This is a genomic window from Aeromonas sp. S8(2024) (genome assembly GCF_041403085.1).
GTDB lineage: Bacteria > Pseudomonadota > Gammaproteobacteria > Enterobacterales > Aeromonadaceae > Aeromonas > Aeromonas dhakensis.
Genome location: NZ_JBGLRF010000001.1, coordinates 631,196 through 687,475 on the forward strand (window position 1 = coordinate 631,196; position 56,280 = coordinate 687,475).

49 protein-coding genes and 1 other RNA gene (2 of these 50 only partly in view) are annotated in these 56,280 nt (G+C 64.6%); 21 read left to right on the plus strand and 29 right to left on the minus strand.

Annotated elements, in window-relative coordinates:
* The 4 genes in view from ACB031_RS02735 to ACB031_RS02750 are tightly spaced (each overlapping or abutting the next) and all read right to left on the minus strand, a layout consistent with a single transcriptional unit that may run on beyond the window.
* On the minus strand, positions 1-577 hold the 5' end (the start) of the coding sequence (locus tag ACB031_RS02735) for a glycosyltransferase family 4 protein (protein WP_371138942.1). 593 nt of this gene lie to the left of the window's left edge; the window shows 577 of its 1,170 coding nt (coding positions 1-577); the start codon lies at positions 575-577; the stop codon falls past the left edge of the window.
* The gene (locus ACB031_RS02740; protein ID WP_371138943.1) at positions 574-1,839 is read right to left on the minus strand and encodes a glycosyltransferase family 4 protein; all 1,266 of its coding nucleotides are present in this window, start codon (positions 1,837-1,839) and stop codon (positions 574-576) included. The genes ACB031_RS02735 and ACB031_RS02740 overlap by 4 nt, the downstream gene beginning before the upstream one ends.
* Complete coding sequence (locus ACB031_RS02745) at positions 1,836-3,221, minus strand: O-antigen ligase family protein (protein WP_010633849.1); 1,386 nt, start codon at positions 3,219-3,221, stop codon at positions 1,836-1,838. The genes ACB031_RS02740 and ACB031_RS02745 overlap by 4 nt, the downstream gene beginning before the upstream one ends.
* On the minus strand, positions 3,209-4,528 hold the full coding sequence (locus tag ACB031_RS02750; protein ID WP_042889002.1) for a lipopolysaccharide biosynthesis protein: 1,320 nt from the start codon (positions 4,526-4,528) through the stop codon (positions 3,209-3,211). The genes ACB031_RS02745 and ACB031_RS02750 overlap by 13 nt, the downstream gene beginning before the upstream one ends.
* 336 nt (positions 4,529-4,864) lie before the next feature.
* Between ACB031_RS02750 and ACB031_RS02755 the strand changes: the two genes are divergently transcribed.
* Genes ACB031_RS02755 through ACB031_RS02770 form a run of 4 tightly spaced genes read left to right on the plus strand, consistent with a single transcriptional unit; the run spans position 4,865 to position 9,967 of the window.
* A complete protein-coding gene (locus ACB031_RS02755; protein ID WP_258119423.1) occupies positions 4,865-5,641 on the plus strand; it encodes a DapH/DapD/GlmU-related protein in 777 nt (258 codons plus the stop codon).
* A complete protein-coding gene (locus ACB031_RS02760) occupies positions 5,638-6,837 on the plus strand; it encodes a glycosyltransferase (RefSeq protein ID WP_371138944.1) in 1,200 nt (399 codons plus the stop codon). Before ACB031_RS02755 ends, ACB031_RS02760 begins: the two co-directional genes overlap by 4 nt.
* Positions 6,837-9,416 carry a hypothetical protein gene (locus ACB031_RS02765; RefSeq protein WP_371138945.1) on the plus strand — a complete coding sequence of 860 codons (2,580 nt, stop codon included), beginning with the start codon at positions 6,837-6,839 and terminating at the stop codon, positions 9,414-9,416. Before ACB031_RS02760 ends, ACB031_RS02765 begins: the two co-directional genes overlap by 1 nt.
* An 11-nt stretch (positions 9,417-9,427) precedes the next feature.
* Positions 9,428-9,967, plus strand: a complete 540-nt coding sequence (locus ACB031_RS02770) for a hypothetical protein (protein ID WP_371138946.1) — start codon at positions 9,428-9,430, stop codon at positions 9,965-9,967.
* Here ACB031_RS02770 and ACB031_RS02775 read toward each other — a convergent pair.
* Complete coding sequence (locus tag ACB031_RS02775) at positions 9,942-10,394, minus strand: hypothetical protein (protein ID WP_371138947.1); 453 nt, start codon at positions 10,392-10,394, stop codon at positions 9,942-9,944. The genes ACB031_RS02770 and ACB031_RS02775 overlap by 26 nt on opposite strands.
* Positions 10,378-11,199 carry a hypothetical protein gene (locus tag ACB031_RS02780; protein WP_371138948.1) on the minus strand — a complete coding sequence of 274 codons (822 nt, stop codon included), beginning with the start codon at positions 11,197-11,199 and terminating at the stop codon, positions 10,378-10,380. Before ACB031_RS02780 ends, ACB031_RS02775 begins: the two co-directional genes overlap by 17 nt.
* Positions 11,200-11,293: 94 nt before the next feature.
* On the opposite strand from ACB031_RS02780, the gene ACB031_RS02785 reads away from it, so the two are divergent.
* Together ACB031_RS02785 and ACB031_RS02790 are read left to right on the plus strand one after the other, a co-directional pair.
* Positions 11,294-12,142 (plus strand): DUF1194 domain-containing protein, encoded by an 849-nt coding sequence (locus ACB031_RS02785; RefSeq protein WP_371138949.1) that lies wholly within the window; start codon positions 11,294-11,296, stop codon positions 12,140-12,142.
* A 122-nt stretch (positions 12,143-12,264) separates the two neighbouring features.
* Entirely contained in the window at positions 12,265-13,305 is a 1,041-nt protein-coding gene (locus tag ACB031_RS02790; protein ID WP_371138950.1) for an IS481-like element ISAs19 family transposase, read from the plus strand.
* A gap of 195 nt (positions 13,306-13,500) precedes the next feature.
* Here the strand turns inward: ACB031_RS02790 and ACB031_RS02795 are convergent, their stop codons facing one another.
* From ACB031_RS02795 to ACB031_RS02805, 3 genes are all read right to left on the minus strand, one after another.
* Entirely contained in the window at positions 13,501-13,905 is a 405-nt protein-coding gene (locus ACB031_RS02795) for a hypothetical protein (RefSeq protein WP_371138951.1), read from the minus strand.
* A gap of 105 nt (positions 13,906-14,010) precedes the next feature.
* Positions 14,011-14,922 (minus strand): hypothetical protein, encoded by a 912-nt coding sequence (locus ACB031_RS02800; RefSeq protein WP_371138952.1) that lies wholly within the window; start codon positions 14,920-14,922, stop codon positions 14,011-14,013.
* A 371-nt stretch (positions 14,923-15,293) separates the two neighbouring features.
* On the minus strand, positions 15,294-16,697 hold the full coding sequence (locus ACB031_RS02805; RefSeq protein ID WP_371138953.1) for a GumC family protein: 1,404 nt from the start codon (positions 16,695-16,697) through the stop codon (positions 15,294-15,296).
* Between the two features lie 160 nt (positions 16,698-16,857).
* Between ACB031_RS02805 and ACB031_RS02810 the strand changes: the two genes are divergently transcribed.
* Genes ACB031_RS02810 through ACB031_RS02820 form a run of 3 tightly spaced genes read left to right on the plus strand, consistent with a single transcriptional unit; the run spans position 16,858 to position 19,828 of the window.
* On the plus strand, positions 16,858-17,958 hold the full coding sequence (locus ACB031_RS02810) for a glycosyltransferase (protein ID WP_371138954.1): 1,101 nt from the start codon (positions 16,858-16,860) through the stop codon (positions 17,956-17,958).
* Between the two features lie 44 nt (positions 17,959-18,002).
* Complete coding sequence (locus ACB031_RS02815) at positions 18,003-19,196, plus strand: glycosyltransferase family 2 protein (RefSeq protein WP_371138955.1); 1,194 nt, start codon at positions 18,003-18,005, stop codon at positions 19,194-19,196.
* Positions 19,193-19,828: a sugar transferase gene (locus ACB031_RS02820; protein ID WP_010633836.1), complete on the plus strand. Its 636-nt coding sequence runs from the start codon at positions 19,193-19,195 to the stop codon at positions 19,826-19,828. The genes ACB031_RS02815 and ACB031_RS02820 overlap by 4 nt, the downstream gene beginning before the upstream one ends.
* Before the next feature lie 490 nt (positions 19,829-20,318).
* On the opposite strand, the gene ACB031_RS02825 is transcribed toward ACB031_RS02820, so the two are convergent.
* The 6 genes from ACB031_RS02825 to ACB031_RS02850 all read right to left on the minus strand — a co-directional run bounded on the left by ACB031_RS02825 (position 20,319) and on the right by ACB031_RS02850 (position 26,447).
* Positions 20,319-21,320 carry a glycosyltransferase family 4 protein gene (locus tag ACB031_RS02825; protein WP_208199476.1) on the minus strand — a complete coding sequence of 334 codons (1,002 nt, stop codon included), beginning with the start codon at positions 21,318-21,320 and terminating at the stop codon, positions 20,319-20,321.
* 75 nt (positions 21,321-21,395) lie between these two features.
* Complete coding sequence (locus tag ACB031_RS02830) at positions 21,396-22,883, minus strand: SpoIIE family protein phosphatase (RefSeq protein WP_371138956.1); 1,488 nt, start codon at positions 22,881-22,883, stop codon at positions 21,396-21,398.
* Between the two features lie 10 nt (positions 22,884-22,893).
* Entirely contained in the window at positions 22,894-23,562 is a 669-nt protein-coding gene (locus ACB031_RS02835; protein WP_005301417.1) for a CpsD/CapB family tyrosine-protein kinase, read from the minus strand.
* Between the two features lies 1 nt (position 23,563).
* Positions 23,564-25,669, minus strand: a complete 2,106-nt coding sequence (locus ACB031_RS02840) for an SLBB domain-containing protein (RefSeq protein WP_126881744.1) — start codon at positions 25,667-25,669, stop codon at positions 23,564-23,566.
* Between the two features lie 17 nt (positions 25,670-25,686).
* On the minus strand, positions 25,687-26,103 hold the full coding sequence (locus ACB031_RS02845; protein WP_010633832.1) for a hypothetical protein: 417 nt from the start codon (positions 26,101-26,103) through the stop codon (positions 25,687-25,689).
* Positions 26,100-26,447: an STAS domain-containing protein gene (locus ACB031_RS02850; RefSeq protein WP_005301420.1), complete on the minus strand. Its 348-nt coding sequence runs from the start codon at positions 26,445-26,447 to the stop codon at positions 26,100-26,102. The genes ACB031_RS02845 and ACB031_RS02850 overlap by 4 nt, the downstream gene beginning before the upstream one ends.
* Positions 26,448-26,788: 341 nt before the next feature.
* Here ACB031_RS02850 and ACB031_RS02855 point away from each other — a divergent pair, with 341 nt between their 5' ends.
* On the plus strand, positions 26,789-27,280 hold the full coding sequence (locus ACB031_RS02855; RefSeq protein ID WP_010633831.1) for a molybdopterin-dependent oxidoreductase: 492 nt from the start codon (positions 26,789-26,791) through the stop codon (positions 27,278-27,280).
* Positions 27,281-27,288: 8 nt separating this feature from the next.
* Complete coding sequence (locus ACB031_RS02860; RefSeq protein WP_371138957.1) at positions 27,289-29,112, plus strand: ATP-binding protein; 1,824 nt, start codon at positions 27,289-27,291, stop codon at positions 29,110-29,112.
* A gap of 109 nt (positions 29,113-29,221) precedes the next feature.
* Here ACB031_RS02860 and ACB031_RS02865 read toward each other — a convergent pair whose 3' ends face one another.
* Both ACB031_RS02865 and ACB031_RS02870 read right to left on the minus strand, forming a co-directional pair.
* Positions 29,222-30,250 carry an MBL fold metallo-hydrolase gene (locus ACB031_RS02865; RefSeq protein WP_371138958.1) on the minus strand — a complete coding sequence of 343 codons (1,029 nt, stop codon included), beginning with the start codon at positions 30,248-30,250 and terminating at the stop codon, positions 29,222-29,224.
* Between the two features lie 119 nt (positions 30,251-30,369).
* Entirely contained in the window at positions 30,370-31,353 is a 984-nt protein-coding gene (locus tag ACB031_RS02870) for an aldo/keto reductase (RefSeq protein WP_371138959.1), read from the minus strand.
* A 193-nt stretch (positions 31,354-31,546) separates the two neighbouring features.
* Between ACB031_RS02870 and ACB031_RS02875 the strand changes: the two genes are divergently transcribed.
* Positions 31,547-32,527 carry a LysR family transcriptional regulator gene (locus ACB031_RS02875; protein WP_010633827.1) on the plus strand — a complete coding sequence of 327 codons (981 nt, stop codon included), beginning with the start codon at positions 31,547-31,549 and terminating at the stop codon, positions 32,525-32,527.
* 48 nt (positions 32,528-32,575) lie between these two features.
* Here the strand turns inward: ACB031_RS02875 and ACB031_RS02880 are convergent, their stop codons facing one another.
* From ACB031_RS02880 to ACB031_RS02890, 3 genes are read right to left on the minus strand one after another with little or no spacing between them, the layout of a single operon-like run.
* On the minus strand, positions 32,576-33,214 hold the full coding sequence (locus tag ACB031_RS02880; RefSeq protein WP_213343298.1) for an SDR family oxidoreductase: 639 nt from the start codon (positions 33,212-33,214) through the stop codon (positions 32,576-32,578).
* 48 nt (positions 33,215-33,262) lie between these two features.
* A complete protein-coding gene (locus ACB031_RS02885) occupies positions 33,263-34,192 on the minus strand; it encodes an alpha/beta hydrolase (protein WP_123246237.1) in 930 nt (309 codons plus the stop codon).
* Positions 34,193-34,241: 49 nt separating this feature from the next.
* Positions 34,242-35,159, minus strand: coding sequence for an alpha/beta hydrolase (locus tag ACB031_RS02890; protein ID WP_371138960.1), 918 nt, complete (start codon positions 35,157-35,159; stop codon positions 34,242-34,244).
* 123 nt (positions 35,160-35,282) lie between these two features.
* On the opposite strand from ACB031_RS02890, the gene ACB031_RS02895 reads away from it, so the two are divergent.
* Positions 35,283-36,203 (plus strand): LysR family transcriptional regulator, encoded by a 921-nt coding sequence (locus ACB031_RS02895; protein ID WP_371138961.1) that lies wholly within the window; start codon positions 35,283-35,285, stop codon positions 36,201-36,203.
* A gap of 412 nt (positions 36,204-36,615) precedes the next feature.
* Here the strand turns inward: ACB031_RS02895 and ffs are convergent.
* The 9 genes from ffs to ACB031_RS02940 form a co-directional block, all read right to left on the minus strand.
* Positions 36,616-36,712: signal recognition particle sRNA small type (ffs, locus tag ACB031_RS02900), an RNA gene on the minus strand.
* 102 nt (positions 36,713-36,814) lie between these two features.
* Positions 36,815-37,603, minus strand: a complete 789-nt coding sequence (locus ACB031_RS02905) for a sulfite exporter TauE/SafE family protein (protein ID WP_017779682.1) — start codon at positions 37,601-37,603, stop codon at positions 36,815-36,817.
* Between the two features lie 91 nt (positions 37,604-37,694).
* A complete protein-coding gene (gene arcD / locus ACB031_RS02910; RefSeq protein WP_010633821.1) occupies positions 37,695-39,131 on the minus strand; it encodes an arginine-ornithine antiporter in 1,437 nt (478 codons plus the stop codon).
* A gap of 389 nt (positions 39,132-39,520) precedes the next feature.
* Positions 39,521-40,282 (minus strand): SDR family oxidoreductase, encoded by a 762-nt coding sequence (locus ACB031_RS02915; protein WP_010633820.1) that lies wholly within the window; start codon positions 40,280-40,282, stop codon positions 39,521-39,523.
* Positions 40,283-40,353: 71 nt separating this feature from the next.
* Positions 40,354-41,274 (minus strand): 3-hydroxyisobutyrate dehydrogenase, encoded by a 921-nt coding sequence (gene mmsB, locus ACB031_RS02920; protein WP_371138962.1) that lies wholly within the window; start codon positions 41,272-41,274, stop codon positions 40,354-40,356.
* 27 nt (positions 41,275-41,301) lie between these two features.
* Entirely contained in the window at positions 41,302-42,405 is a 1,104-nt protein-coding gene (locus ACB031_RS02925) for an enoyl-CoA hydratase/isomerase family protein (RefSeq protein ID WP_371138963.1), read from the minus strand.
* A 70-nt stretch (positions 42,406-42,475) separates the two neighbouring features.
* Positions 42,476-43,273: an enoyl-CoA hydratase gene (locus ACB031_RS02930; protein WP_329275213.1), complete on the minus strand. Its 798-nt coding sequence runs from the start codon at positions 43,271-43,273 to the stop codon at positions 42,476-42,478.
* A gap of 123 nt (positions 43,274-43,396) precedes the next feature.
* The gene (locus ACB031_RS02935; protein WP_371138964.1) at positions 43,397-44,554 is read right to left on the minus strand and encodes an acyl-CoA dehydrogenase family protein; all 1,158 of its coding nucleotides are present in this window, start codon (positions 44,552-44,554) and stop codon (positions 43,397-43,399) included.
* An 81-nt stretch (positions 44,555-44,635) separates the two neighbouring features.
* Positions 44,636-46,147, minus strand: a complete 1,512-nt coding sequence (locus ACB031_RS02940) for a CoA-acylating methylmalonate-semialdehyde dehydrogenase (RefSeq protein WP_123246277.1) — start codon at positions 46,145-46,147, stop codon at positions 44,636-44,638.
* 245 nt (positions 46,148-46,392) lie between these two features.
* On the opposite strand from ACB031_RS02940, the gene ACB031_RS02945 reads away from it, so the two are divergent.
* The 8 genes from ACB031_RS02945 to ACB031_RS02980 form a co-directional block, all read left to right on the plus strand.
* Complete coding sequence (locus ACB031_RS02945) at positions 46,393-47,541, plus strand: isovaleryl-CoA dehydrogenase (RefSeq protein ID WP_201989172.1); 1,149 nt, start codon at positions 46,393-46,395, stop codon at positions 47,539-47,541.
* On the plus strand, positions 47,538-49,139 hold the full coding sequence (locus tag ACB031_RS02950; protein ID WP_201989173.1) for a carboxyl transferase domain-containing protein: 1,602 nt from the start codon (positions 47,538-47,540) through the stop codon (positions 49,137-49,139). The genes ACB031_RS02945 and ACB031_RS02950 overlap by 4 nt, the downstream gene beginning before the upstream one ends.
* A gap of 9 nt (positions 49,140-49,148) precedes the next feature.
* On the plus strand, positions 49,149-49,988 hold the full coding sequence (locus ACB031_RS02955; protein WP_371138965.1) for an enoyl-CoA hydratase-related protein: 840 nt from the start codon (positions 49,149-49,151) through the stop codon (positions 49,986-49,988).
* Positions 49,989-50,097: 109 nt separating this feature from the next.
* Complete coding sequence (locus ACB031_RS02960; RefSeq protein WP_371138966.1) at positions 50,098-52,062, plus strand: biotin carboxylase N-terminal domain-containing protein; 1,965 nt, start codon at positions 50,098-50,100, stop codon at positions 52,060-52,062.
* Positions 52,059-53,027 carry a hydroxymethylglutaryl-CoA lyase gene (locus tag ACB031_RS02965; protein WP_371138967.1) on the plus strand — a complete coding sequence of 323 codons (969 nt, stop codon included), beginning with the start codon at positions 52,059-52,061 and terminating at the stop codon, positions 53,025-53,027. Before ACB031_RS02960 ends, ACB031_RS02965 begins: the two co-directional genes overlap by 4 nt.
* A gap of 11 nt (positions 53,028-53,038) precedes the next feature.
* Positions 53,039-53,461: a MerR family DNA-binding transcriptional regulator gene (locus ACB031_RS02970; RefSeq protein ID WP_005301493.1), complete on the plus strand. Its 423-nt coding sequence runs from the start codon at positions 53,039-53,041 to the stop codon at positions 53,459-53,461.
* A 38-nt stretch (positions 53,462-53,499) separates the two neighbouring features.
* Positions 53,500-54,261: a substrate-binding periplasmic protein gene (locus tag ACB031_RS02975; RefSeq protein WP_371138968.1), complete on the plus strand. Its 762-nt coding sequence runs from the start codon at positions 53,500-53,502 to the stop codon at positions 54,259-54,261.
* Positions 54,262-54,309: 48 nt separating this feature from the next.
* Positions 54,310-56,280 carry the 5' portion of a DUF748 domain-containing protein gene (locus ACB031_RS02980; protein ID WP_371138969.1) on the plus strand. 930 nt of this gene lie beyond the right edge of the window, so only the first 1,971 of its 2,901 coding nucleotides appear in the window; it begins with the start codon at positions 54,310-54,312; the stop codon falls past the right edge of the window.

Here is a 56,280-nt window from a genome sequence, read left to right on the forward strand (position 1 = left end):
GCCAGCTCGCCTCGCACAGCCCGTTGATGAAGGGCTGCCAGCGGGGCGGAAAGTCGCACTCGCCAAGGCGGGCAATCAGGGCCGAGAGCGAAGGGCGGGCGGCCTCCAGATAGAAGACCTGGCTGGCGCGCCACAGGGCCCTTGCCGACATGCCGGAGCAGCCCACCGGGCCGTGAATAAGCTGCACCACCGGGATCCCCGCGATCCGGGCGGCCCAGTAGCAGCAGAGATCCACCCCGGGGCCGGAGGCCGCCAGCAGGCCGCGCACCTCCCCCAGCCGCCATATCAGCCAGAGGATCATCAGGCTCTGCCACCCCTGCTTGAGCAGATACCCCAAGCCCGACTCGCGCCCCCGCAGCAGGGTGGGCACCCAGAGCGAATGGTGACGACACCCGGGCCAGGAGTCCACGTCCGGCGTCAGGACATGCAGCGCCAGGGCCGGCTGGCGGTCGGCCAACCCCGCCAGGATCACCTCGGTGGCCACCTTGGAGCCGCCGCGAAAAGAGATGGGATCCACCACCAGCAGCGTCTCCCCCTGCCCGGCCTTGCCAGCAGTCGACTCATGGTGCGGCTTCATGATGGTGCTCCTTCATCCGACCCGATCGCCGCCCTGCGCCCGCCAAGCAGCCCCCCTTCCCCTGCCAGACCCACCCTGGCCAGCAGCCGCTGACCGAGCCAGCGCACCATGCGCCCATAGGGGGGGAGCTCGGGATTGTCCCAGCGCCCTGCCAGCGCCGCCGACCAGAGCTCGCTCACCTTCTCCACATAGCGTTTGACCGTGAACAGCTGGCTGGCGCGCAATTGCCCCGCCCGCCCCAGCCGGTAGCGCAATCCGGCATCGCCCAGCCGCTGCCAATGGGCAGCCATCTGGCGCCAATCACCAGGGTCGGCCAGAAGGCCCGTCACCGTGTGTTCCACCACCTCGGGGATCCCCCCCACCCGATAGGCACTGACTGGCAGCCCCAGGGTGCCCGCCTCGGCCAAGGTCAGGCCGAATACCTCCTCGCGGGCACCGGAGACCAGCAGATCCACCCCGCCGCGCAGGATGGCGGCGCTGTCAGGCCGCTCGCCGAGAAAGTGCACCCGCTCGGCCACTCCCAGCTCAGCGGCCAATGCCGTGAGCGCGGCCAGTTCGGGGCCGCTGCCAATCACCAGCAGCTGCGCCTTGCCCCCCTGAGCGCAGAGCTCTGCCAGGGAGCGGATCAGCAGGTCCACCCCCTTGCGCTTGATCAGCGACCCTATGGTGGCCAGGATCAGCTCCCCCGCCGGCAGCCCGGGCAGGCTGCTGACGGGCCAAGGCGCGTCACGATTGAGCCGCACCCCATCCACCCCGTTGGCGATGTGAACCAGCCGTCTGTGCTCGCAGCCATCCTCCCGCCAGGGGGCCAGCACCGGCTGGCTCACCCCGATCAGCACGTTGGCCTGATGCACCCGGAGGGTAAACCTGTCTCTGGGCTGATAACGGGCGTGCAGATGGCACACCAGCGGCACCTTCATCTTGCGGCACACCCCGGCCAGCCACTGGCAGGGGGCGGCGCTGTTGGCGTGCACCAGGGTGATGCCATGCTCGCTTATCAGCGCCTGCGCCCGCTGGCACAGGGCCCGATGGGCGGCCAGATCGAAGCGGGGAGCCTGCCAGCCCAGCAGCAGGGCAAAGGGCTCGACCACCGCCTTCACCCCGAGCAGGGCGGCCTCCTCTGCCAGCTGCTGGCTGTTGCACCAGAGCAGGGGGGCAAAACGGCTGCGATCCAGGTGGGCCAGCAGATCCAGCAGGCAGCGCTCGCTGCCACGGATCCAGTTCTCGCCGTAATGCACCAGCAAAATGGGGGTTGCGCTCATGACTCAGCTCCCTTGTTTGGTTTATCCCGCTCCGTCTCGGCCATGGCCATTTCCGTTTCTCTGGCCTGCCGGACATATTTGATGGCTGCCACCGCCAGCGACAGCTCCAGATAGATGGGCCAGGTAAAGCCCTGGGTCAGGAAGGATCCCGAGATGACGAACCCCACCATGCTCGCCATCACCCCCTGCATGGCAGTGACTACTGCAGGAGGCATGCCATCCAGGCGGCAGTGCCAGGCCCGGTAAAGGGTCACCGCCACCATGCCGACAAACAGGGTCAGCCCCACGAAGCCGGTCTCCGCCAGCACCCCGAACCAGGTGGAGTGCACCGCGTGGTTGAGGCCGTCCCAGTGGGGGCTGTAGAAGAAGTAGTTGTAGTAGAAATTGGAGAGCCCCACCCCGATGAGCGGATGGGCCAGCGCCATGCCCCAGGCGGCCTGCCAGGCATACAGCCGCCCCATGGCCGAGGCATCCACCCCGCTCTCCGCCGCCCCGCCAGAGGCCCTGTCGCTTATCCCGGCGGCGGCAAACAGCACCAGCAGCGCCAGGGTGCCGCACAGGATCAGCACGGTTTTCGACTGCACCCGCTGCCAGGCAAAAATGCCGCTCACCGCGCAGATCCCGAGCAGGCCGCCGCGGCTCTGAGTGGCGATGATGGCGGCAGCCACCAGCACGAACCCCACCGCCCCCAGGATGCGCCCGGCCAGGCCGTTCTGGTTGAGCAGCAGGCTCAAGGAGAAGCCGGCGGGAAACAACAGCACCAGCGCCAGATCGTTGGGATCCCCCAGCACAGAGCCGAGCTCGCGCCCTATAGTGACCCGGGTCCCCTCCACCAGCCCGATGCCGCTGCTCTTGTTGTAGAGCGCCACCAGCGCCACCATGCAGCCGGCCACCACGAAGGCCCGCACCGCCAGGGCGAAATCCTCCGGCCTGCGCACCAGCCAGGCGGTGGCCAGCGTCATCAGGTAGATCTTGCTGTAGCTGCCGGTCCAGGTGGCGATCGCCTCCCCCCGGTTGCTGGCAAACAGCACCCCGATGGAGACGACGATGAAAAAGGCGGTCAACCAGCTGAGGGGCTGGCTCCAGTAGGGCCTGATGCGGCCGGTCAGCAGGGTGTGCCAAACCAGGGCACCGATGGCCGCCAGCGAGAAGAGCAGCGGGATCTTGAGGGGATAGAGCTGGGGAAACACCTCGTGCAGGCGGAAAAACGAGAAGGTAACGAACCCCAGCACCATCAGAAACGGCCAGCGCAGGGCAAACCAGATGGCGGGAATGGCCAGCCCCAGCACCGGCAGCAGCAGCGGGTGCGGCAGCCGCCACCAGAGCCCGGCCACCAGCAGGGTGGCGGTCAGCCCCCAGAGGGCGTGGCTCAGGCGGCCCATTGCCCTGCCCACCACTGGCCGAGCCACATCATGGCAAGGGAGCCGGCACCGCTCGCCCACAGCGCCGAGAGGCGGTACGGCAAGGGCAGCAACCGCTGGCTCACCAGATAGAAGGCGAGCGCGCGCACCAGGTAGACCAGCAGCAGGGTCCAGATCACCCCGGCCACCCCGAAGTGCGGAATGGCGAGCAAAAAGCCAATGACGCCGAGCAAACTGCATCCCAGATTGATAACCATCTGGGCCTTGCTCTCCTCGCCGCTGAAGCAGCCGACATTGAGCAAGTCAGAGACGTTGCGCACCGCCATCCCCAGCACCAGCAGCGGGATATAGGCGATGGCCCCGTGGTAACTCTCCGGGGTGAGCCAGCGAATGAGCAGGGGGGCGGTGAGCCCCACCACCCCGGCGGTGGCAAACCCCAGCACGGAGCCCAGCACGCTGTAGTGGGCGTTCAGGCGCAGGCCGTCCGGCTCCTTGAGCAGCATGAAGCGGCGCGGATACCACCAGAGGGCGAAGGGTTGCAGCAAGAGTCCCACCGCCAGCGCCAGCTTGCCCGCCACCGCGTAGTAGGCCAGCAGCGCCTCGCCGACGTGCTCGGCCAACAGCCAGCGATCCAGCCCGCTCAAGGCAAAGCCCGCCAGCCCGCTCACCACCAGCGGCAGGCCGTAGCGCAGCAGAGGGCGGTAGTGTTGCCAGTCAAAGCGGATGCCGCCATCGCGCCACTGCCAGAGGCTCAGCAGCAGCGCCAGCGCGACACAGGTGAGGGTGCCGGAGGCGAGCACTCCGCTCACGCCCCAGCCAAGCCAGAGCCACCAGGCGGTCAGCAGGGACTGGATCACCGCCTTGCCGGCGGTGGCCACGAAGAAGAGACGGGCCTGATTGCGCATCCGCAGCCAGGCCAGCGGCACCCCGATCACCCCCTCGAACGGCAGGGCGCTGAGCACCCAGCGCACATCGGCAAGGCGGGTTTCGGTTGGCAGCAGTCGCTGCACCAGGGGCGCCAGCCACCAGAGCAGCACCAGGCTGGCCAGGGCGATGATCCAGACCAGGCCAAACACCCGCGCCACCACCTGCTTGCGCTCGCCCTCATCTGCCGCCATCCCGGCGAAGCGGTAGAGGGCGTCAACCAGCCCGAACCCCAGGATGAGGGAGCCCAGGTTGATGATGGTCAAGAGCACCTCCAGCTGGCCATACTCCCGGGGCGCCAGCAGATGGGTCAGCACCGGCAGCATCAGCAGGGAGATCCCCTTCATCAACAAGAGGCCGGCGGCGTAATAGAGCATGGCTATCTGGTTTACTCCGAGTCTCATAGGGCCTCCCAGCCACCAGGCAACGGATCTTGGGTCATCTGGGGTCAGCCAATGCAAGGGGCACGCCAGCCGGTGCAATTCCCCGTGCAGCCCTGCATGTCGCGCTCTCGACCTTCACAGCAACGCACATCAGGCCCAAAATGAATCTGATTTTTGCGTTTTGCAGCCCGGCCGGCGCAATTTGCACAGCGCCTTGCCATCCAACCCCCTGGCAGGCGGCCGGCGCGAGCCGGCAGCGTGCTGAGCGTCAGTTGGCCCGATCCCTGCTAGATCCCGGCTAGTTACTGACAGTGGCAGGTCGGCCATGACGGCAGCAGAGCCAAGGGAGAGCACACCATGAACAGCATCAGCCTGTACCGAATGAAAACCTGGGCCAAGCAGGGAGAGACGCCGCTGGCCCGCCTGCTGTGGCGCCTTGCCAAGGGGGCCCGCAGCTGGAGCTTTCCGCTCATCCCGCCCCTGCACGGCCTGCTCTATCGTCTCTACCGGCTGGCAAGCCAGACACTCGCCACCCTGACCCGCACCCTCTGGTGGACGCCGCTGTTCCAGTCCCGCCTGCGTGCCCCCGCCCCCCGCCTCTATCTCTATGGCGGCATCCCCTTTATCAGCGGCCCGGTGTCAATCGAGGTGGGGGAGGATTGTCGCCTCAGCGCCGCCATGACCATCAGCGGCCGCCCCTCGAGCAAGGGGCCCGCACTCAGGATTGGTAACAACGTCGGCATCGGCTGGCAGACCACCATCGCCGTGGGCAGCCAGGTGGTGCTCGGCGACAACGTGCGCATCGCAGGGCGCGCCTTTCTCGCGGGCTACCCTGGCCACCCGCTGGATGCCCAGGAGCGGGCCCGGGGACTGCCGGATCGGGACGAGCAGGTCGGCGATATCGTGCTCGAAAATGACGTCTGGCTCGGCACCGGCGCCATGGTGATGGCAGGGGTGACCATAGGCGCGGGCACCGTGGTCGCCGCCGGCAGTATCGTGACCCATAGCCTACCCGCCGGGGTGCTGGCCGCGGGGGTGCCGGCCCGGGTGCTGCGCGCCCTCGATGCGCAAGATTGCCGCGACGCGCTGGCAGAGAGTGCCGCCAGCCGCCTGAGTGAGGAGAAACAGCCATGAAACCGTCGAGCGCACAGCCCCAACTGGTGGTACTGGGGGAAGACTGGGGTCAGCACCCCTCCAGCACCCAGCACCTCATCAAGCGCCTGCTGCCGGACTATCGGGTGCTCTGGGTCAACTCCATCGGCCTGCGCCGCCCCCGCCTCAACGTGCGCGACCTCGGCCGGCTCGGCCGCAAGCTGGGGGCCGTGCTGCGCCGCCCGGCCAAGGGCAAGGCGCAGGCAGCCGCCATCCAGAGCGGGCCGACCCCCCAGGTGATGCCGCCGCTGGCGCTGCCCCTGCCCGGCAGCCCGCTGGCGGGGCGGATCAACGGCCACTGGCTGGCGGCCCAGATCCGCCGCCAGCTGCCCGAGCTCGACAAGCCGCTGCTCTGGATCTCCCTGCCAAGCGCGGTGGATCTGGTAGGCAAGCTCGGCGAGCGGGCGGTGATCTACTACTGCGGCGACGACTTCTCGGCCCTGGCGGGGGTGGATCACGCAGCCATCGCCCGCTGCGAGGCCAGGCTGGTAGAAAAGGCAGACCTTATCCTCGCCGCCAGTCCGGCGCTGGCCAGCCGCTTTCCTCCCCATAAGACCCGGCTGCTGAGCCACGGGGTGGATCTAGGGCTCTTTATGCCCCCCCAACCCAGGCCGGCTGATCTGCCGAGCGGGCGCCCCATCGCCGGTTTTTACGGCAGCCTGAGCGACTGGATAGACGTCCCCCTGCTGGCTGACACCGCCCGCGCCCTGCCCCACTGGGATCTGGTGCTGATAGGGCCTAGGCAGACGGACCTGAGCCCGCTCGCCGGATTGCCGAACGTGCACCTGCTCGGCCCAAGGCCACACCACACCCTGGCCGCCTACGCCCAGCACTGGCAGGTGAGCCTGCTGCCCTTCGTCGACAACGCCCAGATCAGGGCCTGCAATCCGCTTAAACTGCGCGAGTATCTGGCGACCGGCCGGCCCGTGGTCAGCACAGATTTTCCGGCGCTGGACGGCTATCGGGCGCTGGTGCATCTGCCCCGCCCGGGCGACAGCCTGGCCCAGGCCATCCAGCGCGCCGCCCTCGACGCCCCCGCCCAGGACTGGTTTCAGCGCTACGAGTGGGAGGCGCTGACCCGGCACGAGGGAAAAGCGCAGCGCCAGCAGGCGGTGGCGCAGCAGAGCTGGGATCACAGGGCCGATGAGCTGAAAAACTGGCTGGCGGGGTTGCTCTGATGATCTGGCTGGGGGCGCGTTTGCACAAGACGCTCTGGCTGCAAGTACTCGGCCTGCTCACCCTCAGCCTGCCGGCCCTCTGTTTGACCATGGGAAGTTTGGCAATAGGAAGCACTGCGCTGGCGGCGAGCCGCCTTGATGGCCCCACCCCCTTGCCACTGAGCGGCGAGCAGACGCCCCAGCGGCTCACCTTCGAGCGCCTGCCTTGGGCCGTCGGGGCGGATGATGAACTGGTGATCGAGGGTCACAATCCCGCGGCCAGCCCCCAGACCCTGATCCTGCGGGTCGATGACGCCGCTTCGGTCAACTACCGCAGCCGGGTCAATCTGGAGCGGATCATCCCCCCGGGCCCTTTTACCCTGCGCTTTTCGTTAAGCGACTGGCGCACCGCCCAGCCCAGGACCCTGGCCCTCGACCAGCTCACCAAGCTCTATCTCTTTATGGCTGACGGGGCGGCGCCGCTCACCCTGACACGCTGGTACTGGTCCCCCGGGCTGACCCTGCCCGCCGGCACCATTGCCCTCGATCTGGGGGCAAGCGATGCCCCCCGCTTCACCGGTTTCGAGTCCCTGGCGCCGGGGGATCCGCGTCTGCTGGGCCACCCCAGCCCCATCTTGCGCCCCTCCGGCGATGCGCTGATCCGCGACGGGCTGCGCAACCTCGACGGCGTCAGGCTGGAGGTTCCCAAGGGGCGCTACCAGCTCACCCTCTGGCTCGACGATCCGGGCGAGTGGGAGTACCTGCCCCACCCCCTCGAGCGCAGCGTGCTGATCGACGGCGAACCGGTCTGGGCCGAGCGGATGCAGCCGGGCGAGTGGCTGGCCCAGCGCTATCTCGCCGGCCAGCAGCAGGAGGCGCTGCCCAATCCAGACCCCTGGCTGCTGTTTGGTGCCCGTCAGGGGGGGCCGGTCAGCCTGGTGCTCGAGCACCCGGGCGGCCCGCTCACCCTCACCCTGGGGGGCAACTCGCCGGATGCGAAATTTCTCGCCGGCCTGCTGCTGGCCCCCTATCCGGCAGCGGACAAACAGGCTGACGCCAAGGCTAGCCCTCACCCGCTGGCCGAAGCCACCCGACTGGTGCTGGCCAAGCAGCGCCAGCTCTTTACGGAGAAGTGGGCCCTAGCCCCCTATTCTCTGCCAGAATCCCCCGCTCGCCTCACCCTGACCCCCATCGCGCCGGGGCAGCCTACCTTGAGTGCCAGGGTCAGCCCGCCCCCCCCCGCCACTCCCGTACTGGCCGCCCAAGGCAGCCAGCTGCTGCTGGAGTTCGTCATCGAGACGCCCGAGGATGACGCCGCTCCCCTGCTGGTGATCCAGCCGCCGGCGGCCAACGGCGTCACCCTGCCGCTGACCCCCTACCACGGCCAGTGGCATCTGGTGCGCCCCCAGGCGAGCGGCACCCTGCTGCTCCCCTCGGATCAGGAGCTGGTGGAGGGGGTGACTGGGCTCACCCTCAAGCGCCGGGTGCCAAGGCGCCTGGTGCTGCATCTTCCCATCCCGCGAGATGCACCGGCGGGACGCTATCAGGGCAATATCCAGCTGCTCAGCCACCAGCAGCTGGTGCAGTTGCCATTGGACGTCGAGGTGCTGCCCCTGATCCTGCCCGCCGCCAGCAAACCGGTCGGCATCTACCTCGACACGCCCCCCTACCTTGGCTGGTTCGGCCAGGGCCCGGAGCTGGTCAATGCCCAGCTGGCCGCCAGTCGCTGCGATCTGACGCGGCTTGCCGGGCTTGGGATAAGCGGCGTGGCCCCCGCCCTGCCCCAGGATGAAGCCGGGATGCGCACCACCCAGGAGGAGGCCATCGGCCTTGGTTTTCACATGCCGCTGCTGGCCTACGCCTCCCTCAAGCGCTGGGGCAGCGACGCCAACAGCCGGCTCGATGCCTGGCAGCAGCGCCAGGCGGCCTTTCGCGCCCAGGGGCTACCCCCCCTGGCCTGGAGCCTGTTTGACGAGCCCGATCTCGGCGCCCTGCCCGCCATTCAAGCCATGGCCCGCGAGATGAAGCGGCGGGACCCCGCCGTGGTGCGGGCCGGTCACTTCAACCATCCCGCCCAGGCGCCCTTGCTTGGCGAGGTGGAGATAGCCCTGATCAACGCAGGCTTTGGCGCCGACAAGGCCGATGTGGAACGGGTGAGGGCCGCCGGGGCCGCCCCCTGGTTTTACAACCTCGGCACCCCGCGTGCCGCCGGCTTCTACCTCTGGCAGAGCGGGGCCAAGGGCTATCTGCAGTGGCACGGGCGCATGCCCACCGCCCTGCCCTACGACCCCACCGACGGGCGCGAGAGCGACTTTCTGCTGCTGGGCCCGCAGGCCTGCGAGGCTCATCGCCTCTCCTACGATCTGCTGCTGCTGCAACAGGGCATCGAGGATCTGCGCTGGCTCGCCTGGCTCGAGCAGGCGGCGCGCCAACAGGTGGAGGCGGCCCTGCTGCTGCAGCGACTGCGCGATTCGGTGCCCAGCCGCTGGCAGCAGGCCGAAGCACTCCCCGCCAACCGCTGGGCCAGCTTTCGCGGTGAGATTGAACAACTGGCCAAGCGCTTGAAAACATTGCAAACTGGAGCCAATTCATCCCCCTGACTGGCCAGCTTATGCCGCATCAGAACGTCACCAACATAAAGGCTTTTGGGCGCCAGAGTGCCGGGCGTCGCCCCCGCCACATCAAGCTTGCCGCAGGCTTGCTGCTCTCCTTGCTGCCCTCTTTGCTACCCTCTTTGCTACTCTCTTTGCTACTCAGTGGCTGTGCCCGCCAGACGCCCACCGAGGATCCCTTCCCCATGCTGGCGCAACTGCGCCAGCAGCAGCTGGCCGAGCAGGCCCAGCTGTCGCTGACTTATCAGGAGGAAGCGGTGATGTTGGCGGCGGATCAGGAGCAGCAGTTGCACCAGTTTCTTGGCCAGCGGGATCCGGCGAAGATAGCCCTTATCAGCGGCCCCGGGCCGCAGACCGACATGCTGGAGAGTGCGCGCCTTGCCAGCAGCCGCCTTGGCAAGCTGGCCAGCCTGCTCAGTGCCCGCGCCATCGAGCTCGAACCGCGCTACGACCCCATGCTGGCCCCGAACAGCCTGCTGATCCGGGTGTTGCCGGCCGACGCGGCGAGCCCCCTCAGCGAGGCTCGCCAGGCGCAATAAGGGCAAGACAGGCCGCAGGCAGCGCGGCCCGATAGAGGGGGGCCGGTGCATCGCCCCACAGCTTGTGCCAGCCCTGATTGAGCCGATAGGCCAGCAGTGGCAGCTCCGGGTGCCACTGCCCCCGAAACATCACCCCCTGCAGCTGGCCTTTGCCTGCGAGCCGTACCGACATGGCCTCCCGATCCGGGGCCACCGCCATCGCCTGCAAGACCCCGTCACAATTTGGGTGGCGCAGCCGGTAGCCCACATAGGTGCCCCCCAGCAAGGGGCTGGCCCCCTGCCGCTGCCAGCCGAGCTGGCGGAGCTCCTGCAGCATCTGGCGCGCGCCCTCCACCGGCTGGCGGTGCTGATAGCGCCACCCCATGGCGCCGGCGGAGGCCAGTGCCAGCAGCACCAGCCAGAGATAGCCCCTAATCGGTGGTGACATGGCGCCCCCTGCTAAACAGGATGGTCATCAGCAACAGCAGCACCAGCCACTGGTAGAGCTGGGCGAGCGTGCCGGTATGCAGCCAGCCGTACCAGCGCAGATCCAGGCTCATCAGCACCAGGCGCAGCTGGTTGCTGCCGATGTAGAGCAGCAAGACCAGCCCCAGCAGGGGCAACTGACGGTGCAGCGCCCGCCCCGGAGCGAGCCAGCAGGAGGAGACCAGCCAGGCCAGCGCCACCAGATAGAGTTGGGAGAACGAGGAGCAGCCCTTGAGCACGATCAGGGCATGGCCCCCCACCCGCTCGATGCGATTGCCGCTTTGCACCGTCTCCCACCCCAGCAGTTGCAGCCACTGACCCACGCCCCAGGCATCAAGCGCCAGCACGGGGCCGGAGCAGAGGGCAAAGAGCTGCTGCCCCCACAGCACGGCCAGGGTGAAGGCCACCACTATCTGCAGCGCGGCGCGCTCGTCCCAAGGCTGCTGGCGCCGCCACAGGCTCGCGGCCAGCAGCAGGCAGGCCAGCGCCTTGCAACTGGCGCTCGGGATCAACAGCAGCAGCGAGAAGAGCAGCAGAACGGCGCGGCCAGGTTGCCAGGCTGGCGCAACCCGCGATGCAATTTGCCACCAGATGGCAATCAGCAACACCACCAGCAGGTTGAAATGGCCCGTGTTGAGCCACACCATGGCCCACTGATTTAGCAGCCCCAACAGCAACCAGTTGGGCGCCCACTGCCAGGGACGGATCTCCATCGCCTCACCCCGCACTTGTTCGTTTTCATCCTGTGCGAAGACCGCAAATTTCATGCCTGCTGCTGATCCCTGCAAAGTGGCACGCTTTATTCATCCTCCCCATCGGCACTGAGGATCAGGGCCAGGCCCCAAGGAGAAGGAGTGAGCAATGAGACTAAAACCGTTGGCAGGGCTGGTGGGGATGCTGCTAGTCAGCGCCCCCGCCTACGCTTTGACCGAAGTGGATACCGAGCTGCAACTGCTGATGGATGTGTCGGGCAGCGTCAGCACGTCAGAGTTCAACCTGCAGTTGCAGGGCTATGTGGATGCGTTTTACAGCCAGGCGGTGCAAGACGCCATCCTGGATACCAGCGACGGCAAGCTGGGCACCATCGCCGTGCAAATGGTGATGTGGAGCGGCTCGACCCAGCAGGCGGTGATGACCGACTGGTTCTACCTCTATGACATGACCTCCATCAACGAGTTTGCCGCCACCCTGGACGCCCTGACACGCCCCTACTCGGGGATGACGGCGCCGGGCTCGGCCATGCAATTCGGCGCCCTGCAGTTCGATACCAACGATTTCACCGCCACGCGCCAGGTGATGGATGTCTCCGGTGACGGGATCCAGAACGCCGGGCTCGACACCGCCACGGTACGGGATCAGCTGCTCGCCTCCGGCATCGACACCATCAACGGCATCACCATAGGCCAGGACTACCCCGATGGGGTGCTGCAGGATTGGTATCTGAACAATATCGCCGGCGGCGAGGATGCCTTCGTCATCAACGCCACCACCTTCGCCGATTTTGGCAGCGCCCTGGAGCTGAAACTCGCGGCCGAGATTGAGGGGGGGATCATTCCGGAGGGTGCACTGGCGGCCCCCATCGAGGAGATCCCGCTGGCGGCCCAGCTGCTGCTCGGCATGCCCTTGCTGCTGGCCTGGCGCTATCAGCGCCGAACTCAAGGTCGCAACCAGCAGAACGCCGGATGGCAACGGATGCCGGTCATCGGCTAGTTAATCATCCCGTGTGTATAGAGATGGTATTCACCTGACAGTTGCCCACAAAAGGGAGTGGTCATACGGCTTCAAACCGGATAACAAAACGGTACCCCTACCGTGTTATCCGGAGTCACCGTATGACCACCAACGAGAAAGTAGCACGTCATAAACTCAGCCTGCTAGAGCTCGCCAAAGAGCTCAATAACGTCAGCAAAGCCTGTAAGCTCATCGGCTACAGCCGCCAGCAGTTCTACGAGATCCGCCGTAACTACCAGACCTATGGGGCTGAGGGCTTGATTGACAAACTCCCCGGCTGTAAAGGGAGGCATCCCAACCGGGTCGCTCCCGAGATTGAACAGGCCATCCTCGATTACTCTCTCACCAGACCAACCCATGGCCCGCTGCGGGTCGCGCAAGAACTCGCTCTGCAAGGCATCAACGTCAGTGCGGGCGGTGTGCGTGGCGTGTGGCAACGTCACGATTTGCTCTCCAAACATGACCGCTTGTTGCGCCTCGAGAAAACCCATAGGGAGCAGACGATTGAGCTCAATGACGAGCAAATTCGCCTGCTCGAGCGCTTCAGCCCCGAGTTCCGCGAACGCCAGATAGAGGTCCACTACACCGGGGAACTGGTGGCGGTCGACACCTTCTTCGTCGGTGCACTCAAGGGGGTGGGCAAGGTGTATCTGCAAACCGTGCTCGATTGCTACAGCCGCCACGCCTGGGGACGGCTCTACACCAGTAAGCTGCCGGTGACGTCGGTCCATGTACTCAACGAAACGGTGCTGCCGTTCTTCGAAGCCCATGAGGCACGGGTCTATACCATCTTGTCGGACAATGGGCGCGAGTTCTGCGGGCGCCCTGACCATCATCCCTACGAGCTGTTCCTGCAACTGGAGGGGATTGAGCACCGGACCACCAAGGTACGCAGGCCACAGAGCAACGGCTTTATCGAACGGTTGCATCGAACCTTGTTGGATGAACACTTCCGTATCAAAGGGAGGACAACCTGGTATGAGTCGGTGGAGCAGATGCAGACAGACCTGGATAGCTATCTGGAGCACTACAACAACCAGCGACCACATCAGGGCAGGATGATGGAAGGACAAACGCCCTACAGCATGTTCAAGAAGGGTCTGAAATTGATACCGAAGGAAGTGCGCACTAAAGTAGCGTAAACAAGACACCGGTTTGAGGCCGGTGTCAGGTGATAACTAGATCTGTACAGGGAGCTATGGCTCCCTGCTTTGTTGGACGAAGTATCGATTTTTAAGAAGATCCATTCCTTTCCTAGAACCTAACGCCGTTAGCAGCGGCCAAGCATAGCGAGGTCCAGCGAACATGGTGCGCGATGCTGCTTGGCCTTGTTAGCATTACTCGACTCTTCGCTGCTTTAGAATTTTGTTAATTTCATTAACAGCATTTCGCTCTTCTTTTTGAAACGCATTTGGCTCGACTGTTGCTTTTAGCGACTGAAAGCCAAGGAATGCTGACGCTCCACCCATAAGAATTGTAATTAAGTCGGTCTTTCCTTGATACATAGCCCAGATTGCAGCGGCAAACGCTAAAAGCACGGTTATCCCATAAATTGGTTTTAGCCGCTTAATTTTTTTCTTTTGCTCAATTTTGATGTTTTCTACTCGAAAAGGCCTATCCGCAAGAAGCTCTTCATTTGAGCAGTGTATATACAGCTTATGCTCTTGATACGAGTTATCTGTGACATTGAAGTCACCCTGTACATTTATCTTGCCATCATTATTAAAATCTCGCAAAGCCATACTCCTTCATGATTATTAATTCGTGCAAAAAGATTCTAACATCTTGCTCATCGGAAAACTGGAAGCGTAGTGAGTAACTTCTCCAAGCGCAGCAACTTTTTATATTTAAAAACCACCAAATTCAACCTTCTCTATTCCTTCACAAATCAACAATTCATTTAGCAATTCAATGGCCTCTGAGCGAATACTATTCAACTGTTCGCAAACGATATGATCTCGTATTTCTATAAAATTTGAATGCTCAACGATAATCCCATTTGACAATGCATTAGCTGCTATATCTCGGCATTTTTGTAGCCGATTGGATATTTTTGTTAATCCTTTTGGTTTTGGTGTTGGCAATCGTATCTGATCAATAACCCTGTCATTACGGTCTATTAGCCGACCAGTAGACACTGCTTGCTGAGTCGCTGATATTGCCGAGATGAAATCAGTAATTCTACTTTCACAATGGAATGGCGTTCTAAGTGCAGGCCGATCAAAAGCCATTGATAGTAGGTGAAGATAATGCTTTGTGCTGTCATATTCACGTCTATACTTCAACACATTTTCGTAGTACCTATACATCAATTCAGGATGATCGTTTAGAAACTCTACGTAGTCATCCCAAAACTTAATCGATACTTTTATCTTGAGCTCGCTCCTATTCAAAGATGCAACATGATTTTGAAGTTCTGCATCTCTAGGTCCAGAAGTGGCAATAACAAAACGATCTAAACCATGAGCAGAAGATTTGGCTTTTAACAACTCTTCATCAATTTCTTGAGCGGTCAAAGTATTAGATGGTGATTCATGCGAAAGTTTCGTTTTTAGCGTTCTTTTTTTACACTGTATTCCAGTTTGCTCGTGAGCATTATGGTTGTAACCAAAAATGTCGATCCCGCCTTGCGCTTGACCTGCTCTTCCATGTCTTTCGGCATAATCATCTTTCCACTGGATCTTGGCAATATCTAGAGTCAATCGTTCAAAGTCTTGCCAGTATGCTGGAGGAGATATATCTACTGGTATGCTACCCATAATGATCCTTCTTAAATTATTATTGAAATAAGGTGGAGACGAGAATAATGTGTTAGTAGCTCCGCCCAACCAATCGTCAGCACCACCTATAAATCATATTAAATCACTGCATTACCAACCAGCTTTTTTATAAGTGTATTATCAATGTTCTATACTAGCTCCACTTTTACCACTGTATAAAACCACAGTCAACAAGCAGAATGATAAAGCGTCACCAGATCTTTATTGTTACAATCACCCCCGAATTCGACGCAAACCATAGTCGTTGGTCAAAATACTATCTGAATGACATAAAAAAGGCCTCATTACGAGGCCTTATCAGAAATATTCGGGTTAAGAGTGGGGCCTGTCTTGACGGCCATGGGCAAATATCAACCCGGCACCTCCACCAGTGGCGGCTGGGCATGGGCCGCCTGGCCGCTGTGGGCATGCACGGGTTCGCAATAGGGAATGCGGCTTAGCACCGGCGCCTTGATAAGGGCTGCCAGCTGATCGGTGCGGCGCAGGCTGGTATCCGCCAGTTCAATCAGCAGCGCCAGACCGCAGCCTAACCCGAAGCCCCCCACCATGCCGGCGATCAGAAATAGCCAAAGCGGGTAGTTGCTGGGTTTGCTTGGGGCGAAGGGCCTGTCGATCACCTTGATCCGCTCGCCAGGCTCAAAACTGCCGAGCGCCCCGGTCACCTTGGCCTTCTCGTAGCGCAGCAGCAGATCCTGATAGAGGGAGCGCTTGACCTCGAGATCGCGCTCCAGCTCCGCCAGCTGGCTCTCCGTTTCACCCTGGGAGGCCACCACCTTGTTCAGATCGTCGAGCTGGGCCTGCAGCGCGGCGGCATTCTGCTCGGCCTCGGCCAGCTGGGCCCTGGCCTGATCCCATTCGGGCCCGACTGCCACGCCGGGTTGGCTCTTCTGCTGCTCCAGCTCCTGTTGCAACTGTTCAATCTGGTAGCGCAGGCTCTGCACCTCGCTGTGCTGATCGCTGTAGCGCACCCGCAGCAGGGCCAGCTCGGTTTGCATCTGCTGCAACTTCTCCTCCAGGCTGCGGGTCGTGGCCCCCTCCTGGCCGTGGGAGAGCTGCTCGACCCGGGTCTTGGCCTGCTGCAACTGAAGCAGGCTCTCGGCGTGGCGCTCTTTCAGGCCGTAGAGCCGGGCGGCGTTGGCATTTTGCTGATCCGGCAGGGCGCTGGCATGTTCGCGCTTGAAATCCGCCAGCAGTTGTTCGGCCCCCTGCAGCTCGCTGCGCCGGCTGTCGAGCTGGCTTTGCAGGAATCGCTCGGAGGACTCGGCCGACTGACGCCCCTTGTTCAAGAGGTTGAAGAAGAAGCGGCGCGAGACGGCCTCCAGCAGGCCGGCGCTGCTCTCGGCCGAGTCGGCTTTCACCTTCAGCTCGATCACCTCGTCCCCGATGAGACGGATGGAGACGGACGCCGAGAGCCAGTCCATGATGGCGTCGCGCTTGGCCGGCGGGGTGTTGTCATCCACCAGCTTGCGGTCCCGTGCTACCCCGTCCATCACGTAGCGGCTGCGCAGCATGGCCTCCAGCACCGCGAAGCGATCCTTGAGGCTCTCCTGGGTGATCAGATCCTTGAGGGTCGGCGTCTGGTTGGAATCCTGCGGCACCATGAAGGTGGTGCGGCTCTCGTACACCTTGGGGCTCAAGAGACCGATCCCCACCCCCACCAGCGGCATGACCAGGGCCGGCATCAGGATGAGATAACGGCGCCGCCAGGCGGCGAAGAGGATGATGTAGAGGTTGTAGTAGAACTGGACCGGCATGGCGTCACTCCCCTCAAGGCAGGTATGGCATTCCACGAATGGAGGAGGAAATGCAAGGGTAATGCCAGCAAGCGGGCCAACATGGCAGACGTTGTGGTACAGGATTCGCATAGTCCCGCCAAGGGGCCCGGGAAGGGCCGACAACTGTGAGGAGAGCGCCATGCCCACCACCGCCCGGTCAGCCAGCACCGCCATCGTGCAAATCGTCCAGCACCTGCAGCCTGGGGGGCTGGAGACCATGGTGCTCAACCTCAGCCAGGCCAACGAGTGCCACCAGCCCATGCACATCATCTCGCTGGAGGGGAGCAAGGAGGCGCTGCTCGCCGCCTGGCCCGCCCTGGGGCCGTTCGCCGGGCGGATCCACTGTCTGGACAAGCCCGCCGGCTGGTCGCTGACCACCCTCTATCGCCTCATCCGCTTGCTGCGCCAGCTGCGGCCGGCAGCGGTGCACACCCACCATCTGGGCCCGCTGCTCTATGGCGGGCTGGCCGCCCGGCTGGCCCGGGTGGCGAGCCTTATCCACACCGAGCATGACGCCTGGTATCTCGACGATCCCCGTCAGCGCCAGCTGGCCGGGCTTGGGCTGCGCACCTTGCGGCCCACCCTGGTGGCAGACGCCACCCCGGTGGCGCACCAGCTGCAGGCGAGGCTCGGCGCCATCCAGGCCCAGGTGATCCCCAACGGCATCGACGAGGGGCGCTTCGTCCCGGGCCCCGCCGAGCTGGCGCGTCAGGCGCTGGGCTTGCCCCTCGGGGTGAGGCTCATCGGCTGCGCCGCTCGCCTTGAGACGGTCAAGGGTCACCACCTGCTGCTGGAGGCCGTGGCGCGGCTCTCCCCCGAGGTGCATCTTGCACTGGCCGGGGTGGGCAGTTTGCAAAATGCGTTGCAGCAGCAGTGCCGACTGCTGGGGATTGCCCATCGGGTGCACTTTCTCGGCCTGGTGGAGCAGATGCCCCGCTTCTATCAGGGGCTGGATCTCTTCTGCCTGCCGTCGCTGGCGGAGGGGATGCCCCTGTGCGTGCTGGAGGCCCAGGCCTGCGGCGTGCCGGTGGTGATGAGCGCGGTGGGCGCCGCCGCCGATATCGTCTGCCCGGCCAGCGGTCAGCTGCTGGAGGCGCGAGATCCCGCCCTCATGGCGCAACTTCTGGCACAGGGGTTGCTCAACTCTCGTGGCCTGCGCACCGTCACCCGTGAATTTGTCTGTGAACAGGGCAGCCTGAGCCGGATGGCTCAAGCCTATCAGGTGCTGTACGCCCGCTGAGGCGATGCCACCAACACGCGAAGAGACAGCAAAAGGAGCCTCCCATGGAATGGATCATGATCGTGTTCTGGCTGTGTGCAGCCCTGGTGGTGTACCACCATGTGGGTTACCCCCTGCTGCTCAAATGGGTCGGCAAACGGGCCTGCTCGCGCCAGCACCAACCGACCCCGCACCAACGGGGTTTTCGGGCCGAGGTCGGCGATGAGCAGCTCCCCGCCATCACCCTGGTGATGCCCATCTACAACGAGGCGACCACCCTGGCGGCCAAGCTGCAGAATCTGGCCAGCCTCGACTACCCGGCCGACAAGCTGGCGGTGCACCTGCACTTTGATGGCTGCACCGACGACAGCTATGCCATTGCCCTCTGCCAGCTCGGGGATCCCGCCCTGCTGCAGCTGCAGATCCGGCTGTTCGAGCACCCGCGCAATCGCGGCAAGGTGGCCGTGCTCAACGAGGCGATGACCCAGATTGACACCCCCCTGGTCGCCTTCAGCGATGTGTCGGCCCTGCTGCCCATCGACAGCCTGCTGCTGGCCGCCGCCCACTTTCAGGATCCCGCCGTCGGTGTGGTGGGCGAAGCCTATCGCTTCTGGCAGCCAGGCTCCCAGGGTGAGGCCAGCTACTGGCGCTATCAGAGCCAGATCAAGCTGTGCGAATCCGCCCTTGGCAGCATGCTGGGGGCCCACGGCGCCTTCTACGTGATGCGCAGTGACTGCCTGGCGCCGCTGGCGCCCGATACCATCAACGATGACTTCATCCTGCCGATGCAGGCCATCGCCAGGGGCTACAAGGCGGTCTATGACAATCGCTGCGCCGCCCTTGAGCTGGAGGTCTCCGATGCCCAGCTGGAATCCAAGCGCCGCAAGCGCATCGGTGCCGGCAACACCCAGCAGTTGCTGCGTCTGCTGCCGCTGCTGCACCCCAGATTCGGCTGGGTGGCGTTCAACTTCGCCAGCGGCAAGGGCTTGCGGGTGCTGATGCCCCTCTGCCTGACCCTGCTGTGGCTGTGCGCCATTCCGCTGGCCATCCACTCGCCGCTGTTCGCGGCGCTGCTGGCCGGTCAACTGCTGGGCTATGCCCTAGTGCTGCTGATCCAGCTCACCCCGCTGCACAACTGGCCCGGTCTGTTTCGCAAGATCCACTATCTGGTACTCGGACACTGGTACAACGGCATCGGCTCCCTGCGCTACGGCCTGCGGATGCTGACCCGCCCCACCTCACAGGAGAGAGCAGCATGAAACACCCCATCCCCAAAGCGACCCAGGTGCTCAAGCGCATCATGGATCTGGCCGGTGCCAGCCTCGGCCTGCTGCTGACCCTGCCCCTGTGGCCACTCATCATGCTGGCCATACGGCTCGACAGCCCGGGCCCGGTGTTCTTTCGCCAGCTGCGCATTGGCCGCAGCCACGCCAGCCACACCGAGCTCTTCTTCATGATCAAGTTTCGCACCATGCGCGCCGATGCCGAGGCGGGCACGGGGCCGGTCTGGTGTGGCAAGGCCGACAGCCGGATCACCCGCAGCGGCAACTTCCTGCGCAAGACCCGGCTCGACGAGCTGCCCCAGTTCCTCAATGTGCTCAAGGGGGAGATGTCGCTCATCGGGCCGCGGCCGGAGCGCCCCGGCATCGCCAACCGGCTGGAGGATGCGGTGCCCTTCTTTATCGAACGCACCTATGAAATAGCCCCCGGCATCACAGGGCTGGCCCAGGTCAATCAGGGCTACGACGAGTCGCTGGACGATGTGCGCAGCAAGCTCGCCTTCGATCTCGCCTACTCGGTGACCCTGCTCCACCCCTGGCGCTGGCTGCTGCAGGACATGCAGATCATCGGCAAGACGGTCGCCATCATGGTGGGCAAGAAGGGGCGCTGAGCCTCACCCTGCTGCCGGATTTCGGGCCACTGCCTAGGCGGTGGCCCTCTGCTTTTCCCCCCTCAGCCACGCCAGCCTGTCGGGCCTGCATCCCCTTTTTATTTCATTGCCGACAGCGGGCCGCGCCAACGCTGCCCTCACTCGCATCTCTTACCAGAACGTCGCCCCTCGCCATCCCGAGCGGTTTGAACCGCCCCCTTTCCCCGGCGCCTGCTCTGGCTCCCTGCCAGGGGAGCCAGAGGTCGCGGCCTGCTTCTATAGCGAGGTGTTCGTGGGCAAGCGGCTTGGCGCTGCCTGTGCTGTGTCACCTCGTCAGGAGCATCGCGGACTGAGGCATACAGCCGCACCATCTCCTGCGCCAGATAGGCAGAGCAGAGAGCCCGAGGCTGGCAGGGAGAGGGGTTGACCAAAGGCGCAGCGTACAGCCATAAAAAAAGCGAGTGGCCTGGCCACTCGCTGCGCTTGCTGGCGGTGTGCCGGCGGCTCGGGATCAGCCGCCATAGACCGCCAGGATGTCGCTCACCCTGTGGTTGACGCTGTAACCCCGGGCGATGGTCTGACGGGCAGCCAGGCTCATGGCGCCCCGCGCCTGCTCGTCGCGGCTCAGCCAGTAGTTGACGATGGCCGCCATGTCCTGCACCTGGCCCGGCTCCACCAGCCAGCCGTTGGACTTGTGGTCAATCAGCGACACCAGCCCTCCCACCGCAAAGGCGCAGACCGGAATGCCGTGGGCCATGGCCTCCAGCGCCACCAGCGGCAGCCCCTCGAAGCGGGAGGTGATGCAGAGCAGATCGATATGCTGCCACTCGTCGGCCATCCGGCGAAAACCGTGAAACTCGACCCGATCTCCATACTGCATGCTGAGCTCTCCCATCAGCGGCCCCTCACCATAGAGGTGAAAACTCCCCTCCGGGCAGAAGGCGGCCAGCTGGCAGAACGCCTGGGGCCCCTTCTCGGCAGAGAGGCGGCCGACGAAGGCGATACGGTTGCCCGCCACCGCCACCGGGGCGGCAGGCATGGGGACAAAATTGCTGATGACGGTGCTCGGCACAGGCAATCTGCGGGCAATGGGCTCGCTCACTGCGATGCACTTCGCAAAGCGGGCCGTGAACCGGTCGAGCCAACTGTAGAGTTTCAGCAAGCCCTCCCCGTCATCCCCGCTGTGAAAGGTGGAGACCACGGGCTTGCCGCTGCACCAGGCAGTGAGGCGCCCCAGGATCCCGGCCTTGTAGCCGTGGGTGTGCAGCAGCACGAAGCCGGGCTGGCCAGCCAGCACCCGCACGAAGTCACGGCTGTTGCGACAGACCCGGTATGGCAGCCCCTGTTGCCTCAGCAGAGTGACAAAGGGGGTCATACCGTGATCCGCCACCAGCACTATGGTGGTGTTCAGACCCCGCGCCAGCAGATCGCGGGCAAGGTGGGTGATGTGGATCTCTATCCCGCCGACCTGGCGGGCATCAATGGCGAGCCAGACCTGATGTGTTGGCAACATGGGCAACCTCCTCTGGTGGCGTCGGGCCACCTGCAGCGGGGGTTTTGCATAGAGTGTGCCAGCAGTTTTGGCGCCTCAGTCGGCAGGAAATGCCACCAGCAGCAGGGTCATGTCATCCGGGGCCTTGTCGGCCCGCTCGTCAAACCAGGTGGCGATGGCCAGGGCCAGCTGCTCCAGGCCAAGCGCAGGGGTGAGACAGATCTGCTGCAGCTGCGCCTCCCACAACTGGCGCTCGGCGGGGTCCCGGCTCTCCAGCAGGCCATCGGTCCAGAACAACAGGCGCTCGCCCGGCTGCAGCTGATGCTCGCAGGTCTCGAAGTGGGGATCCGGTCGCAGACCGGGCAAGGGACCGGTGACGCCGAGCGGGTGCATTCCGTCCGCCCCGATGAGCCAGGGGGCCGGGTGCCCGGCGCTGGCCCAGCGAACGCGGCCCGCCTCCCCCAGCTCGATGCAGAGGGTGGTGAGCAGGGTCGCCCCCAGCAGGGGATCGCTGTGCACGGCGGTGGAGAGGGTGGTCAACAGGCTGGCAGGAGATCGCTGCTCGCTCTGGGCGGTCAGCAGACCGCGCAGATAGCCCGCGTAGGCGTGGGCGAAGAACTTTGCCTCGGCATCGTGCCCCATCACGTCCCCGAGCCACAGCACCCGCTCCTTCACCAGCAGGAAATCCCCCCCCCCCACGGCGGCGGCGCGGGTCTGCAGCGCCAGCTGATAGCCGTGCAGCTGGTTGGCCGGCAGCAGGGGGCGCAGGGCCGAGGTCATCCGCTGATCCAGCTGATCCCCCCACTGGGCCTTGAGCTGGGCCGACCGCTTGAGCACCCGGGCGACCGCCAGCTGCAGCGCCTGCTTGGTGATGGGCTTGATCAGGAAATCATCGATGCCAAGGGCGCCAGCCCGGCTCTGGGTCCATTGATCATGGTGGCCGGTCAGAAAGATGAAGGGGACCCCGCGCATCTTGGGATCCTTCATCAGCTGCTGGCGCAGGGCGAAGCCGTCGATCCCCTCCATCTCGATATCGGAGAGCACCAGGTCCGGCGGCTGGCGTCCCAGCGCCTGCAGGGCCGCCAGAGGATCAGCAAAGCTGTCGACCTGATAGTTGTCGTGCAGATAGCCGGTGAGCAGGGTGCGCATCACCTTGTCATCATCGATCACCGCCACCATGGGCATCCGCCGGGGAGCGTGCCGGGCCCGCAGGGTCACCCGGTTGCGTCCCTGCTGGTGACTGAAGCTCACTTCCTCAAACAGGCTGTGCACCAGCGCCAGACCATAGCCCCCCTCCTGCGGCTCTGCCGGCAGGGGGTTGGCCGCCAGCGCGGGCTGGGGCCCGCCGTCATCATCCAGTTGCAGACTCAGGCCCCACTCATCCTGCTGCAGGGTGAGCCAGAGCTGGCTCGCCGGCGGCTCCCCATGACGCACGATATTGGTGGCGAGCTCGCTGAAGCAGAGCAGCCAGTTGGCCTGCTCCTCGGGGGCAACCTGAAACAGCGCCAATCCTTGCGCCAGACGGCCACGCAGCTCGCGTACCGACTGCAGGGTGGCGGGGGCGGATCGCAACCACTCTTTCATATCATCTCCCTCAGATCCGGAAGTTGAGCAGCATGCTGCGCCGGCACCAGCGTTTGAGCCACTCGGTCAGCCGGTTGCTCGGCAGCCGGTTGAGTTCGCGCAGGATCTCGCTGGCCAGCCCCGGATTGACCCTGTCGTTGAACACGGCCCCCAGCAGATTGGCCTCGGCCCGGGTCAGCTTCTCCACCGCGCTCTGCACCATGGTGGTCGGCGTCACGCCGGCCAGCACCACCAGCAGGGCCCCCTCGCAGGCGGCGCACACCTGATCCGCCGGGATATTGCCCCGGTTGAGGGCATTGAGGGGGGAGGTATCGAACAGCACAACATCATAGTGCTCGAGCCAGCGCACCAGCAGGGCGCGCAGGGTCTCCTTGTTGCGAAAGGCCATCAGATCCTTGCCCGGCGCCGGCAGCACCGCCAGGGCGTGACCCTGGTGTTGGGGCTCGGGCACGTCGTTGGGCCCCCAGGCCTGGCCGGCGGGCCGGCCCGGGTGATAGAGGTTGAGATCCACCAGCAGGGTCTTGAGGCCGTCCGCCTCGGCGCGCCTGGCCAGCGCCTCGCAGATGGTGCTGACCCCCTCGCCCCCCTCGGCCGAGGTGACCGCCAGGGAGCGGATCCCCCGCGCCAGGGTCGAGGCGTAGAGCGACTCCAGTTCCAGGTACTGGATCGGGATGCTCACGTTACAGGGTTCCCACCAGGGCGACCACCGAGATGGTGGTGAGAATGTCGCGCATCCCGTCCATGAAGATGGCCCAGTTGCTGCTTTTGCTGTCGGGGATGAAGACGGTGTCCCCTGCCCTGAGCACCGGCAGCTTGCTGAAATCGGGCTCCTTGGCAAAGCCGTCCAGATCGAAGGTACGGGCCTGATCCCCCTGGCCGCTGACGGCCATGTTGATCACCACGATCTTCTTGATGTAGGCCGAGCTGGTGGGCCCACCGGCTTCCGCCAGCAGATCCAGCAGGGTCATGGAGGAGTTGAAGCGATAGCGGCCCGGCCGGGCGATGGCCCCCAGCACCCGTATGGTGTTCTCCTTGGGCTCGTCGAGCCAGGGGCGGTTCTTCTCCGGCAGGTATATGGAGTCCCCCGGCAGCACCTTGGGCAACAGTGTTTCGTCGCCGGTCTCGAAGTAGAGGGCGAGATCCAGCTTGCTCACCCGCGCCGTGCTGCCGTTGCGATGGGCGATGCGCACGTTGCGCAGGTCTGCCGCCTGGGTCGGGCCGTCTGCCGCCGAGAGGATGTCGATGAAGCCCATCTCCTCGTTGAAGGCGTAGCGACCGGGGGCGCCGACCTGACCGAAGATGTAGATGGAGCTGTCCGGCGACTGGCGTACCCACTGGGATTTGTTGTCGCTGGGATCGGTGGGCAGCTCGGGGATCATGATGGTGAAGCCGGCGTGGATCCTGGGCAGGCTGCCAAGGGCCCCCCCCTGATGGAGAAACTTGTCGAGATCGAAGATGGTCGGGGTCGCCATGCCCCCCTCCGAGGTCAGGATCTGCACCTTGGCGATGTCGGCCCGCTCGTTGGGACCACCGGCATGAGCGATGAGATCGAGCAGCGACATCTCGTCAGACCATTCATAGCGGCCGGGAATGCGCACCGCCCCCATCACCATCACCGCCCGCCCCGGCGCCACCTTGAGCCAGGACTTTTCGTTGATGTCGGTCTTCTCCGGCACGAAGATGGCGTCGCCCGGCCTTATCTGCGGCAGGTTTTTCTGCATGCCCTCGGTATAGGCCTGCAGATCGATGGGTTCGACCGCGCCGTTGGTGCGCAGCAAGCGGATCTGGCGGCTCTCGGCATAGCGGGTCGGCCCGCCGGCGTTGGCCAGGATGTCGAGGAAGGTATCCCCCTCCCGCCCCTCGTAGGCGCCGGGCTTGAACACCTCCCCCATGATGTAGATGGTGCGCGCCCCGCGCTTGATCTGCTCCTCGTCCTTGGGCACGAAGATGGTGGCGCCGGGGGCCAGTGCCGGCAGCAGCTTGTTGTTGCCCGAATCGAGGTAGGCCTTGAGATCGAACAGTTCGGGGGCATCCCCGTTGATCACCCGGATCCGCTCCACCCCGGCAAAGCGGGTCACCCCGCCGGCCCGCATCAGCAGATCCACGATGGAGTTGCCGCTCTTGAAGCTGAAGGCGCCTGGGCTGTTCACCTCGCCAAACACCTTGATCGCCTTGCCGGTGTCGCCATCCCCACCGGCTGCCAGGGTGGCGGCATCGAAGTCAATCTGGACGTTGCCGATAAGGGGGGATGCGGGCACGAAGACCACGTCGAGAGATTGCAGCGGGGGCAAGAGACCGGCATCGCCGGTATCGAGATAGCGCTTGTAGTCGAAGCTGGAGACGGTGTCGCCGCGGCGCACCTGCATGTTGTTGAGCTGGGCCCCCGGCACCAGGCCGCCGGCCGCATCCAGCGCCATCTGCACGTTGCCATCGGGCGCCAGATCATAGCTGCCGGGCTTTTTGACATAGCCCATGACGCTGATGAGCAGCCGCTTTTCCAACAGGGTGATGGTCAGCTGGGAGAGGTTGTTGTAGACGGGCTTGAGGGCGGTGCGAATGATGGCGTCCGCCTCTGGGAGCGTCTTGCCGCCCACCACCACGGTACCCACCTCGGGCAGTTTGATTTCACCCTGCTTGTCGATCTGGAAGGGCTTGTCGAAGGCGGCCTCCCCCGGCTGCACGATTGAGAGCCGATCACCCGGCGCCAGCAGGGTGCTTGCCAGCAGCGGACAGGTAAACAAAAACAGAACAACCGCGATAAATCCCTTGATAGCGCCCCGATCCATAGACATCCTTTTTATTGTTACGTTTGCCTCCACTGACGCAACGGAAGTCCAGACCAGCTCCGGCTACAACCACCACTGGTGGTCTTTTCCAGCTGCAAACGCACCTGCTTCAACGACTCGGCCAGCATGGCCTGACGCCAGGCTACGTCGGCCCAGAGTCGGCCATGTACATCCCGTACTATATCAACTCGTTGAGATTGTAGCTGTTTTAGCCCAGCCGGCATGCAGTCGCGCAGACCCGCCTGCTGCAGGCTGACCAGTTGCTGATCGAGCTTCTGTTGACGCTCATCATAACCTGACAGCAGGCGTTGTTCATCCTCATTTAACGGTAACCAGGTGGGTCTCAGCTCGGCCATTCCCCCCTTGCCCTCGGATGGCCATTGCGCGCAACCCGCCATCAGCAGCGAGATCCCGAGCACAAGCCAGTGCTTCATGATGCCACCACCATGCCGGATGACTGCATGTAGGCTTTCACGTTCTCATGACAGGGGATGACCCGGTTGATGTGCAGCATGTCCAGCAGATCGCGGGGTTGCCCCGGACCACAGATGATCTCCAGATGATGGCCGTTCATCACCAGCCGCTTGTGGAGAAACACCAGAGCCCCGATCCCCGAGGAGTCGATGAAGTGCACGTCTCGCAGATCCGCCAGCACATCACCTGTGTACTCCGACAGCTTTTCAAATAAGGGGCGCAATTCACTGACGGCCATCGCATCAAACTCGCTTTCCAATGCCACAACCTGAGTGTCGTTAAGGGTGTAGGTCATGCTTTCCATGTTGAAGCTCCTTGTCTATGCCAGGACGGTTTAGTTCCATGCCATACCCAGTAAAGCAAGAGCCGTGCCTGGCAAGAAAAAGACCCAAAGAAACCCTGTTTTTCACCTTAACTAGAGAAGCACATCGGCCACGGCAAGGGGAGAATTCCTTGCCAATTTGCAACATGGCTCATCCTTCTCATTGCAAAATGCGATGAAAAGGCACCCTCACCCCCTCTTCACCCCCGCCTAAGCCACGCCAGCTGCCGCTTTCCACTATCAGGCACGCTTATTGCCTTGCCTCTATGCCAGGCCCGCCGTTGCCCTGGCATCTGCTTCTCACGGTTCCATGGAGGAAGGTTATGAGACTCAATTTTTATGTGGCTCCCCTGCTGGCCATTCTTTGCGCTACCGCCCAGGCGACTCCCGATCCCGACAGCGCCCAGCTCAGGGTGGAAGGCGCCATTACCCAGCCCAATTACCAGCAGGACGCCCTGTGGGACACCGCCATGCTGGATCAACTGCCCGAGTACGAGATCAAGACTCACACACCCTGGTATGACGAAGAGAAGACCTTCCGCGGCCCCCGTCTGAGCGATCTGCTGGCCAAGGTGGGCGCCAGCGGCAAGCAGCTGACCATCACGGCGCTCAACGACTACTCGATCCAGGTGCCCACCAGCGATGCCGCCCAGTATCAGGTGATCCTGGCCCGCAGCATCGATGGCAAGCCGCTGTCGGTGCGTGACAAGGGGCCCCTGTTCCTGATCTACCCGTTTGATCAATACCCCGAGCTTCGCAACAAGCTCTATTACGGCCGTGCCATCTGGCAGATCAACAAGATCAAGGTGGAGTGAACCGCATCATGCAATCCATGGCAGCCAGTCAGCGCTCCCTGTTCGTCGTGCTCTGCGTGCTGTTGCTGGCGTTTGCCGGTATCGGTACCGTCCAGTACCGGCAGTTCGAGGAGCTGCAGCACAGCACCAGTCAGGGTGAAGACAACGTCATGTGGAACTATTTCCAGCTCTACAACGAGGCGCTGCGCTTTCAAAATGCCCTGAAAAATGAGCCGCAGGTCAAGTTCCAGCTCAGATACGACATTCTGGTCAGCCGGATTGAGCTGGTGCTGGAGAGCAAGGATCGCAACCTGCTGCAACATACCCAGATTTATCAGCAGGCCAGCAAGGAGATGCGCCGCTTCATCGCCCTGGCCGATCTCTGGCTCGGGCCGGTCCAGCACAAGCCGCTGGATCAGGCGGCCCATCAGCAGCTTGATCAACAGCTGACCGCCCTGCTCCCCCAGCTCCACCAGCTGACCCTGGAGGTCAACGAGCAGGCGACCCTGCTTGACGTCGCCCGCCGCGAGGGGGTTCGCCAGCAGATCATCACCACCAGCCTGATCGCGGCCCTGCAGTTTGCCCTGCTGTTCGTGCTGGCCCTGCTCATCTGGCGGCAGATGAATATCTCGTTCCTGCAGCACAAGCTGATGCAGCAGCTCAACGAGAAGCTGGTACGGGCCAATCGCGAGGCCGAAGCGGGTCAGCGGGCGAAAAGCAGCTTTCTGGCCAACATGAGCCACGAGATCCGCACCCCCATGAACGGCATACTCGGCATGTTGTCGCTGCTGGCGGATCGCACCATGGCCCCCAGAGAGCGGGAGTACCTGGAGACGGCCCGGGAGTCAGCCAACCATCTGCTGGGGCTGCTCAACGACATTCTGGATATCTCCAAGCTGGAAGAGGGGCGCATCGAGCTGCAGCTCGTGCCCCACCATCTGCCCAAGCTGCTGGAGGACATCCGGGCCCTGATGCAGAGCAATTGCGATGCGAAGGGGATCAAGCTCAGCCTGACCCTGGCCCCCAACACGCCCGAATGGCTGATGATGGATCCCCTGCGGGTGCGCCAGATCCTGTTCAACCTGCTGAGCAACGCCATCAAGTTCACCCATCAGGGCGAGGTGAACATCAGGGTGGACAGCCAGCCGCTGGACAAGGAGCGTCATTCGATTCGGATCGCGATTCAGGACACCGGCATCGGCATGAGCAAGTACCAAATGGGCAACCTGTTCCAGCGCTTCTCCCAGGCCGACATCTCCATCACCCGCCAATATGGTGGCTCGGGGCTGGGCCTCGAGATCTCCCGCAACCTCGCCCGCCTGATGGGGGGCGACATCTCGGTCGAGAGCCACGAGGGGTTCGGCAGCACCTTTACCTATCTCTGGCCTGCCCAGGCGACCACCCCGTCGATGACCAGCCTGCCCAGCAAGCCGATCAGTCAGGAGAGTTATCGCATCTTGCTGGTGGACGACAACGCCACCAATCGCAAGGTCATCGGTGCCATGCTCGCGTCTGCCGGCCATCGGGTGACGCTGGCGCTGCAGGGGGAAGAGGCGCTGGCAAAGCTGGCGCAAGAGACCTTCGACATCGTGCTGATGGATGTGCAGATGCCGGTGATGGACGGGCTGGCAGCCACCACCCATATTCGCGCCTCGCGCCAGAGCTGGGCCGACATTCCCATCATTGCCCTGACCGCGGATGCCATGCCCGAGTCGAAGCAGTACTACCTGTCCCACGGCATGAATGGCTATATCACCAAGCCCATCAGCAAGGAGCTCTTGCTGGGCGAGATCAACCGCCACCTGGTGCGCGAGCAACGCAAGCGCACCATGACCTTGGGCAATCAGGCTTGAAGCGGCGCCGCGGCGCCCGAACGCAGCGGCGTGAAGGTAGCAGGCGCTGGCTCGACGATGCGGGCGCCCGCCATGGGCGCCCGTTCTCACGCTTGAGCCAGACCCAGGTTCACTCCCGCCACCAGGGGGTGCCGCCATGGGGGGCTTGCAAGGTCAGCGGTTCCCCCATCATGGGGGTGGTCAGCGGGATCTGCTGCTCGGCTGCCAGCCGGGTGATCTGCTCCAGCGGCTCATCCCATGGGTGCATGGCAAGATCGAAGGTTCCGTTGTGGATGGGATAGAGCCAGGTTGCGCGCAGATCGTGAAACGCCTGTGCGGTCTGGGCCGGAAACATGTGCACATGGGCCCAGCGCTCGTTGTAGGCCCCCGTCTCGAGGAAGGCGATGTCAAACGGGCCATGGCGCTCACCTATCTCCTTGAAGCCGGCGAAATAGCCGCTGTCACCGCTGAAGAACAGCTTGCACTCATCGCTGCGAATGACCCAGGAGGCCCACAGAGTCTGGTTGCCATCGCTCAGGCCGCGGCCGGAGAAGTGCTGGGCCGGCGTGGCGATGAGTTCAATGCCATCGACCCGGGTCTGCTGCCACCAGTCCAGCTCCCTGATCTTGTGTGCCGGCACGCCCCAGGCGCGGAGCCTGGCCCCGACCCCGAGCGGGGTGATGAAGTGCGCCACCCTGCCCTGCAGCGCCACTATGGTGGCGTGATCCAGGTGGTCATAGTGATCGTGGGAGAGGATCACCCCGGCCAGGGGCGGCAGATCCTCAAGGGCCATGGGCGGGGCGTGCCAGCGCCTGGGGCCAAGCCATGAGAGCGGTGAGGCGCGCTCGCTGAAGACGGGATCGGTCAACCAGAACTGGCCGCGCAATTTGAGCAGCAGGCTGGAGTGACCCAGCCGCCAGACGCTGAAATCCGGAGCCGCCATGACATCCGCAAGGGTCATGGCCTGCACCGGGATGGCGCGATCCGGCAGGGTGCCGGCGGGCTTGCCAAACAGGAAGTCACGCCAGATCCCGACCTCTTTCCAGACACTGCGCGCGGGGGGCGCCACCAGATTGTGAAACCGGCCTGCCCGATACTGGGTTGAGTCCTGGTGTTCGGGCAGACCCGATTGCAATACAGACGAGATAATACCGGCCATCGCGGCTCCTGTGAGTCATAACAACATAAGGGCCCCGGCGAACCGGGGCGACGCGAGCGTTACCAAGACACGCGGCAGTGGCCGGGTGCCTTGCACGGCTCGCTTTCAAACAGGGCGCCTCAGCGCCCCACCAGTTTTCCCAAGTGCGCCGGGTAGCGTCCCCCTTCCAGCTCGATGCCTGCCACGGCGGCGTCAATGTCGGTCAGCTCGCTGCTGCCGAGCCTGATGGCGGCGGCCCCCAGGTTCTCTTCCAGCCGTTGCAGCTTGGTGGTACCCGGAATGGGCACGATCCAGGGCCGCTGGGCCAGCAGCCAGGCAAGCGCAATCTGGGCCGGCGTCACCCCCTTGCTGGCGGCCAGATCCCCCAGCACCTCCACCAGGCGCAGGTTGGCGGCGCGGGCCTCCTCGGCAAAGCGCGGCACTATGCTGCGAAAATCGTTCGCCTCGAAGCGGGTATCGGCCTTGATGGCCCCGGTCAGAAAGCCCTTGCCAAGCGGGCTGAACGGCACGAAACCTATCCCCAGCTCGTCGAGCAGCGGCAGGATCATCTGCTCGGGCTCACGCCACCAGAGGGAATATTCGCTCTGCAGCGCCGCCACCGGCTGCACCTTGTGGGCACGGCGGATGGAATCGACGCCGGCCTCGGACAGACCGAAGTGGCGCACTTTCCCCTCGCGGATCAGGTCCTGTACGGTGCCGGCCACCTCTTCCATCGGCACCTCGGGATCGACGCGGTGCTGATAGAAGAGATCGATGACATCGGTGTTGAGCCGGCGCAGGGATGCCTCGGCCACGGCGCGGATATTTTCCGGCCGGCTGTCCAGCCCATCGGGTACCTTGCCGTGCTTGAAGCCGAACTTGGTGGCGATCACCACCTTGTCGCGAAACGGGGCCAGCGCCTCCCCCAGCAGCAACTCGTTGTCGCCCGGGCCATAGGCTTCGGCGGTATCGAAGAAGGTGACCCCGAGCTCATGGGCGCGCCGGATCAGGGCGATCGCCTCCGCCTTGTCGGTGGCGGGGCCATAACCAAAGCTCAAGCCCATGCAGCCCAGACCGATGGCGGATACCGTCAGCCCGCTGTGACCCAATTGACGTGTTTGCATGCTTGCTCCTTTTCTCACAATGCAGCCGAAACTGCCCTGGTAACCATGGATGCACAGCCCCTTGTCTCAACCAACCCGAAGGGGAGTCAAGCGCTAAAGGCTGGCGCGGTCGATGGACGCACTATAGAGATGGGATAAACATCGAACTAGACGGTAAATGGTGGAATCAGTTACAACCAAATGATGTAAATCCATGAGCCAGACCATGATCAACGAATTGCGCTCCATCACCACCTTCGTACACACGGCCGAGCTGGGTAGCCTCAGCAAGGCGGCCGAGGCCCAGCAGATCTCTCCCCAGGCCGCCAGCAAGGCGCTCGGGCAGCTGGAAAGCTATCTGGGGGTACGCCTGTTTCATCGCACCACCCGCAGCATGTCGCTGACCGAAGAGGGGCAACGATTTCTGGAGGCGGCGCAGCCTGCCCTGCTCGGCCTGCAGCAGGCCCTGACGGCGGCGCGCCAGACCCGTGAGGAGTTCGCCGGCCCGCTGCGAATAGTGGGCCCGCGTTCCGTGGTGCAGACAGTCATAGGGCCGCTGCTGGAGGAGTACTGCCGCCGCTATCCCGATGTGCAGCCGGATATCCGGCTCGATGACAGGGTCGGCAACTGGGTGGAGGAGCGGGTCGATGTGGGGCTGCGCATCGGCATCTCGCCCCAGGAGGGGCTGATCGCACGCCGCCTGTTCCCCATGCAGCTCATCATCTGCGCCGCCCCCGCGTATCTGCGCAAATATGGCGTGCCCCTCACCCTGCACGATCTTGCCCTGCATCGCTGCAGTGCCTTTCGCCACGCGGGCAACGGGCGCCTGATCCCCTGGTACGTCAAGATGGGGGACGAACTGCAGGAGCATCCGGTGCGCCCGGCACTCTCCACCAACGACGAGATGGTGGAGCTGGGGGCCGTGCTGGCTGGCGACGTCATCGGCCAGCTGGCCGGGCCGACGGCGGCGGCGCATATCCGCGCCGGCCGCCTGGTGCCCTTGCTGCTCGAGCACATGACCCAGAGGCTCGGCCTGTTTCTCTACTACGGCAGTCGCGCCGCCCAGCCCGCCCGGGTGCGCCACTTCATCGATCTGGCGATAGCCAGCCTCGCGGACAACCGCGCCTATGTGCTCGACCTGGATGAACTGGAGCAGGCCCACCGGACCGGCATGGCGTCGCTGCAAGCGACATGACGCCCGCGCCCCCGTCCCGGCGCCGCAGACCAGCGCCCAGGCCTTCCCTTACATGAAGTACGGCTTGTCGCCCTCGCTGCCGGGTTGGTGGATGCCAAGGTTCTCCCCCAGATGTAAATCGGGGGAGACCAGGATCCGGGTGATGAGATCCCCCACGCTCCTGCGCGACACCACAGTGCCCAAGAAGGGCTGACCCTTGGCGGTCAGCTCGTAATCCACTTCATCCTCATCGGTCAGCCAGGCCGGGCGCAAGATGGTGTAATCCAGACCCGATGCCTCGATGGCGTCCGCCGCACGTCGGTAGGGTTTAAGCTCCTCGCCGATGATGCCGCGATTCCACTGGCCGAACTTGCCGGGCACCTCGTCGTAGATCCCAAGGGACAGCACGAAGACCAGGCGCTTCACTCCGGCGGCCTGCATGGCGGTGATGACCGCCTGAGCCTGCTTGTCCAGGTTGTCGCCACTGAGGTTGGCGTAGACGATCTCTTGTCCTGCCATCGCCTCCTTGAGCAGCGGCTTGTCCAGCACGCTGCCGATCACCACTTTGGCGTTGGCCGGCTCACGGCCGCTCAATTTTTTGGGGTCGCGCAGCAGCAGGGTCTGGCGGATGTCGCCCTGCCCGGCGAGCCCCTTGACCACCCACCGGGCTATCTGGCCGCTGGCGCCGAGGATCAGTACGTTTCGCATATCGGTTTACCTTGTCGCTTGAATGGGTGGGGATGCCCCACCGCGGGATCACAGGGTGCGCTGGAAGAAGGGCACGAGGCTTGCCATGGCGATGGCCACCGGCTCGGCTTTGTCGTAGAGGTCGTAATGGGACCAGCCTTCGGCCACGACGATGTGCTTGTCGGTGGAGGCGGCGCGGCCGTAGATCTCCCAGCCATCCCGATAGGCCCCAAAGCCCCCCGCCTTGTCGCCGATGACCACCATCAACGGCTGGGTCAGCAGCACCTCGGCATGGAGGAAGGCATCCCACCCCATGGCGGCGCCGGTGAAGGACATCAGCTGGCGGGTCGCGCCATGAGGCTGCTGACCGCGCGCCGTCTTGTAGTACTCGGTGGCCTCCAGCACGTCGATGTCGGTGATGCCTGCCGTGGTGGCCGCCGCCACGGACTCTGGCAGCAGATCGGCGGGCTCAGTGGCGTCACCTTGTGCCTGCGCCGTGCGCATCCGGGCGATGCTCTGGGCCAGCTCAAGAGGTTTGAACTGGGCGAAGCCTTCGCGGATCAGGCGGCCATAGTTGACCCCGGTGATGGAGACCAGCGCCTTGAGGCGGTGATCCGTGATGCCCGCATGGATGGTGTAGGCGCCGCCGCCGCACACGCCGATGGCGCCGATGCGATCGCTATCCACATAAGAGAGGGATTGCAGGTAGTCCACCGCGAAGCGGATGTCGGAGACCCGAATCGCCGGATCCTCGATAAAGCGCGGCTCACCGCCGCTGGCTCCCTGGAAGCTGGCGTCGGGCACCAGTACCACGAACCCTGCCGCGGCCAGCCCCTTGGCGTAGACATTGCCGGCGGTCTGCTCCTTGCAGCTGCCGATGGGGTGGGTGCTGACGATGGCCGGGTAGCGCTGTTGCTCGTCGAAATCGGGCGGCAGGTAGAGGTCGGCCGCCGTCTGCCAGCCCAGGTTCTGATAGGTCAGGTTCAATACATGGCTCATGATGATGCTCCTCGATAAGCGAGAGGGGCCTCCCCCTCTCGCGGGCCGATTAGTTCAGGGTCCGCAGGAAGAAGGGGGCCAGCTTGGCGACGGCCTCGTCGACATGGCGGGGCACGTCGTAGAGGGACATGTGGTTGGCCCCCTCCACCACATGCAGGGTCTTGTCTGTGCTCGCGGCGCGCGCCAGCAGGTCATCGCTCATCCACTTGCTGCCAGCCACGCTGCCAGCTACCGCCAGGATCGGCTGGGTCAGGAAGGCCTCCGCTTTGTGATAGGCGTCGTAGGTGATGATCTGGTTCAGGTTGCGGGTCAGCGCAAAGCCCGGCGCGTTGGGGTGCTTGCAGCGCGGGGTGTGGTAGTACTCCCAGGCTTCGCGCAGCTCCTCGTTGGGGGCATCCTCTTCACGCAGGGGCGCCAAGGGGATGGTGGCGTAGCCGCTGCCGGTCGCATCTGCGGTGCGCGCCTGGGAGCCGAACGCCAGATACCCAATGGCATCGGCATCCTTGACGCTGTTGTCCCAGCCATTGCGGAACATCTGGCCGATGTTGACCGCGCTGACCATGCCGAGCGCCTTGATGCGGCGATCCTGGATGGCGGCATTGGCGCTGTAGCCGGCACCGGCGCAGATGCCCATGGCCCCGATCCGGTTCTCGTCGACATAGGGCAGTGTGGTCAGGTAGTCCACCACGGCGCTGACGTCCTCGCTGCTGACATGGGGATTCTCCAGCTGGCGCGGCTCGCCCGAGCTCTCGCCCTGATAGGAGCGGTCAAAGGCGATGGCGATGAGACCCTGCTCGGCCAGCTTGCTGGCGTACAGGCCCGCGGTCTGCTCCTTCACCCCGCCGCCGGGGTGGGAGACCACGACCGCCGGGTACTGCTTGCGCTCATCGAAGTGCGGCGGGAAGTGAACGATGGCGGCCATAGTGATGCCTTGGCCGTTGCGATTGGGGAAGGTGACATGGGACATGGTCGGGCTCTCCGTTAGGTTCAGGGGCGTCATGCTTGACGCGAGTTCGAGCTAATAGTAGTAAGTCTATTGAGCTAGATATACGCACCTATCCAGACATGACTGATTAGCCAGGCTAAACAAATGCCCATAGAACCTTCACTCGTCGCGTCACTGACGTGGTTTGCCCACATCGCCCGTCACCGCAGCTTCACCAAGGCCGCCACCGAGATGGGGGTGACCCGCGCCGCCCTCTCCCAGCACCTCAAGGGGCTGGAGCAGCAGCTGCAGGTGCGGCTGCTCAACCGTACCACCCGCGACATGTCGCTGACCGAGGAGGGGCGGCGCCTGCTGGACGTGCTGCAACCCTCCCTCACGGCCATCGAGCGGGTGGTGAGCGAGCTCAATGACTCCCACCTTGAGCCCTCAGGCCTTATACGCATCAACAGCTCGCGCATCGCCGCCAGACTGCTGGTCGAGCCCCACATGGGGGAGTTTCTGGCCAGCCATCCCAAGCTTCGACTGGAGCTGGTGATGGCGGACGGTTTTTCCAACATCATCGCCGACGGGATGGATGCCGGCATTCGCCTAGGGGAGAGCCTGGATGAACACGTGGTGGCGGTGCCCATCACCCCCCCTTTGACCATGGCCATCGTCGGCGCCCCCGACTATTTCAGGCAGCATGGCACGCCGCAGACCCCGGGCGATCTCACCCGGCACAACTGCCTGGCCTACCGCTTCACCTCCAGCAACACCATAGACCGCTGGTCGTTCACCTCCCCCGATGAGGAGCAGCACACCCAGATCGTCGATCCCAAAGGCAACGCCGTGTTCAACGACGACGACAGCATGCTGCAGGCGGCCCTGCAGGGGGTGGGGCTGGTCAAACACCTGGATCTGCGGGTGCGCCAGCACCTGAGTGACGGCTCACTGGAGCGGGTACTTGCCCCCTGGTGCCCCCCCTTCCCGGGGTTTTATCTCTATGTGCCCTCGCGGGCCCAGATGCCGGCCAAGATCCGGGCGCTGATGGATTTCCTGATCGAGAAGCGAGCGCTGCTGGCCTGATCCCCCAGTGCTGGCCGTTGCCCGTCAGGCCAGCAAGTGGTTGGCGCACCACCAGCCAGGTGCCCTGCTTGCCGACGGTCTGGCGCTTTCCAGCGCCTGGCCGTAGGCGTACGGCAAGCCCTTCTCTTTCAAAAAGGGGTTGTAGCGTGGTGAGAACAAAGAGAATGCAATGGCAATAGAGGCCACGGGCAGTGACTGAGGGAAACATGATCCCAAGGGAACTGCGTGGAAGATCAAGGGGGGGACGTTCGCGCTGGACGCCAGGGTCACCTTGCGGTCGCACCTGAGAGCTTGCGGCAGAGAATCGGAAATATGGGATGAAGACGCCAGACTCATTCACATCAAGTGGATGACCAAGAGGTCTGAAGAGAGATTGATAGGTAACTTATTGAATTGCAGAAACAAGTGGTGGCCCTACCAGCCACATCCCGGCACTCGAGTCCCCCGCCTTGGCTGCTACCTTCCGGTCCTGACCAGGTCGACGGGTTATCAATGCGAGAGGACCAATAGGACCACCGGCGAGGAGAATAGGCAAACTGGCCCATCAATGCAACGGCTTTCTGCCCTCGCCCGTGCCGTTCGCCTTATTTTTCAACAATCTGGCCAAGGGTTCAGCTAAACAGCATGAATTTTGCCCCCACCAGCAGCATCAGCAGGGCGAACGCCTGCTTGAGCCGCTGGGGAGAGAGCCGGTGCGCCAGTTTGGCGCCGACCCGGGCAAACTGGGTACTGGTGAGCACTATGCCGAGCAGCGCCGGCAGATAGATGTAACCCAGGCTCCACTCTGGCAGATCCGGGTTGCCCCAGCCTGCGTAGAGGTAGCTGAGGCTGCCCGCCAGGGCGATGGGCATGCTGCAGGCGGCCGAGGCCGCCACGGCGTTGCGCATCGGCACGCTGTTCCAGCTCAGATAAGGCACGGTCAGCGAGCCGCCACCGATGCCAAACAGTGCAGACATCCAGCCGATGAGGGTGCCGGCGATGCCGGTGCCAAGCGCCCCCGGCAGATGACGCTCCGCCTTGGGCTTGAGGTTGAGCCCCATCTGCAGCGCCATGGTCCAGGCGAAGCAGCCGATGATGATGTTGAGGGTGCTGGCGCTGAGCAGATTGGCGGTCATGCCGCCGAGCCAGGCCCCGACCAGCATGCCGGCGCCAAGCCGGCGGATCATCACCCAGTCCACCGCCCCGGCCTCCTGGTGGGCACGCAGGGAGCTGAAGCCGGTGAAGATCATGGTGGGCAGCGAGGTGCCGAGCGCCAGATGGGTAATGATGTCGGGGGCGACGCCCTGGGCATGAAAACTCAATACCAGCACGGGCACTATGATGAGACCGCCGCCGATGCCGAACAATCCCGCCAGCATGCCGGCGAATGCCCCCAGCAGCAGATAACCCATAAACAGCATAAAAATTCCTTCCGAGGCTCTGCCGCGCACCAAGTCGTGTGCAGCACATAAAAAAAGAGATGGCCCTTGGGCCATCTCTTCATTGTGCCGGTTAACTCAAGGGAATGGTACCGTCCATCACCTTGTAGAAGGCCAGCACGGCGCAACCGAGCAGGGCCGCCGTCATCCCCTGCTCCAGCCGGTTGAGGCCGCGCAGCCCATGGTGCTGGCGCGCCTTCCAGTAGATGAAGATGCCGGGGCTGTAGAGCAGTGCCACCAGCAGCAGGTACTCGACCCCGGCGGCATAGACCAGCCAACAGCCGTAGACGGTCGCCACCAGCGCCAGGAAGAGGTCGCGCTTGCGCTGATGAGGCTGACCTGCGTAGGTCTCCCCTTTCAGCGCCAGCTTCAGACCGTAGGCGCCGGAGAAGACGTAGGGCACCAGCGCCGCCGAGGTGGCGATGTTGACCAGCGCCAGATAGGTGCTGCTCTGGAAATAGATGATGATGAGGAAGGTCTGTACCAGGCAGGTGGAGCACCAGAGCGACACCTGGGGCGAGCCGTTCTTGTTCTCCTTGGCGAACCAGCCGGGGAAGACGCCGGTCTTGCCCGCGATGTAGGGCACTTCCGCCGCCAGCACGGTCCAGCTCAGCAGGGCCCCCATCACCGAGATCACCAGGCCGATGTTGATGAGCCAGGCACCCCAGGGGCCGACCACGGCTTCCAGGATCATGGCGGTGGAGGGGTTCTTGAGGGCCGCCAGTTGCGGCTGGTTCATGACCCCTAGCGAGAACAGGGTCACCATGACGTAGAGCGTCAGGGCCCCCAGCAGCGCCAACACGGTGGCACGGCCTACGTCCTTGCGATGGCGGGCACGGGCGGAGACCACCACGGCCCCCTCGATACCGATGAAGACCCAGAGCGTCACCTTCATGGTGGACTTGACCTGATCCATCACGGAACCCAGCTCAGGCGTGCCCTGACCCCAGATGTCCAGGGTGAAGGTATCCATATTGAAGGCGAGCAGGATGGCCACGCAGAAGACGATGAGGGGCACCATCTTGGCGATGGTGGTGACGATGTTCACCAGCGCCGCCACCTGGATGCCGCGCAGCACCAGGGCGTGTACCGACCAGATGAGGATGGAGGCGAGCGTGATGGCCACCGGGGTGTTGCCGTCCCCGAAGATGACGTTGTCCGGCGTGTCGAAGAAGTAGCTCAGTGCACTGAACACCACGATGGCGTAGGAGACGTTGGCCAGCAGCTGGCAGAGCCAGTAGCCCCAGGCGGCGTTGAAGCCGATGAAATCGCCGAAACCGGCCTTGGCATAGCTGAAGATGCCGCCATCGAGATCCGGGCGACGCATGGAGAGATTCTGATACACAAGCGCGAGGCAGATCATGCCGATACCTGTGATGGCCCATCCCAAAGCGACGGCCCCGGCACTGGCATGAGCGGCGATGTTTTGCGGCAGACTGAAGACCCCGGCACCGACCATGGAGCCGATCACCAGCGAGATGAGGGCGCCAAGCCCCAGTTTCTTGTCCATCTCAATCCTGTTTAATTAGGCGGCGGCAGAGCGTCCGTATTCATACTGCGCGCAATATGGGAGGGGCTAGAAATCCATACCCCGTGAAAAAGGCGGCAACTATATTGCATGACTATTCCGACCGCAATCCCTCGTACCGTCAATCATGCACCGCCTTGACCGCGCGCAATTTTACAGCACTGACCCCGGGGGCCTGTGAGCTGGTTCAAATTAAGAAAGACCCGTTGATATTTCACATTTTTCCATGACCTGAGCCCCCTTTTTGCGGATAAGACCTGCATGAGAATGCAGCTTGCAGCCGAGCTCGGCAAACCTGACTGCTGACAAACGTTTCAATAAAAATGCCCCTGCACCGAGGGCCAGGGGCATCTGCAAAAGAGAGCTGGAATCTAGAGGCGCAAACCGCCGTCGAGCTCGATCATCCGCCCCGACAGATAGTCATTGGCGAGAATAAAATGCACCGTCTGGGCCAGCTGCGCCGCCTGCCCGAGGGTGCCCACCGGGATGGCCTGCTGCATGCGGGCCATCGCCTCCGGTTTCATCGCCGCCGTCATGTCGGTGGCAAACACCCCGGGAGCGATGCCCATCACCCGGATGCCGTGACGGGCCAGCTCCTTCCCCCAGGTGACCACCAGCGAAGCCACCCCCGCCTTGCTGGCGGCATAGTTGCTCTGGCCCATGTTGCCGGCGCGGGCGATGGAGGAGATGTTGATGATGACGCCCCCCTCCCCGCCGGTGGCCATCAGCGCCGCTCCCTCGCGCCCGCACAGGAAGGTGCCGGTGAGGTTGACGTCGATGACGCTCTGCCACTGGGCCAGGCTCATCTTCTCCGCAAGCAACCCCTCCTTCACCTTGATCAGCATGCCGTCCCGCAGTATGCCGGCGCAGTTGACGAGGCCGTGCAGGGCACCGAACTGATCCTTGATGGCGGCGAAGGTCGCCTCGACCTCCGGCTCGCTCGCCACGTTGCAGACGAACAGGGCGCAGCGGCCGTCACGGCTGCGCACCTCCGCCTCGGTCACCTCCAGATCGGTGCGGTTGACGTCGATGAGCGCAAGCTGCGCCCCCTGCTCCGCCAGACTCAGGGCGATGGCGCGGCCCAGCCCCCTGCCCGCCCCCGTGATGGCGATGACTTTCTGTGTGATATCCATAAATGCTCCTGGTGAGATGGCCGGTGACTATCGAGTCAAAGACTATCGGGTAAAAAGGTAGATAGCGGCCCTTAACCCGGCTCTGTCTTGTCCAGATAGAGTTCGACGATGCTGGAAAAATCCCGGGCCCCCTGTCCCTTGGTGGCGTGCAGGTTGAACAGGTTGCGCGCCAGCGCCCCCATGGGCACGGCGCTGTGGGCATGCTCGGCCAGGGCCATGGCGAGCCCCAGGTCTTTGACCATCAGCCGGGTCATGAAGCCCCCCTGATAGTTGCGCGACGCCGGTGCGTTCTCCATCACCCCGGGCCAGGGGTTGTAGCGCTCGAGGCTCCAGTTGTTGCCCGAGCTCTTGCCCATGATGGTGGAGAGCACGCCCGGATCCAGCCCCTCCTTGACCCCGAGCGCCAGCGCCTCGGCGGTGCCCGCCATGTGGATGGCAAGCAGCATGTTGTTGCACATCTTGGCGATCTGGCCGGCGCCGAGCGCCCCGGCGTGAAACAGGTTCTGCCCCATGCAGGCGAGCACGGGTTTGGCCGCCTCAAAATCCGCCTGTTCGCCGCCGACGATGAAGGTGAGCGTCCCCGCCGCCGCGCCGGCCACCCCTCCCGACACCGGAGCATCGAGAAAACGGATGCCGCGCGCCTGCGCCGCCGCCCCCACCTGGCGGGCCGAGGCCACGTCTATGGTGGAGCAGTCGATGACCAGGGCGCCGTGCGGCAGGGCCGCCAGCAGATCCTGCCCACCCCGCTCACCGGCGCTTTCACCCAACCAGAGGCTGCGCACATGCTCCCCCGCCGGCAGCATGCTGATCACCAGCTCGCAGCCGCTCACCGCCTCGTGGGCATCGCCGGCGGCGATGCAGCCGGCCTCGATGGCGCGGGTCAGGCTCTCGGCCACCAGATCAAACACCTGCACTGTGTGCCCCGCCCTGGCCAGGTTGGCGGCCATGGGGCCCCCCATGTTGCCAAGCCCGATAAATCCAATCCTTGTCATGGTCTGTTCCTTGTGTGTGATCCCGCGTCAGCGGGGGCGCAAGGGGTTGTCCCCCTCGGGCCAGCGATAGAAGTCATCCAGCCAGGCCTCGCCTGTCTGCGGGGCCTGCCAGCGGGGGGATTTGTCCTTGTCGATGAGCAGGGCCCGCACCCCTTCCACGAAGTCCCCTCTGAGCACGCAGTTGACCGAGAGAGTCAGCTCGTCGGCAAACACCTCGGCCAGCGACTGCCGCCGTGCCTGCCAGAACTGGCGCCAGAGAATGGCGCGGCTGATGGGGCTGCCGTCTAAGCAATTTGCCCACGCTTGAACTAGATTCGCATCGCCAAGTTCAGCCTCGCGCAACCTAGTCATCACTCCCTCCAAAGTGCGTCCCGCCAACAGCGCATCGATGCGGGCCTGGTGGGGCAAGAGCACGGGGGCCGGCAGCGTCTGGCCAAGAGATTGCTGCAAACCGGCCAGCAGTCCCTCGATCTGCTCGCTGGCATCGACAGCGCCGGACCAGTCGAGGGCGGCGAGGCGCGCCGGCAGCTCCGCCCGCTCGTGGCTCGCCATGGCGTGATCCGCCAGACCCAGACCGATGGCGTCCGCCCCGTTGAAGCGGGCCCCGGTGAGACCGAGCCAGAGCCCGAGCCGGCCTGGCATGCGGCTCAAAAACCAGCTGCCCCCCACGTCGGGGTAGAGGCCTATGGTCACCTCCGGCATGGCGAACAGGCTCTTCTCGGTCACCACCCGAAAACCGGCCCCGGCAAAGAGGCCGATGCCGCCCCCCATGCAGATGCCGTCCGCCACGCAGATGAGGGGCTTGCCGTAGCAATGGATGTGGTGATCGAGCCGGTACTCCTGCTCAAAGAAGTCGCGAGCATAGCCGAACAGTGCCGACTCGCTCGCCTCCTGCTTGCGGTAATAAAAAGAGCGGATGTCGCCGCCGGCGCAAAACGCCTTCTCGCCGGCCCCCTGCAGCAGCACGCAGACGATGGCCGGGTCCTGCTCCCAGCGGGTCAGCGCTGCCTGCAACAACTGGATCATCTCAAGGCTCAGGGCATTGAGGGAGGCGGGGCTGGCCAGGGTCAGCATGCCGATGTGGCGGCCATCTGCCGTGGGGAGGGTCTCGATGCGCACAGGCTCACTCATGGCTAGCCTCCGCAGACCGGGTATCAGCCCCTGCGACACGGCGGGCCGCCATCATTACCTCATTCATCCTTCACTCCCTCTTCAACGGCTTGGGTTGGTCGTAGTGCCAGCGCGGGGCCCGTTTCTCGAGGAAGGCGGCCACCCCTTCGCGCTGGTTGGCATCGTCAAACAGGGTCAGAAACAGGCTGCGCTCGAGCGGCAGCGCCGCGTCCCGGTGGCCGCTGCGCCCCTGATTGATGAGGGTCTTGCAGGCGCGCAGGGCGCTCGGGCTCTGGCGCTCCACCAGCTGGGCCATCTGGTGCGCCGCCTCCCAGGCGTGGCCCTCCTTCACCACCTCCTCCACCAGCCCCATCTCGTAGGCCAGGGTGGCGCTCACCTTCTCGCCGCAGAGGATCATCCGCTTGGCCCAGCCCGGTCCCACCAGTTCGGTGAGACGCTGGGTGCCGCCGGCGCAGGGCAGCAAGCCCACCGAGGCCTCCGGCAAGCCCAGCTTGGCCTGCTGCTCGGCGATGCGGATGTCGCAGGCCAGCGCTACCTCGAGGCCGCCCCCCATGGCGTAGCCATTGATGGCGGCGATGCTGACGCCGTGAAAGCGGGCCAGCGCCTCGAAGGCGCGGCCAAAGGCCTCGGCCACTTCGCGGGCGTGCTCCAGGTTGCCGTCGGCAAACATGTTGAGATCGGCGCCGGCACAGAAGAACTTGTCTCCGGCCCCGCGGATCACCAGCGCCACCACGTCGGGGCGGCCGTCGAGCTCCACCATCATCTGCAAGAAGGCCTGCAGGCTGGCGAGCGTCCAGGTGTTGGCGGGAGGATGGTCGAGGGTGATGTAGGCCACGTGACCGTGATATTCGAGCCTGATCCTTGTCATTGCGTTGTCCTTGTCAAAAAACCTGCCCCATGATGACAGGGTTGAATGGAGCCGACCTGCGGCTGGCTCACAAAGCCTGACGACGAGTCACGCCAACCGCGTCGTCAGGGCGGCCCCCTCTTGCTACTCCAGCGCCAGACCGGGCTCGGCCAGCAGGCGGCGGGCGATGATGAGCCGCATCACTTCATTCGTCCCCTCCAGAATGCGGTGGACCCGGGTATCGCGCAGGTAGCGCTCGAGCGGGTACTCGCGGATATAACCATAGCCGCCAAAGAGTTGCAGGGCGTCGTCGCAGATGCGGTGGCCCACGTCGGTGGCAAAACGCTTGGCCATGGCGCACCAGGCGCTCTTGTCCGGCGCCCCGGCATCGAGTTTCGCGGCCGCCTGACGCACCAGCAGCCGGGCGGCGGCGAGCTCGGTAGCCATGTCGGCCAGGCGGAACTGCACGCTCTGGAATTCGCTGATCGGGTGGCCAAATTGCTGGCGCTGCTGCACATGGGCCAGGGCATCGTCGAGGGCCTGCTGGGCGGTGCCGACCGAACAGGTGGCGATGTTGATGCGCCCGCCATCGAGCGCCTGCATGGCGAACTTGAACCCCTCGCCCTCCTGCCCCAGCCGGTAACGGGCGGGAATGCGCACGGCGCTGAAGTTCACCTCCCGGGTCGGCTGGCTGTTCCAGCCCATCTTCTCCTCCGCCTTGCCGTAGCTCACCCCCGGCGTGTCGGCCGGCACCATAAAGGCGGAGATCCCCTTCGCCCCCTCGCCACCGGTGCGGGCCATCACCACCAGCACGTCGGTGCTGCCGGCACCCGAGATGAACACCTTGCTGCCATCGATGACGTAATCCTCGCCATCGCGCACGGCGCGGGTCTTGAGGGCCGCCGCATCGGAGCCGGCCCCCGGCTCGGTGAGGCAATAAGAGCCCAGCAGCTCGCCGCTGGCCAGCCTGGGTACCCACTCCTCGGCCACCTCGGCAGGCAGCCAGCTGCCCAGCATCCAGCTCACCATGTTGTGGATGGTCAGATAGGCGGTGGTGGAGGTGCAGCCCATGGCGAGGCGCTCGAAGATAAGGCTGGCATCGAGCCTCGGCAGGCCGAGGCCGCCATACTGCTCCGGGGTGTAGAGGCCGCAAAAGCCAAGCGCCGCCGCCTGCTTGATGGTGGGGACGGGAAATTCATGTTCCTTGTCCCAGCGCGCGGCGTGGGGCTTGAGCGCCTCCTCGGCAAAAGCGCTGGCGGCCTCCACATAGGCCTGCTGATCCGGGGTCAGGTTAAAATCCATCTTGTTCGCTTCCTTTTACTTGTTCGGTCGTTCCGTTGCTGTCAATGAGTGCGCCCGGACAACCCAGGCGGCATCCTGCCGTCAGCGCAGTTGGATGGTCATGTTGGGGCCGGTCGGGATGTCTTCGTCGAACCAGCGTTCGGTCACCGTCTTGGTCTCGGTGTAAAAACGCACCGCCTGCTTGCCGTAGGCGTGCAGATCCCCGTAGAAGGAGCCACGCCAGCCGGTGAAGGAGAAAAACGGCAGCGGCACCGGGATGGGCACGTTGATCCCCACCTGGCCCACCGCCACCTCGTGACGGAACTTGCGGGCGGCAGCGCCGCAGCCGGTGAAGATGGAGGTGCCGTTGCCGTAGGGGTTGTCGTTGATGAGGGCGAGCGCCTCATCGAGGTTCGCCACCTCGAGGCAGGCCAGCACGGGCCCGAAGATCTCCTCCTTATAGATACGCATCTCGGGGGTCACGCCGCGAAACAGGGTCGGCCCCACCCAGTTGCCCACGGGGTAGCCGGGCACGTCGCAGAAGCGGCCATCCAGCAGGCACTCGGCCCCCTCGGCGATCCCCGCCTCGATAAGCCCCTCCACCCTGACTTTGGCCTCCGGGCTGATGAGGGGGCCGTAGGCGGCTTCGGGATCGTGCCAGACACCGGGCTTCACCTTGGCGAACTCGGCGGCAAGCTCGGGGATCCACTCCCGGGCACTGCCCACGAACACCGCCACGCTGATGGCCATGCAGCGCTGACCGGCGGCGCCGACCCCGGCCCCCACCAGGTTGCTCAGCACCTGCGCCTTGTTGGCATCCGGCATGATCACCATGTGGTTCTTGGCACCGACAAAGCACTGGGCCCGCTTGAGCTGGGAAGTGGCGCTGCGATAGACGTGGCCGCCGACCCGGGCCGAGCCAACAAAGCTGACCGCCTTGATGTCGGGATGGGCCAGCAACGCATCCACCTGCTCGGCGCCGCCGTGCACTACCGACAGAATGCCCCTGGGGGCCCCTGCCTCGGCAAACAGCTCGGCCAGGCGCATGGGGGTGAGCGGATCCTGCTCGGAGGGCTTGAGCACGAAGCCGTTGCCGCAGGCCACCGCCAGCGGGAACATCCAAAGCGGGATCATGGCCGGAAAGTTGAAGGGGGTGATGCCAAGACAAACCCCGAGCGGCTGCACCCAGGAGTGGCCATCGACCCGGCGGGCCACGTTACCCATGGTCTCCCCCAGGGTCTGGCTGGCGATGGCGCAGGCCTGCTCCACCACCTCGATGCCTCGCCACACATCCCCTTTGGCATCCGCCAGGTTCTTGCCGGTCTCCTGAGCCAGCAGGGCCGCCAGCTCGTCGTGATGCGTCTTCAAGAGATGCTGGTAGTTGAACATCACCCGGGCCCGCTCGGAGGCCGGCACCTCCCGCCACAGCAGATAGGCGTCGTGAGCGGTGCGCACCGCCAGCTCAATTTCCGCCGAGGTGGCCTTTGGCACTCGCGCCAGCAGGCTCTGATCCGCCGGGTCGGTCACCTCGATCCACTGCTCGCTCGCGGAAGGGTACGCTTCCCCGCCGATGTGCAGCGGTACGTCACCGAACCGGGTCTGATGGTTGTTCATGGGCACTCTCTCCTTGCTGGCACATCATGGGCCGTTTGCGGGCGGGCCATGGGCACTCCTGTGACGGGGACCATCACGACCGGGCAATCGCCCTTGCCGTCATGGCGCAACAAATTTACCTTAGACTAACAATCAATTTACGTTTACGCTAACGTAAACTTAAATCACAAATGGACTGACCAGTTTGGCCCCCTGCTTCAGCTCGGCCGCCAGGCTGTCACCCCCTTCATATGAGGAGAGCAAGGATGCATGCAGTGATGGACGAGACCCTGTGCGCCCTGACCGAGCAGGTCGAGGCCTTCTGCCAGAAAGTGATCGCGCCGCGGGCCGGCGACATCGATCAGAGCAACATCTTCCCCCGCGATCTCTGGCCCCAGATGGGTGAGCTGGGGCTGCACGGCATCACGGTGGCGGAGGAGTATGACGGGGTGAACCTCGGCTATCTGGCCCATGTACTGGTGATGGAGCAGGTGAGCCGCGCCAGCGCCTCGGTCGGCCTCTCCTACGGCGCCCACTCCAACCTCTGCATCAACCAGATCCACCGCCACGGCACGCCGGCGCAGAAAGCCCGCTACCTGCCGCCACTGGTGAGCGGCGAGCATGTGGGGGCGCTCGCCATGAGCGAGCCGGGCGCCGGCTCAGACGTGGTCAGCATGCGCCTCACCGCGGTGCACGAGGGGGATCACTTCGTGCTGAACGGTAACAAGATGTGGATCACCAATGGGCCCGATGCCGACACCTTCGTCATCTATGCCAAGACGGATCCCGCCGCCGGGCCCAAAGGGATTTCTGCCTTTATCGTCGAGGCGGGCACTCCCGGTTTCTCCACCGCCCAGAAGCTCGACAAGCTCGGCATGCGCGGCTCCAGCACCTGCGAGCTGGTGTTCGACAACTGCCGGGTGCCGCAGGAAAACCTGCTGGGCCCCCTGCACGGCGGGGTCAAGGTGCTGATGAGCGGTCTGGATTACGAGCGGGTGGTGCTGGCAGCCGGCCCCCTTGGCATCATGCAGGCCTGCATGGACGTGGTGCTGCCCTATGTGCGCGAGCGCAAGCAGTTCGGCCAGCCCATCGGTGAGTTCCAGCTGGTGCAGGGCAAGCTCGCCGACATGTATACCCGCCTCGCCAGCAGCCGGGCGCTGGTCTATTCGGTGGCGAGCGCCTGCGATCAGGGCCGCACCAGCCGCAAGGATTGCGCCGCCGCCATCCTGTTTGCCGCCGAAAATGCCACCCAGATGGCGCTCGATGCCATCCAGCTGCTCGGCGGCAACGGCTACATCAACGAATACCCCACCGGCCGCCTGCTGCGGGACGCCAAGCTCTACGAAATAGGCGCCGGCACCTCGGAGATCCGCCGCTGGCTCATCGGCCGCGAGCTGATGGGGGATAATGCATGAGCAGGCTCCACTCCCGTCTCGACACCGCCAGCCCCGACTACGAGGCCAATCAGGCCGCTATGCAGGCCCTGGTCGACGATCTCAATGCCCGCCTGGAGGCGATAGCCTTGGGCGGCGGCGCGGCCAACAACGCCCGTCATCAGGCCCGCGGCAAGCTGCTGCCCCGCGAGCGCATCAACCAGCTGCTGGACCCGGGCTCCCCCTTTCTCGAACTCTCGGCGCTGGCCGGCTGGCAGGTCTATGACGAACCGGTGCCCGCCGCCGGCATCCTCACCGGCATCGGCCGGGTCTCTGGGCGCCTGTGTATGCTGGTGGTGAACGATGCCACCGTGAAGGGCGGCACCTACTACCCGCTCACGGTGAAAAAGCACCTGCGCGCCCAGGCCATTGCCGAGCGGCTGCGCCTCCCCTGCCTCTATCTGGTGGATTCCGGCGGCGCCTTCTTGCCGATGCAGGACGAGGTGTTCCCCGACCGGGATCACTTTGGCCGCATCTTCTACAACCAGGCCCGCATGTCGGCCCAGAACATCCCCCAGCTGGCGGTGGTGATGGGGCTCTGCACCGCCGGTGGCGCCTACGTGCCCGCCATGGCGGACGAGTCGATCATGGTCAGGGAACAGGCCACCATCTTTCTGGCGGGCCCGCCGCTGGTCAAGGCGGCCACCGGCGAGGAGATCAGCGCCGAGGCCCTGGGCGGGGCCGAGGTGCACTGCGCCCACTCCGGGGTGGCAGATCACATGGCCCGCGACGATGCCCACGCCCTGGCCATCGCCCGCACCCTGGTGACCCACCTGGGCAACGAGCCGGTAGAGACCAACCCCGGCTACGAGCCCCCCTGCTACCCCATCGAGGAGCTTTACGGCCTGGTGGGCACCAGTCTCAAGCGCCCCTATGACGCGCGGGAGCTGATCGCCCGGCTGGTGGATGGCTCGGACTTTGACGAATTCAAGGCGCTGTTCGGCACTACCCTGGTCACCGGTTTTGCCCGGATCTGCGGCATGCCGGTGGGGATCCTCGCCAACAATGGCGTGCTGCACAGCGACAGCGCCCAGAAGGGAGCCCACTTCATCCAGCTCTGCAACCGGCGCGCCATCCCGCTGCTCTTTTTGCAGAACATCACCGGCTTTATGGTGGGCAGCTCGGCTGAGCGTGAAGGGATAGCCAAGCACGGCGCCAAGCTGGTCACCGCGGTGGCCTGCAGCCGGGTGCCCAAGATCACCCTGGTCGTCGGCGGCAGCTTTGGCGCCGGCAACTACGGCATGTGCGGGCGTGCCTACGACCCCGATTTTCTGTTCAGCTGGCCCAACAGCCGTATCTCCGTCATGGGCGGCGAGCAGGCGGCCGGAGTGCTGGTGCAGGTGCGCCGGGACAAGCTGACCGCCGAGGGCAAGAGCCTGAGCGAGCAGGAGGCGGCCGCCATCCGCGCCCCGGTGATCGAGCAGTATGAGCGTCAGGGTCACCCCTATTACGCCAGCGCTCGGTTGTGGGATGACGGCGTCATCGACCCGGCCCAGAGTCGCACCGTGCTGGCGTTGGCGCTGGCGGCCTGTCAGGGGGCCGAGACCGGCCCGGAACAGTACGGCATCTTCCGGATGTAAGGAGTTCACATGTCCGATCCATTCAGTCACGACATCCAGCCCGGTTTTCGGCTGGAGCGACACGGCCCGCTGGCCGAGCTGGTGCTGTCGCGCCCGGCCCGCCACAACGCCTTCGACGCCGACCTCATGCTGGGGCTGCTCGACTGCCTCGACGAGCTGGCCCACACCCACGGCCAAGCCCTCGCCTTCCGCCCCCACGCCCTGCTGCTGCGGGCGGAAGGCAAGCATTTTTGCGCCGGCGCCGACCTCAACTGGATGCGCAACCAGGCCCACTCCGATTTCGAGCACAACCGGGAAGACGCCCGGGTGCTGGCCCGGCTGATGCAAACCCTGGACGAGCTCCCCTTCCCCACGGTGGCGCTGGTGCAGGGGGCCGCCTACGGCGGGGCGCTTGGCCTTATCTGCGCCTGCGATCTGGTGCTGGCCGACGATGACGCCCGCTTCTGCCTCTCCGAGGTGAGCCTCGGGCTGGTGCCCGCGGTGATCAGCCCCTACGTGGTGCGCGCCATGGGAATGCGCCAGGCCCGCGCCCTGATGCTCAGCGCCGAACCGTTCGATGCGGTCACTGCCTGCCGGCTCAACGTGGCGCACCGGCGCTGCCCGCCGGATCAGCTGCTGGCCGAAGGGCGCGCGCAGGCCCTGCGCCTGTGCCGCAACGGGCCGGAGGCGATGAAAGAGACCAAGCGGCTGCTGGCCGCCCTCGAGAGCCACAGTGCCAGCCTGCACGAAGAGAAAACCGTCGAGACCATCGCCCGGGTACGGGTCGGTCTCGAAGCCCAGGAGGGGATGCAAGCCTTCTTCGACAAACGCTCCCCCAGCTGGCGCCCCCGTTTCAAGGACGAAGCATGACTCAATACCACCCCATCAAGCGCCTGCTGATCGCCAGCTGTGGTCAATATAACTGGAGTGTGGATCAACACGCTTCGCACTTGTGCGCCTTGAGCGACAGGGAGCCAGCATGATCCATCACACTCCAATTAAGCGCCTGCTGATCCCCAACCGCGGCGAAATCGCTGTGCGGATCATCAAGACCGCCCGGCGCCTCGGCATTCACACCATCGCCCTCTACTCGGACGCCGACGCCAGCGCCATGCATGTGCGCGAAGCCGACGAAGCCTGGCATCTGGGGCCGGCCCCCGCCCGGGAGAGCTACCTCGACACCGGCAAGGTGCTACGTATCGCCCAGCAGGCGAACGCCGACGCCATCCACCCGGGCTACGGTTTCCTCTCCGAGAACAGCGACTTTGCCGCCGCCTGCGAGCAGCAGGGCTTGCGCTTCATCGGCCCAAGCGGCGCCGCCATCCTCGCCATGGGCGACAAGTCCGGCGCCAAGGCGCTGATGCAGGCCGCCGGCGTGCCGGTGCTGCCCGGTTATCACGGCGCGGATCAGCACCCCGACTTTTTGCGCGATCAGGCGAGCCAGGTGGGCTTTCCGCTCCTTATCAAGGCGGCCAGTGGCGGCGGTGGCAAGGGGATGCGCCGGGTCGATCAGCTGGCCGACTTTGACGCGGCCCTGGCAGCGGTCAAGCGGGAGGCAAGTTCTGCCTTCGGTGACGACCATGTGCTGCTGGAGCGCTATCTCGCCTGCGCCCGCCACGTGGAGGTGCAGGTGTTTGCCGATACTCTCGGCAACGCCATCTATCTGGGGGACCGGGACTGCTCGTTGCAGCGCCGCCACCAGAAGGTGATCGAGGAGGCCCCCGCCCCCGACATTCCTCCGGTGCTGCGCCGTGCCATGGGCGATGCGGCCGTCGCCGCCGCCCGTGCCATCAAGTATCGAGGGGCTGGCACCATCGAATTTCTGCTGTGCGGGGAGGAGTTCTTCTTCATGGAGATGAACACCCGGCTGCAGGTGGAGCACCCGGTCACCGAGGCCGTCACCGGCCAGGATCTGGTGGCCTGGCAGCTGGCAGTTGCCGAAGGCAAGCCGCTGCCGCTCACCCAGGAGGAGGTGGTGCTGCGCGGCCACGCGGTGGAGGCGCGCCTCTACGCCGAGGACGTGGCGGCCGGTTTTCTGCCAGCCAGCGGCCCCATCCAATGGCTCAGCTGGCCCAAAGGAGTGCGCATCGATACCGGGGTCGGCGCCGGCGATGCGGTGAGCCCCTATTACGACCCCATGATCGCCAAGCTGATCGCCCATGCACCGAGCCGCAGCGAAGCCTTTGCCAGCCTGGCCGACGCGCTGGCGGCGCTGGAGCTCGGCCCCCTGGTGCACAACGGCCCGCTCTTGCTGCGCCTGTGCGAAGAGCCCGAAGTGCTGGCGATGGGCCACCACACCCAGTGGCCCATTCCCACCGACGCCCTGCCCGTTCCGGCGCTCGCCTGGCCGCTCGCCGCGCTCTGGCTCGCCAGTCGCCAGCGCGATGCCTCCCCCTGGCAACAGGCAACAGGCTTTCGGCTCGGCCCCAACCGCAGCTTCAGCGCAGCGGTGCGCATCGGCGAGGAGACCCGCGTGCTGACCCTCACCGAGCGAGCCGGCGCCCTGCTCTGGCAGGGCGAGCAGATCCCGTTCGAGCTTGGGCCGGATCATGTTCGCCTGCAGCAGGCCGGCAGCTGGCAACGCTACCCGCTGCAGTCCCTCGGCGAGGGCGACTATCTGCTGCAACTGGCGGGCAGGCGTATCCGCTTCTCGGCCGATGATCAGCATCATCAGCTGCACCATGATCACCAGGTGGGCGGCGGCGCCGGCATCCTGGCCCCCATGCACGGCATCGTCGTGGCGCTGCAGGTCGAGGCCGGCCAGCCGGTCAGCAAGGGGCAATCTCTGCTGGTGCTGGAGGCGATGAAGATGGAGCACGTCCTCAAGGCCGACCGGGATGGGGTGATCGAGGCGCTCCAGTGCCGCCAGGGCGAACAGGTGAGTCAGGGCGCCATGCTGGTGCGCTTTGCCGAAGAGCAGACCGGGCAGGAGGAGCGCTCATGAACCGAGCACAGGAGAACCGGGACGACAAGGTCAGCCTGGTGGAGATGGGGCCGCGGGACGGCCTGCAAAATGAAACTGCGACCCTCTCGCTGGTGCAGCGGCTGGAGCTCATCGCCCGGCTGGCCGAGAGCGGGCTGCAGCGCATCGAGGTCGGCGCCTTCGTCTCCCCCAAAAAAGTGCCGCAGATGGCGGATTCCGCAGCACTGTTCGACGCCCTGCCGCGCAAGGTTGCAACCCGTTACGGCGCCCTGGTGCCCAATCTGCAGGGGCTGCAGGCCGCCATCGCCGCCCGCGCCGACGAGATAGGCCTCTTTACCGCCTGCTCGGACGGCTTTACCCGGGCCAACATCGGCATCAGCGTGGAGGAGTCGCTGGTGCGCTTCGCCCCCCTGGTGCAGGAGGCGCGCAGCCTTGGCATCAAGGTGCGCGGCTACCTCTCCACCGTCATCGCCTGTCCGTTCGACGGCCCGACCCGGCCCAAGCGGGTCGCCGCCATGGCCGAGCGACTGCTGGATCTGGGCTGCCACGAGATATCGCTCGGCGACACCATAGGCGTCGGCACCCCGGGCACCGTGGCCCCCATGCTGGATGCGGTGCTGCACGAGATCCCGGCCGGCCGGCTGGCGGTCCATTTTCACGACACCTATGGCCAGGGACTGGCCAACCTGCTGCCGGCACTGGAGCGCGGCATCCGTACCATCGACAGCTCGGTGGCCGGGCTCGGTGGCTGCCCCTATGCCCCCGGCGCCTCCGGCAACGTCGCCTCGGAGGAGGTGGTCTATCTGCTGCACGGCCTTGGCATGAGTACCGGGGTGGATCTCGACCAGCTGGCCGCCACCGGCCAGTGGGTGAGCGAACAGCTCGGCCGCCCCAACGGCTCGCGGGTCGGCCGGGCCCTGCACGCCAACGCCGAGCGGCTGCGCACGCGGCTGTGCCAACCATCCCCTCACTCATCCCCGCACTAAGGAGCCCCGCCATGCCCAATACCCTCGCCCACGGACTCGCCGGCAAGGAGGTGACCTACAGCATCTCCGAGCTGGCTCACGAGTTTGACATCACCCCGCGCACCATCCGCTACTACGAGGACGAGGGGCTCATCACCCCGACCCGGGAGGGACAGACCCGCATCTACAGTCACAAGGACAAGATCCGCCTCAAGCTGACCCTGCGCGGCAAACGCCTCGGCTTCAGCCTGGCGGAGATCCGCGAGCTGTTCGACATGTATGACACCGACCGCTCCAGCAAGACCCAGCTCAACTCCATGATCCAGCTCATCGAAACCAAGCGCCACTCCCTGCGCCAGCAGCTGGAAGATATCCAGATGGTGATGGCCGAGCTGGAGGCGGCCGAGCAACGCTGCGTAAATTCCCTTAACGGCTTGAAAACTGGCGCAGATTAACCGAATCTGGGGTTATTTACCCCCTCCCGGGAGCCCCGATGAAACGCTGGTGCTGGTTGTTGCTGCTGCTCTGCTGCGGGGCATGGGGCCACCCTGTGATCCGGGTCGGCGGCTACCCCTATGCCCCCTTTGTGATCAAGGATGCGAACGACGGCTATCACGGGCTGACCCTGGATCTTATCGCCCAGCTCAACGACATCCAGCGGGACGTGCGTTTCGTCTTCGTGCCCACCTCCGCCACTCACCGCTACCAGGCGCTGGCCCTCGGTCGTTTCTCCCTGATCCTGTTTGAAGACATCCATTGGGACTGGCATGCCGATGAGGTGCTGATGACCCGTCCGCTGCTGCTGGGTGGAGAGATCTATGTTGCGCTCAAGGCGCCGGGGCGGGATCAAACTTTCTTTGATCATCTGGAGCAACGCCAGCTGATCGGGGTCAGCGGCTATCACTACGGCATCGCCGACTTCGACGCGACACCGGGCAACATGAAGCGACGCTTCAACATCACCCTGGTCAAGGACAACGTCAGCGCCCTGCAGGGGCTGTTCAAGGGGCGCGGCGAGGTGGCCATCATCAACCTCTCCTACCTCAACCAGTTCGAGAAAGAACAGCCGGAACAGGCCGCACGACTGCTGCGATCGGACAAATGGGATCAGCAATACGCGCTGCGAGCCCTGCTCAGCCCGGATAGCAGAGTCTCGGTGCAGCAGCTGGAGTTGTGGCTGGATACGCTTGAAAAGAGCGGAAAACTGGCAAGCCTCTGGACAAGGTACGGCGTACAGAATCAAGTGGCACCATGATAATGACCTGAAAGTTTGTTACCCTATGCGCATCAATTGGAGACCCTCATGCCCAAGCCCCTGCGTGCCCGCCTGCTGCGCTACGCTCTCTACTTCTGCGCCGCCCTGCTCTGTTCTCTGCTCATTCTGTTATGGCAAGCCCCCGCCCTCACCCAGCGCCACCTGCCGGCCTGGCTGGCCAAACACTACGGTCTGCACCTGAGCCTGGGGGAGATAGACGTCGGCCTGCGCCACCCCTCCCTCGCCATCGGCCCCACCACCCTGTTTGATGACCAGCAGCAGCCCCTCGTCGCTTTCGATCGCTTGCAGCTCACCCCCCTGATAGGGGAAAGCTGGCGCCAGCGCGCCCTGATCCTCGATGAGGCACTGCTGGTCAAGCCGACGGTCAATCTGGTACGACTGGCGGATCGCGGCCAAGACGCTCGCTTCAACCTGACCGAGGCGCTGGCCAGCCTGCTCGCGCCGGGTGACGCCGCAACCACCGACAGTGGCGCCCCCCTGCTGGTGCAGATCAACCGGCTGGCGGCCGAGCAGGGTCACATCACCTATCAGGACAGCCGCAAGCAGAGCAGCTCCGGCTGGGTGCCCACCCTGACCCTGAGCGGGCTCGACCTGCAATTGCCACGCTTTTCCACCGCCCCTGGCCGTGCCAACCCCTTCGTGCTAGGAGCCACCCTCAATAAGCAGAGTCCACTCAAGGCGAGCGGTGAGCTCGACATCATGAGCGGCGCCGGCAAGGGTAAGATCAGCCTCGGCAAACTGGCCCTCGCCCCCTTCGCCCCGCTCTGGGCCCCTTATCTTGATATCAAGCTGGCCAGGGGCGAGGCCAACGCCGAGCTTGCCTACCAGATAGCCGAGGGCAAGCAGGGACTGGGCTGGCAACTCTCCAAGGGCAAGCTGACCCTCAATGACTGGCAGCTCCAGCGCCGCAAGGGCGGCGAATTTGCCCGCTTCAAGCAGCTGGCGCTGACCGGCATCGCGCTCGACGGCAGCAAGCAGGCGCTGCAGATCGACCGGGTGACGCTCAAGGCCCCGGCCGTCAGTGCGGTGCTCGATGCCAACCAGCAGCTGGATCTGGCGACCCTGCTGATCCCCCAGCCGCCGGTCAAAACCAGTAAAGCCGCCAAACCGGCCGCCCCGGCCAAACCCTGGCGCTGGAGCCTCAAGCAGACCCGCATCGAGCAGGGCCAGCTCAAGCTGACCGAATCGAGCAGCGGCAAGCCGCTGCTGCGCGAGCTCTCCGCCCTGACGCTGGCCCTGGGTCCGCTGGGCAGTCAGAGAGGACAGAGCAGCCCGCTCACCTTGAGCGGGGCACTCAACAACCAGGCAAAACTGGACTTTGACGGCGACCTCGCCCTGGCGCCCTTCAGCCTCAACGGCGAGATCAAGCAACAGGGTCTGCCGCTCAGCTGGGCCCAGCCCTACCTGCAGGATCTGCTGCGCATCAGTGTGCGCGACGGCCAGCTTGCCAGCCGTACCAAGCTGGCGCTGGCCACCGATGCCAAGGGGGCATTGAGCAAGCTGGAGCTGAGCGGCGGGCTCGACATCGATCGGCTCAACGTGCTGGATCGGGCCGACAACCAGCGCCTGCTGCAAATTGAGCAACTGCAACTGAGCGGCCTGCACTACGACGGCCTCAGCCAGCAGGTGAAGATCGACGACATCCTGCTGCGCAAACCCTTCGCCCGCATCGAGATCAACGAGGACAGGGTCACCAACGTGCAGCAACTGCTGCTGCCGCAACCGACCACGGCCAAGCCCGCCAGCAGCGGCCCGGCCCCCCGCGTCAGCATCGCCCAGGTGCGCACCGAGCAGGGCAACCTGCGCTTTGCCGATCGCAGCCTGAGCCCGGAATTCGTGGTGGACATCGCTTCCCTCAGCGGCCAGAGCCGTCACATCAGCAACATCCCGGGCCAGCGCTCCGAGCTGGCCTTCAACGGCAAGGTGGACCGCTATGCCCCGGTAACCATTCGCGGCGGCACCAACCTGCTGATCGAGCAGCCGGTGCTGGACGTGGCC

What these genes read in the sequence shown, in the direction of transcription:
- ACB031_RS02740 (WP_371138943.1), bottom strand. Translation starts at nt 1,839, where the DNA reads ATGAGCGCAACCCCCATTTTGCTGGTGCATTACGGCGAGAACTGGATC.
- ACB031_RS02745 (WP_010633849.1), bottom strand. Translation starts at nt 3,221, where the DNA reads ATGGGCCGCCTGAGCCACGCCCTCTGGGGGCTGACCGCCACCCTGCTG.
- ACB031_RS02750 (WP_042889002.1), bottom strand. Translation starts at nt 4,528, where the DNA reads ATGAGACTCGGAGTAAACCAGATAGCCATGCTCTATTACGCCGCCGGC.
- ACB031_RS02755 (WP_258119423.1), top strand. Translation starts at nt 4,865, where the DNA reads ATGAACAGCATCAGCCTGTACCGAATGAAAACCTGGGCCAAGCAGGGA.
- ACB031_RS02760 (WP_371138944.1), top strand. Translation starts at nt 5,638, where the DNA reads ATGAAACCGTCGAGCGCACAGCCCCAACTGGTGGTACTGGGGGAAGAC.
- ACB031_RS02765 (WP_371138945.1), top strand. Translation starts at nt 6,837, where the DNA reads ATGATCTGGCTGGGGGCGCGTTTGCACAAGACGCTCTGGCTGCAAGTA.
- ACB031_RS02770 (WP_371138946.1), top strand. Translation starts at nt 9,428, where the DNA reads ATGCCGCATCAGAACGTCACCAACATAAAGGCTTTTGGGCGCCAGAGT.
- ACB031_RS02775 (WP_371138947.1), bottom strand. Translation starts at nt 10,394, where the DNA reads ATGTCACCACCGATTAGGGGCTATCTCTGGCTGGTGCTGCTGGCACTG.
- ACB031_RS02780 (WP_371138948.1), bottom strand. Translation starts at nt 11,199, where the DNA reads ATGAAATTTGCGGTCTTCGCACAGGATGAAAACGAACAAGTGCGGGGT.
- ACB031_RS02785 (WP_371138949.1), top strand. Translation starts at nt 11,294, where the DNA reads ATGAGACTAAAACCGTTGGCAGGGCTGGTGGGGATGCTGCTAGTCAGC.
- ACB031_RS02790 (WP_371138950.1), top strand. Translation starts at nt 12,265, where the DNA reads ATGACCACCAACGAGAAAGTAGCACGTCATAAACTCAGCCTGCTAGAG.
- ACB031_RS02795 (WP_371138951.1), bottom strand. Translation starts at nt 13,905, where the DNA reads ATGGCTTTGCGAGATTTTAATAATGATGGCAAGATAAATGTACAGGGT.
- ACB031_RS02800 (WP_371138952.1), bottom strand. Translation starts at nt 14,922, where the DNA reads ATGGGTAGCATACCAGTAGATATATCTCCTCCAGCATACTGGCAAGAC.
- ACB031_RS02805 (WP_371138953.1), bottom strand. Translation starts at nt 16,697, where the DNA reads ATGCCGGTCCAGTTCTACTACAACCTCTACATCATCCTCTTCGCCGCC.
- ACB031_RS02810 (WP_371138954.1), top strand. Translation starts at nt 16,858, where the DNA reads ATGCCCACCACCGCCCGGTCAGCCAGCACCGCCATCGTGCAAATCGTC.
- ACB031_RS02815 (WP_371138955.1), top strand. Translation starts at nt 18,003, where the DNA reads ATGGAATGGATCATGATCGTGTTCTGGCTGTGTGCAGCCCTGGTGGTG.
- ACB031_RS02820 (WP_010633836.1), top strand. Translation starts at nt 19,193, where the DNA reads ATGAAACACCCCATCCCCAAAGCGACCCAGGTGCTCAAGCGCATCATG.
- ACB031_RS02825 (WP_208199476.1), bottom strand. Translation starts at nt 21,320, where the DNA reads ATGTTGCCAACACATCAGGTCTGGCTCGCCATTGATGCCCGCCAGGTC.
- ACB031_RS02830 (WP_371138956.1), bottom strand. Translation starts at nt 22,883, where the DNA reads ATGAAAGAGTGGTTGCGATCCGCCCCCGCCACCCTGCAGTCGGTACGC.
- ACB031_RS02840 (WP_126881744.1), bottom strand. Translation starts at nt 25,669, where the DNA reads ATGGATCGGGGCGCTATCAAGGGATTTATCGCGGTTGTTCTGTTTTTG.
- ACB031_RS02845 (WP_010633832.1), bottom strand. Translation starts at nt 26,103, where the DNA reads ATGAAGCACTGGCTTGTGCTCGGGATCTCGCTGCTGATGGCGGGTTGC.
- ACB031_RS02850 (WP_005301420.1), bottom strand. Translation starts at nt 26,447, where the DNA reads ATGGAAAGCATGACCTACACCCTTAACGACACTCAGGTTGTGGCATTG.
- ACB031_RS02855 (WP_010633831.1), top strand. Translation starts at nt 26,789, where the DNA reads ATGAGACTCAATTTTTATGTGGCTCCCCTGCTGGCCATTCTTTGCGCT.
- ACB031_RS02860 (WP_371138957.1), top strand. Translation starts at nt 27,289, where the DNA reads ATGCAATCCATGGCAGCCAGTCAGCGCTCCCTGTTCGTCGTGCTCTGC.
- ACB031_RS02865 (WP_371138958.1), bottom strand. Translation starts at nt 30,250, where the DNA reads ATGGCCGGTATTATCTCGTCTGTATTGCAATCGGGTCTGCCCGAACAC.
- ACB031_RS02870 (WP_371138959.1), bottom strand. Translation starts at nt 31,353, where the DNA reads ATGCAAACACGTCAATTGGGTCACAGCGGGCTGACGGTATCCGCCATC.
- ACB031_RS02875 (WP_010633827.1), top strand. Translation starts at nt 31,547, where the DNA reads ATGAGCCAGACCATGATCAACGAATTGCGCTCCATCACCACCTTCGTA.
- ACB031_RS02880 (WP_213343298.1), bottom strand. Translation starts at nt 33,214, where the DNA reads ATGCGAAACGTACTGATCCTCGGCGCCAGCGGCCAGATAGCCCGGTGG.
- ACB031_RS02885 (WP_123246237.1), bottom strand. Translation starts at nt 34,192, where the DNA reads ATGAGCCATGTATTGAACCTGACCTATCAGAACCTGGGCTGGCAGACG.
- ACB031_RS02890 (WP_371138960.1), bottom strand. Translation starts at nt 35,159, where the DNA reads ATGTCCCATGTCACCTTCCCCAATCGCAACGGCCAAGGCATCACTATG.
- ACB031_RS02895 (WP_371138961.1), top strand. Translation starts at nt 35,283, where the DNA reads ATGCCCATAGAACCTTCACTCGTCGCGTCACTGACGTGGTTTGCCCAC.
- ACB031_RS02905 (WP_017779682.1), bottom strand. Translation starts at nt 37,603, where the DNA reads ATGCTGTTTATGGGTTATCTGCTGCTGGGGGCATTCGCCGGCATGCTG.
- arcD (WP_010633821.1), bottom strand. Translation starts at nt 39,131, where the DNA reads ATGGACAAGAAACTGGGGCTTGGCGCCCTCATCTCGCTGGTGATCGGC.
- ACB031_RS02915 (WP_010633820.1), bottom strand. Translation starts at nt 40,282, where the DNA reads ATGGATATCACACAGAAAGTCATCGCCATCACGGGGGCGGGCAGGGGG.
- mmsB (WP_371138962.1), bottom strand. Translation starts at nt 41,274, where the DNA reads ATGACAAGGATTGGATTTATCGGGCTTGGCAACATGGGGGGCCCCATG.
- ACB031_RS02925 (WP_371138963.1), bottom strand. Translation starts at nt 42,405, where the DNA reads ATGAGTGAGCCTGTGCGCATCGAGACCCTCCCCACGGCAGATGGCCGC.
- ACB031_RS02930 (WP_329275213.1), bottom strand. Translation starts at nt 43,273, where the DNA reads ATGACAAGGATCAGGCTCGAATATCACGGTCACGTGGCCTACATCACC.
- ACB031_RS02935 (WP_371138964.1), bottom strand. Translation starts at nt 44,554, where the DNA reads ATGGATTTTAACCTGACCCCGGATCAGCAGGCCTATGTGGAGGCCGCC.
- ACB031_RS02940 (WP_123246277.1), bottom strand. Translation starts at nt 46,147, where the DNA reads ATGAACAACCATCAGACCCGGTTCGGTGACGTACCGCTGCACATCGGC.
- ACB031_RS02945 (WP_201989172.1), top strand. Translation starts at nt 46,393, where the DNA reads ATGCATGCAGTGATGGACGAGACCCTGTGCGCCCTGACCGAGCAGGTC.
- ACB031_RS02950 (WP_201989173.1), top strand. Translation starts at nt 47,538, where the DNA reads ATGAGCAGGCTCCACTCCCGTCTCGACACCGCCAGCCCCGACTACGAG.
- ACB031_RS02955 (WP_371138965.1), top strand. Translation starts at nt 49,149, where the DNA reads ATGTCCGATCCATTCAGTCACGACATCCAGCCCGGTTTTCGGCTGGAG.
- ACB031_RS02960 (WP_371138966.1), top strand. Translation starts at nt 50,098, where the DNA reads ATGATCCATCACACTCCAATTAAGCGCCTGCTGATCCCCAACCGCGGC.
- ACB031_RS02965 (WP_371138967.1), top strand. Translation starts at nt 52,059, where the DNA reads ATGAACCGAGCACAGGAGAACCGGGACGACAAGGTCAGCCTGGTGGAG.
- ACB031_RS02970 (WP_005301493.1), top strand. Translation starts at nt 53,039, where the DNA reads ATGCCCAATACCCTCGCCCACGGACTCGCCGGCAAGGAGGTGACCTAC.
- ACB031_RS02975 (WP_371138968.1), top strand. Translation starts at nt 53,500, where the DNA reads ATGAAACGCTGGTGCTGGTTGTTGCTGCTGCTCTGCTGCGGGGCATGG.